At 70.7% G+C, this 57671-nt stretch carries 48 protein-coding genes and 1 tRNA gene (2 of these 49 running past the window's edge); 25 read left to right on the top strand and 24 right to left on the bottom strand.

Features of this window, described 5'->3' with window-relative positions; all coding sequences use genetic code 11:
* The 8 genes from ACFY9S_RS33420 to ACFY9S_RS33385 form a co-directional block, all read left to right on the top strand.
* Nucleotides 1–142: the 3' end of a ubiquitin-like domain-containing protein gene (locus ACFY9S_RS33420; RefSeq protein WP_391136002.1), read on the top strand. The gene continues 1328 nt to the left of window position 1, outside the view; only the last 142 of its 1470 coding nucleotides appear in the window; its start codon lies off the left edge, out of view; its stop codon occupies nt 140–142.
* 30 nt (nt 143–172) lie between these two features.
* A complete protein-coding gene (gene rsmA / locus ACFY9S_RS33415) occupies nt 173–1063 on the top strand; it encodes a 16S rRNA (adenine(1518)-N(6)/adenine(1519)-N(6))-dimethyltransferase RsmA (protein ID WP_391136000.1) in 891 nt (296 codons plus the stop codon).
* Nucleotides 1060–1959, top strand: a complete 900-nt coding sequence (locus ACFY9S_RS33410) for a 4-(cytidine 5'-diphospho)-2-C-methyl-D-erythritol kinase (RefSeq protein ID WP_391135998.1) — start codon at nt 1060–1062, stop codon at nt 1957–1959. Before rsmA ends, ACFY9S_RS33410 begins: the two co-directional genes overlap by 4 nt.
* Nucleotides 1960–2024: 65 nt before the next feature.
* Nucleotides 2025–3245, top strand: a complete 1221-nt coding sequence (locus ACFY9S_RS33405; protein ID WP_391135996.1) for a hypothetical protein — start codon at nt 2025–2027, stop codon at nt 3243–3245.
* A 70-nt stretch (nt 3246–3315) separates the two neighbouring features.
* Entirely contained in the window at nt 3316–5124 is a 1809-nt protein-coding gene (locus tag ACFY9S_RS33400; RefSeq protein WP_391135994.1) for an ATP-binding cassette domain-containing protein, read from the top strand.
* Nucleotides 5125–5315: 191 nt separating this feature from the next.
* Nucleotides 5316–7133, top strand: a complete 1818-nt coding sequence (locus ACFY9S_RS33395) for a PQQ-binding-like beta-propeller repeat protein (RefSeq protein ID WP_391135992.1) — start codon at nt 5316–5318, stop codon at nt 7131–7133.
* Between the two features lie 64 nt (nt 7134–7197).
* Complete coding sequence (locus ACFY9S_RS33390) at nt 7198–9138, top strand: PQQ-binding-like beta-propeller repeat protein (RefSeq protein ID WP_391135990.1); 1941 nt, start codon at nt 7198–7200, stop codon at nt 9136–9138.
* Nucleotides 9139–9363: 225 nt separating this feature from the next.
* Nucleotides 9364–10044 (top strand): LuxR C-terminal-related transcriptional regulator, encoded by a 681-nt coding sequence (locus tag ACFY9S_RS33385; RefSeq protein ID WP_391135988.1) that lies wholly within the window; start codon nt 9364–9366, stop codon nt 10042–10044.
* Between the two features lie 307 nt (nt 10045–10351).
* On the opposite strand, the gene ACFY9S_RS33380 is transcribed toward ACFY9S_RS33385, so the two are convergent.
* A complete protein-coding gene (locus ACFY9S_RS33380) occupies nt 10352–10669 on the bottom strand; it encodes a hypothetical protein (RefSeq protein WP_391135986.1) in 318 nt (105 codons plus the stop codon).
* A gap of 18 nt (nt 10670–10687) precedes the next feature.
* A complete protein-coding gene (locus ACFY9S_RS33375; protein WP_391135983.1) occupies nt 10688–12367 on the bottom strand; it encodes a sodium/solute symporter in 1680 nt (559 codons plus the stop codon).
* A 164-nt stretch (nt 12368–12531) separates the two neighbouring features.
* Between ACFY9S_RS33375 and galT the strand changes: the two genes are divergently transcribed.
* The 3 genes from galT to galK are packed head-to-tail and all read left to right on the top strand — an operon-like array spanning nt 12532 to nt 15743.
* Nucleotides 12532–13593, top strand: a complete 1062-nt coding sequence (gene galT / locus ACFY9S_RS33370; protein ID WP_391135980.1) for a galactose-1-phosphate uridylyltransferase — start codon at nt 12532–12534, stop codon at nt 13591–13593.
* Nucleotides 13590–14552 (top strand): UDP-glucose 4-epimerase GalE, encoded by a 963-nt coding sequence (gene galE / locus ACFY9S_RS33365; protein WP_391135977.1) that lies wholly within the window; start codon nt 13590–13592, stop codon nt 14550–14552. Before galT ends, galE begins: the two co-directional genes overlap by 4 nt.
* Nucleotides 14553–14579: 27 nt before the next feature.
* The gene (gene galK, locus ACFY9S_RS33360; RefSeq protein WP_391135974.1) at nt 14580–15743 is read left to right on the top strand and encodes a galactokinase; all 1164 of its coding nucleotides are present in this window, start codon (nt 14580–14582) and stop codon (nt 15741–15743) included.
* 57 nt (nt 15744–15800) lie between these two features.
* Here galK and ACFY9S_RS33355 read toward each other — a convergent pair whose 3' ends face one another.
* The 3 genes from ACFY9S_RS33355 to ACFY9S_RS33345 all read right to left on the bottom strand — a co-directional run bounded on the left by ACFY9S_RS33355 (nt 15801) and on the right by ACFY9S_RS33345 (nt 18028).
* Nucleotides 15801–16826, bottom strand: coding sequence for a hypothetical protein (locus ACFY9S_RS33355; RefSeq protein WP_391135971.1), 1026 nt, complete (start codon nt 16824–16826; stop codon nt 15801–15803).
* Nucleotides 16814–17452, bottom strand: coding sequence for a hypothetical protein (locus tag ACFY9S_RS33350; protein ID WP_391135968.1), 639 nt, complete (start codon nt 17450–17452; stop codon nt 16814–16816). Before ACFY9S_RS33350 ends, ACFY9S_RS33355 begins: the two co-directional genes overlap by 13 nt.
* A gap of 117 nt (nt 17453–17569) precedes the next feature.
* Complete coding sequence (locus tag ACFY9S_RS33345; protein WP_391135965.1) at nt 17570–18028, bottom strand: GNAT family N-acetyltransferase; 459 nt, start codon at nt 18026–18028, stop codon at nt 17570–17572.
* 309 nt (nt 18029–18337) lie between these two features.
* On the opposite strand from ACFY9S_RS33345, the gene ACFY9S_RS33340 reads away from it, so the two are divergent.
* Nucleotides 18338–19105: a LuxR C-terminal-related transcriptional regulator gene (locus tag ACFY9S_RS33340; RefSeq protein ID WP_391135962.1), complete on the top strand. Its 768-nt coding sequence runs from the start codon at nt 18338–18340 to the stop codon at nt 19103–19105.
* On the opposite strand, the gene tamR is transcribed toward ACFY9S_RS33340, so the two are convergent.
* Nucleotides 19064–19561, bottom strand: coding sequence for a MarR family transcriptional regulator TamR (tamR, locus tag ACFY9S_RS33335; RefSeq protein WP_102909275.1), 498 nt, complete (start codon nt 19559–19561; stop codon nt 19064–19066). The two genes, ACFY9S_RS33340 and tamR, sit on opposite strands and share 42 nt — an antisense overlap.
* 127 nt (nt 19562–19688) lie before the next feature.
* On the opposite strand from tamR, the gene ACFY9S_RS33330 reads away from it, so the two are divergent.
* Nucleotides 19689–20579 carry a trans-aconitate 2-methyltransferase gene (locus tag ACFY9S_RS33330; protein ID WP_391135959.1) on the top strand — a complete coding sequence of 297 codons (891 nt, stop codon included), beginning with the start codon at nt 19689–19691 and terminating at the stop codon, nt 20577–20579.
* Between the two features lie 64 nt (nt 20580–20643).
* Here ACFY9S_RS33330 and ACFY9S_RS33325 read toward each other — a convergent pair whose 3' ends face one another.
* Both ACFY9S_RS33325 and ACFY9S_RS33320 read right to left on the bottom strand, forming a co-directional pair.
* Nucleotides 20644–21321, bottom strand: a complete 678-nt coding sequence (locus ACFY9S_RS33325) for a TetR family transcriptional regulator (RefSeq protein ID WP_391135956.1) — start codon at nt 21319–21321, stop codon at nt 20644–20646.
* Entirely contained in the window at nt 21318–22331 is a 1014-nt protein-coding gene (locus tag ACFY9S_RS33320; protein WP_391135953.1) for a fatty acid desaturase, read from the bottom strand. The genes ACFY9S_RS33325 and ACFY9S_RS33320 overlap by 4 nt, the downstream gene beginning before the upstream one ends.
* A 295-nt stretch (nt 22332–22626) precedes the next feature.
* Between ACFY9S_RS33320 and ppc the strand changes: the two genes are divergently transcribed.
* Entirely contained in the window at nt 22627–25359 is a 2733-nt protein-coding gene (gene ppc, locus ACFY9S_RS33315; protein ID WP_391135950.1) for a phosphoenolpyruvate carboxylase, read from the top strand.
* Between the two features lie 68 nt (nt 25360–25427).
* Here the strand turns inward: ppc and ACFY9S_RS33310 are convergent, their stop codons facing one another.
* From ACFY9S_RS33310 to ACFY9S_RS33280, 7 genes are all read right to left on the bottom strand, one after another.
* The gene (locus ACFY9S_RS33310) at nt 25428–25937 is read right to left on the bottom strand and encodes a hypothetical protein (RefSeq protein WP_391135948.1); all 510 of its coding nucleotides are present in this window, start codon (nt 25935–25937) and stop codon (nt 25428–25430) included.
* A gap of 42 nt (nt 25938–25979) precedes the next feature.
* Nucleotides 25980–26582: an aminoacyl-tRNA hydrolase gene (gene pth, locus ACFY9S_RS33305; RefSeq protein WP_391135945.1), complete on the bottom strand. Its 603-nt coding sequence runs from the start codon at nt 26580–26582 to the stop codon at nt 25980–25982.
* Nucleotides 26583–26651: 69 nt separating this feature from the next.
* Nucleotides 26652–27248 (bottom strand): 50S ribosomal protein L25/general stress protein Ctc, encoded by a 597-nt coding sequence (locus tag ACFY9S_RS33300; protein WP_391135942.1) that lies wholly within the window; start codon nt 27246–27248, stop codon nt 26652–26654.
* 184 nt (nt 27249–27432) lie between these two features.
* Nucleotides 27433–28413, bottom strand: a complete 981-nt coding sequence (locus ACFY9S_RS33295) for a ribose-phosphate diphosphokinase (RefSeq protein WP_356658491.1) — start codon at nt 28411–28413, stop codon at nt 27433–27435.
* Between the two features lie 134 nt (nt 28414–28547).
* On the bottom strand, nt 28548–29996 hold the full coding sequence (glmU, locus tag ACFY9S_RS33290) for a bifunctional UDP-N-acetylglucosamine diphosphorylase/glucosamine-1-phosphate N-acetyltransferase GlmU (protein ID WP_391135939.1): 1449 nt from the start codon (nt 29994–29996) through the stop codon (nt 28548–28550).
* 123 nt (nt 29997–30119) lie between these two features.
* A tRNA-Gln gene (locus ACFY9S_RS33285) sits at nt 30120–30190 on the bottom strand.
* A 6-nt stretch (nt 30191–30196) separates the two neighbouring features.
* Nucleotides 30197–31069: a hypothetical protein gene (locus ACFY9S_RS33280; protein ID WP_391135936.1), complete on the bottom strand. Its 873-nt coding sequence runs from the start codon at nt 31067–31069 to the stop codon at nt 30197–30199.
* Nucleotides 31070–31237: 168 nt separating this feature from the next.
* On the opposite strand from ACFY9S_RS33280, the gene ACFY9S_RS33275 reads away from it, so the two are divergent.
* The gene (locus tag ACFY9S_RS33275; protein ID WP_391135933.1) at nt 31238–32533 is read left to right on the top strand and encodes a histidine kinase; all 1296 of its coding nucleotides are present in this window, start codon (nt 31238–31240) and stop codon (nt 32531–32533) included.
* 28 nt (nt 32534–32561) lie between these two features.
* Here the strand turns inward: ACFY9S_RS33275 and ACFY9S_RS33270 are convergent, their stop codons facing one another.
* Nucleotides 32562–33056, bottom strand: a complete 495-nt coding sequence (locus tag ACFY9S_RS33270) for an SUKH-3 domain-containing protein (protein ID WP_391135930.1) — start codon at nt 33054–33056, stop codon at nt 32562–32564.
* Between the two features lie 75 nt (nt 33057–33131).
* A complete protein-coding gene (locus ACFY9S_RS33265; protein ID WP_391135927.1) occupies nt 33132–33731 on the bottom strand; it encodes a YwqJ-related putative deaminase in 600 nt (199 codons plus the stop codon).
* 398 nt (nt 33732–34129) lie between these two features.
* On the opposite strand from ACFY9S_RS33265, the gene ACFY9S_RS33260 reads away from it, so the two are divergent.
* The 4 genes from ACFY9S_RS33260 (at nt 34130) to ACFY9S_RS33245 (ending at nt 39790) form a co-directional block, all read left to right on the top strand.
* Nucleotides 34130–35134, top strand: coding sequence for an HNH endonuclease (locus ACFY9S_RS33260; protein WP_391135924.1), 1005 nt, complete (start codon nt 34130–34132; stop codon nt 35132–35134).
* 8 nt (nt 35135–35142) lie between these two features.
* Nucleotides 35143–38130: an SUKH-4 family immunity protein gene (locus ACFY9S_RS33255; RefSeq protein WP_391135921.1), complete on the top strand. Its 2988-nt coding sequence runs from the start codon at nt 35143–35145 to the stop codon at nt 38128–38130.
* Nucleotides 38131–38298: 168 nt separating this feature from the next.
* Nucleotides 38299–38760 (top strand): carboxymuconolactone decarboxylase family protein, encoded by a 462-nt coding sequence (locus ACFY9S_RS33250; RefSeq protein ID WP_391135918.1) that lies wholly within the window; start codon nt 38299–38301, stop codon nt 38758–38760.
* A 142-nt stretch (nt 38761–38902) separates the two neighbouring features.
* Nucleotides 38903–39790, top strand: a complete 888-nt coding sequence (locus tag ACFY9S_RS33245) for a cellulose-binding protein (protein ID WP_391135916.1) — start codon at nt 38903–38905, stop codon at nt 39788–39790.
* A 219-nt stretch (nt 39791–40009) separates the two neighbouring features.
* Here the strand turns inward: ACFY9S_RS33245 and ACFY9S_RS33240 are convergent, their stop codons facing one another.
* From ACFY9S_RS33240 to ACFY9S_RS33225, 4 genes are all read right to left on the bottom strand, one after another.
* Nucleotides 40010–41623 (bottom strand): cation acetate symporter, encoded by a 1614-nt coding sequence (locus ACFY9S_RS33240; protein WP_391135913.1) that lies wholly within the window; start codon nt 41621–41623, stop codon nt 40010–40012.
* Nucleotides 41620–42069, bottom strand: a complete 450-nt coding sequence (locus ACFY9S_RS33235; RefSeq protein WP_391135910.1) for a DUF485 domain-containing protein — start codon at nt 42067–42069, stop codon at nt 41620–41622. The genes ACFY9S_RS33240 and ACFY9S_RS33235 overlap by 4 nt, the downstream gene beginning before the upstream one ends.
* A 337-nt stretch (nt 42070–42406) precedes the next feature.
* Nucleotides 42407–42907, bottom strand: coding sequence for a GNAT family N-acetyltransferase (locus ACFY9S_RS33230; protein WP_391135907.1), 501 nt, complete (start codon nt 42905–42907; stop codon nt 42407–42409).
* Between the two features lie 20 nt (nt 42908–42927).
* The gene (locus ACFY9S_RS33225; RefSeq protein WP_391135904.1) at nt 42928–44421 is read right to left on the bottom strand and encodes an MFS transporter; all 1494 of its coding nucleotides are present in this window, start codon (nt 44419–44421) and stop codon (nt 42928–42930) included.
* Nucleotides 44422–44890: 469 nt separating this feature from the next.
* Between ACFY9S_RS33225 and ACFY9S_RS33220 the strand changes: the two genes are divergently transcribed.
* Together ACFY9S_RS33220 and ACFY9S_RS33215 are read left to right on the top strand one after the other, a co-directional pair.
* Nucleotides 44891–45679, top strand: coding sequence for an ABC transporter ATP-binding protein (locus tag ACFY9S_RS33220; protein WP_033312060.1), 789 nt, complete (start codon nt 44891–44893; stop codon nt 45677–45679).
* The gene (locus ACFY9S_RS33215; protein WP_391135900.1) at nt 45676–48255 is read left to right on the top strand and encodes an FtsX-like permease family protein; all 2580 of its coding nucleotides are present in this window, start codon (nt 45676–45678) and stop codon (nt 48253–48255) included. Before ACFY9S_RS33220 ends, ACFY9S_RS33215 begins: the two co-directional genes overlap by 4 nt.
* Nucleotides 48256–48393: 138 nt before the next feature.
* Here the strand turns inward: ACFY9S_RS33215 and ACFY9S_RS33210 are convergent, their stop codons facing one another.
* Nucleotides 48394–49881, bottom strand: a complete 1488-nt coding sequence (locus tag ACFY9S_RS33210; RefSeq protein WP_391135897.1) for a DUF2079 domain-containing protein — start codon at nt 49879–49881, stop codon at nt 48394–48396.
* A gap of 320 nt (nt 49882–50201) precedes the next feature.
* Here ACFY9S_RS33210 and mfd point away from each other — a divergent pair, with 320 nt between their 5' ends.
* Nucleotides 50202–53735, top strand: coding sequence for a transcription-repair coupling factor (gene mfd / locus ACFY9S_RS33205; RefSeq protein WP_391135894.1), 3534 nt, complete (start codon nt 50202–50204; stop codon nt 53733–53735).
* 370 nt (nt 53736–54105) lie between these two features.
* Here the strand turns inward: mfd and ACFY9S_RS33200 are convergent, their stop codons facing one another.
* Nucleotides 54106–54708: a WHG domain-containing protein gene (locus tag ACFY9S_RS33200; RefSeq protein WP_391135891.1), complete on the bottom strand. Its 603-nt coding sequence runs from the start codon at nt 54706–54708 to the stop codon at nt 54106–54108.
* Nucleotides 54709–54849: 141 nt separating this feature from the next.
* On the opposite strand from ACFY9S_RS33200, the gene ACFY9S_RS33195 reads away from it, so the two are divergent.
* A complete protein-coding gene (locus ACFY9S_RS33195) occupies nt 54850–55764 on the top strand; it encodes a hypothetical protein (RefSeq protein WP_391135888.1) in 915 nt (304 codons plus the stop codon).
* An 89-nt stretch (nt 55765–55853) separates the two neighbouring features.
* Here the strand turns inward: ACFY9S_RS33195 and ACFY9S_RS33190 are convergent, their stop codons facing one another.
* Nucleotides 55854–56048, bottom strand: coding sequence for an Rv0909 family putative TA system antitoxin (locus tag ACFY9S_RS33190; RefSeq protein ID WP_391135885.1), 195 nt, complete (start codon nt 56046–56048; stop codon nt 55854–55856).
* Nucleotides 56049–56249: 201 nt separating this feature from the next.
* Between ACFY9S_RS33190 and ACFY9S_RS33185 the strand changes: the two genes are divergently transcribed.
* Nucleotides 56250–56984, top strand: a complete 735-nt coding sequence (locus tag ACFY9S_RS33185) for a DUF1524 domain-containing protein (RefSeq protein WP_391136156.1) — start codon at nt 56250–56252, stop codon at nt 56982–56984.
* Between the two features lie 159 nt (nt 56985–57143).
* Nucleotides 57144–57671, top strand: partial view of an N-acetyltransferase gene (locus ACFY9S_RS33180; RefSeq protein ID WP_391135882.1) — the 5' portion only. The gene runs 219 nt beyond the window's last position; 528 of the gene's 747 nt are visible here — the first part of the coding sequence; the start codon lies at nt 57144–57146; its stop codon lies off the right edge, out of view.

The raw sequence follows: 57671 nt of genomic DNA, 5'->3' as shown, positions 1-57671 counted from the left end.
CACCCGGACCTGGCAGGCCCTCGGCGGCAGCGGCCGCCCCCAGGACGCCCCGGCGGCGGAACAGACGTACCGGGCGAAGAAGCTGTATGTGCGGCGGGGGGCCAGCCCCTGGCCGCACTGCGGGGCACGGCTGGGCGGATAGGGGGGAACCGAACCCCCGTACCCTTGTCCCGTGACCAGCAGCCCCACCCCCGACGCCCTCCTGGGCCCCGCCGACATCCGCGAGCTCGCGGCAGCCCTCGGCGTACGCCCCACCAAGCAACGCGGACAGAACTTCGTGATCGACGCGAACACCGTCCGCCGTATCGTCCGCACCGCCCAGGTCCGCCCCGACGACGTGGTCGTCGAGGTCGGCCCGGGGCTCGGGTCGCTCACCCTCGCGCTGCTGGAGGTCGCCGACCGGGTCATGGCCGTGGAGATCGACGACGTGCTCGCCGGTGCGCTGCCCGCGACCATCACGGCCCGCATGCCCGAGCGCGCCGACCGGTTCAACCTCGTCCACTCGGACGCCATGCACGTCACCGAGCTGCCGGGCCCGGCCCCGACCGCCCTGGTCGCCAACCTCCCCTACAACGTGGCCGTCCCGGTCCTGCTGCACATGCTCGACACCTTCCCGACCATCGAACGCACCCTCGTCATGGTCCAGGCGGAGGTCGCCGACCGGCTGGCCGCGCCGCCCGGCTCGAAGGTCTACGGCGTCCCCTCGGTCAAGGCCAACTGGCACGCCGAGGTCAAGCGCGCCGGCGCCATCGGGCGGAACGTGTTCTGGCCCGCGCCCAACGTCGACAGCGGCCTGGTGTCCCTGGTCCGCCGGAGCGAGCCGCTGAGGACGACGGCCTCGAAGCGCGAGGTGTTCGCCGTCGTCGACGCGGCGTTCGCCCAGCGCCGCAAGACGCTGCGGGCCGCGCTCTCCGGCTGGGCCGGATCCGCCGCCGCCGCCGAGGAGGCCCTGGTCGCCGCAGGGGTCTCGCCGCAGGCCCGGGGCGAGTCGCTGACCGTGGAAGAGTTCGCGCGTATCGCCGAGCACAAGGCGGACCCGCAGGAGGAGAAGGAGCCCGCATGAGCGTCACGGTCCGCGTCCCGGCCAAGGTCAACGTCCAGCTGGCGGTCGGCGCCGCCCGCCCCGACGGCTTCCACGATCTGGCCAACGTCTTCCTCGCGGTCGGCCTCTACGACGAGATCACCGTCACCCCGGCCGACGAGCTCCGCGTCACCTGCGAAGGCCCGGACGCCGGCCAGGTTCCCCTGGACCGTACGAACCTGGCGGCGCGCGCGGCGATCGCGCTGGCCGAGCGGTACGGGCGCAGCCCCGGCGTCCACATCCACATCGCCAAGGACATCCCCGTCGCCGGCGGCATGGCGGGCGGCAGCGCGGACGGCGCCGGCGCCCTGGTGGCCTGCGACGCACTGTGGGAGACGGGCGCCCGTCGTGACGAACTCCTCGGCATCTGCGCCGAGCTGGGCAGCGACGTGCCGTTCAGCCTGGTCGGCGGGGCGGCCCTCGGCATCGGGCGGGGCGAGCAGCTGACGCCCCTGGAGGTCGGCGGCACCTTCCACTGGGTCTTCGCGATGGCCGGGCGGGGCCTGTCCACCCCGGCCGTCTTCCGCGAGTTCGACCGGCTCGGCGCGGGCACGGACATCCCCGAGCCCGTCGCCTCCCAGGAACTCCTCGCCGCCCTCGCCAAGGGCGACCCGGACGCGCTCGCCGCCGCCGTCTCCAACGACCTCCAGCCCGCGGCCCTGTCCCTCTTCCCCGAACTCGCCGGCACCCTGGCCGCGGGGCGTGCCGCCGGTGCCCTCACCGCGCTCGTCTCGGGCTCCGGCCCGACCACCGCGTTCCTCGCCCGCGACCCGGAGTCGGCCGCCGCGGTGGCACAGGCGCTGGTGTCGTCCGGGACGTGCCGGACGGTGCGCACGGCGTCGGGCCCGGCGCCCGGGGCGACGGTCGCCGGGCGTTAATCACGTGCCCCGGCGGCTGCCGGGCGCCTAGGCTCCCCCAGTTGTTTTCAAAAGGGGGCACAGACGTGAAGGAACTGGTCGCGGCCGTACGGCGCGGCGACTCGGACGAGGTCACGGCCCTGCTCGACGCAGGTGCGGACCCCGACACCCCCGACGCAACAGACGGCCTCCCGGTCCTCTGCCTCGCCGTGGCGGCGTACGACCGGCCCGTCGCCGAGGCGCTGCTCCAGGCCGGTGCCGACCCCCTGCGCCGACTGCCCGACGGGAGCACCCCGCTGCTGCGGGCGGTGGACGGCGGGTCCCACCTGCTGACCCACGCGCTCGCCACCAGTCGGATCCCGCTCCCGGCACCGGCGCGCGCCGAAATGCTGGCCCGGGCCCGGCGATGGGCCGAGGCGGGCACAGAGGCCGAACTGCGCCGCCTCACCGGCCACACCGGGCCGGTCGAGCGGATCCGGGTCGAGGACGACGAGGTCGGTTGGTGGTCCGAGCAGCTCACGCTCGGCGGGACGACCGTGCGCGACGAGCACCGGGCGGTCCTCACCTCCATGGAGGCTCGCTACGGCATCCGCACTCCCTTCGACGAACTGGTCGCGCGCGCCCTCGCCCACCCCGACCGGGACCACGTCGTGTGGTGCGACGTCGTGTTCACGCTCGGCCGGAGGCTCGACGAGGAGACCTGGCAGTGGTCCAGGGACCTGCTCGACCACCCCGACCGGGTGCACCGACTGCTCGCCGCCGACCTCCTGCTGTCCCTGATCCTCGGAGACGTCGTCACGGGCCACGACCCGTTCTGGGACCGGGGGCGGCAGCTCGTGCCCTGGGCGGAGCAGGAGCGGGACCCGGAGGTGCTGGCGGTACTGCTCCACGCGATGACCCATGACAGCGCCCCGGAGATCGAGGCCGTCGGGCTGTCGTACCTCTCCCACCCGGACCCGAGGGTGCGTGCCCTGGTTCCGGAGACCGTGCACCACCCCGAGAGCCTCACCACCGTGCTCACCCTGGCCCATGACGAGGACCCCGGCGTACGCGGGGCGGTGTGCCACTGGCTCGTCCACGACCGGGGGAGCGAGCCCGAGGTGGGGGACGCGCTCGTCGCGCTCACCCATGACGAGCAGCAGTCGATCCGCATCTGCGCCGTGTCCGGCCTGGCCGTGCGCGACGATCCGCGCTGCGTGGAGGCCGAGCACCGGATCGGCCCCCTCGACCCGGAGCTGCCGTTCGACGAGCGGCTGATGGACGTGTGGCGCTACCAGCGCCGCCGGGAAGCCGCGGCCGGCGGCTGACCGCCCCGGCCGGAGCACCCCCGCGCGCGACTACCCTGGGGGGTGATCCATCCCCCTTGGCAGGAGAGTAATGGCCGTCAACCTGGTCAATGTCGAGAACGTCAGCAAGGTGTACGGCACCCGCGCCCTGCTCGACGGTGTCTCCCTCGGCGTCGCCGAAGGGGAACGCATCGGCGTCGTCGGCCGCAACGGTGACGGCAAGACCACGCTGATCCGGATGCTCGCCCGGCTGGAGGAGGCCGACACGGGGCGCGTCACGCACTCCGGCGGTCTGCGCATCGGCGTGCTCACGCAACACGACTCCCTCGACCCCGAGGCCACCGTCCGCCACGAGGTCATCGGCGACATGGCCGACCACGAGTGGGCCGGCGTCGCCAAGGTCAGGGACGTGCTGACCGGCCTGTTCGGCGGGCTCGACCTGCCGGGGTTCCCCAAGGGGCTCGACACCGTCATCGGCCCGCTCTCCGGCGGTGAGCGGCGCCGGATCGCACTGGCCAAGCTGCTCATCGAGGACCAGGACCTGCTCGTCCTGGACGAGCCCACCAACCACCTCGACGTCGAGGGCATCGCCTGGCTGGCCAAGCATCTGCAGAACCGCAGGTCGGCGTTGGTGTGCGTGACCCACGACCGGTGGTTCCTCGACCAGGTGTGCACACGCATGTGGGACGTCCAGCGCGGTGCGGTCTACGAGTACGAGGGCGGCTACTCCGACTACGTCTTCGCCCGTGCCGAGCGCGAGCGCATCGCCGCCACCGAGGAGGTCAAGCGGCAGAACCTCGTCCGCAAGGAGCTGGCCTGGCTGCGCCGCGGGGCGCCCGCCCGTACGTCCAAGCCGCGCTTCCGCGTCGAGGCCGCCAACGAGCTCATCGCGGACGTGCCGCCGCCCCGGGACAGCAGCGAGCTGATGAAGTTCGCCTCCACCCGGCTGGGCAAGACCGTGTTCGACCTGGAGGACATCACCGTCCAGGCGGGCCCCAAGGTCCTCCTCAAGCACGTCACCTGGCAGCTCGGGCCCGGCGACCGGATCGGCCTGGTCGGTGTCAACGGCGCCGGGAAGACGTCCCTGCTGCGGGCCATGGGCGAGGCCGCTTGGTCCGACGGCGAGACCCAGCCCGTGGGCGGACGCGTCCGCGTCGGCAAGACGGTGAAGCTGGCCTACCTCTCCCAGGAGGTCGCCGAACTCGACCCGGCCACCCGCGTGCTGGAGGCGGTGCAGCAGGTGCGTGAGCGCGTCGACCTCGGCAAGGGCCGCGAGATGACCGCGGGGCAGCTGTGCGAGACGTTCGGCTTCACCAAGGAGAAGCAGTGGACGCCCGTCGGCGACCTGTCCGGTGGTGAGCGCCGCAGGCTCCAGCTGCTGCGTCTGCTCATGGACGAGCCCAACGTCCTCTTCCTCGACGAGCCCACCAACGACCTCGACATCGAGACGCTGACGCAGCTGGAGGACGTCCTCGACGGCTGGCCCGGCTCGATGATCGTCATCTCCCACGACCGGTTCTTCATCGAGCGCACCACCGACCGGGTGTTCGCGCTGCTCGGCGACGGCGCCCTGCGGATGCTGCCGCGCGGCATCGACGAGTACCTGGAGCGCAGGCAGCGCATGGAGGAGGCCGCTGCAGCCTCGGCCCCGGCCGCCGCGCAGCAGTCCACCGCCCCGGAGAAGAGCGCGGCCGGACAGCGCGCCGCCAAGAAGGAGCTCCAGAAGATCGAGCGGCAGCTCGACAAGGTCTCCGAGAAGGAGACCAAACTCCACGCCCAAATCGCCGAAAACGCCACAGACTTCGCGAAGGTCGCCGGACTGGATGCCGAGCTGCGGGAGTTGGCCGGTCAGCGCGAGGAGCTGGAGATGCGATGGCTGGAACTGGCCGAGGACGCGTGAAGGGTGCGTGAAGGCGCATAACGAGGGCATCACGGGCCGGTCCTCCCTTGGGAACAGGGGATGATCGGCCCGGTGTGTTGTCGGAACCTGGTGATAGAAAGAGTCGTCTTAGAACTTTATGAAGCGACTCTGAGCCCATCGCGTACCTCAGGGCGTGGCTAAAAATCAGTGATCGAACGGGGGAGCCGCTGATGACTCAGCCGCCCAGTCAGCCACCGCACGATGGCTTCGGTGCACCGCAGAACCAGCCGCCGCAGGGCGGTGGTTACGGGGCACCGCAGACCCCGCCACCACCGCAGACCCCGCCACCACCGCAGGGACCGCCCCAGACGCCGCCGCCCCCGCAGGGCCCGCCGCAGCCGGGGTACGGCTACCCGCAGCAGTCCCCGCAGCAGCCCGGTCCGTACGGGCAGCCGGGACAGCCGGGGCCGTACAACGCCGGCCCCTACGGCCAGCCGCAGCAGCCGGGCCCGTACGGCCAGCCGCAGCAGCCGGGCCCGTACGGCCAGCCCGGGTACGGCTACCCGACGCAGCCGCAGTACCCCGGTGCGCCCGGCACGCCGCCCGGGGGCGGCTCGAACAACCCCTTCAAGGGCAAGCCCGCCATGATCATCGGTGCCGCCGTCGCCGCGCTGCTCGTGGTCGGCGGCACCGTGTGGGCCGTCACCGGCGGTGACGACGGCAAGGGCAAGAAGAAGCCGGTCGCCCAGAAGACCGACGACGCCAAGCCCGGCTCCTCCGCCCCGGTCAACCCCGGTGACGGCAGCGGCGACGGCGGCGAGGACCCGGAGGACCTCAACGAGGGCCGCCAGGCCGGCGAGGCCAAGGTCCTCTGGTACAAGGAAGCGCCCGACGCGCCCGGCTCCGGCGCCGACGCCAACGGCATGTGGATCACCGGCAAGACCGCGGTGAAGGCCGCCTACAAGCAGCTCTTCGCCTACAACGTCGGTGACGGCAAACCCGCCTGGGACGCGATCACCTTCCCGCAGAAGATCTGCGCGACGACTCCGCAGAAGACGTCCGACGACAAGATCGTCGTCGCGTACATGAGCGGCAGCAGCGACCGCGCCAAGTGCAACCAGCTGCAGGAGATCGACCTCGGCACCGGCGAGAAGGGCTGGAAGGAAGCTGTCGCCGACGGCGCCCTGTTCGACTCCACGCTCTCCGTCGAACTGTCCATCACCGGCAAGACGCTGATGGTGGGCCGCTCCCAGTCCGGCACGGCGTACGACGTCACCAACGGCGACAAGCTCTTCGACAAGAAGAAGTACGGCAACGCCTGCTTCCCCGCCGCGTTCGCCGGCGGCGAGAAGCTGATCGCCGTCTCCTCCTGCGGCGCCGGGACCGACAAGGAGCACGACGAGCTCCAGGAGCTCGACCCCAGGACCGGCAAGGCCAGGTGGACCCAGCCGTTCGACAAGGGCTGGCGGGTCGCGCGCACCTACTCGGTCAGCCCGCTGGTCGTCTACAGCACCAACTCGGACAAGAAGGCCTGGAACATCTCCACCTTCACCTCCGGCGGCAAGTTCCGCTCGCAGGTCGGCTTCGACGAGGACTTCGCCCCCGAGTGCGGCTGGGCGATCCTCGAACGCGACCTCACGGGCTGCCAGGGCGTCGCCGTCGACGACTCCACGCTGTACCTGCCGACCAAGGCCACGTCCGGCGCCAACGAGATCGTCGCGGTCAACCTGGCGGACGGCAAGGAGAAGTGGCGGGTGAAGTCCCCCTCCGACGAGTCGATGATGCCGGTGAAGACCGAGGGCGACAAGCTCATCGCCTATGTGGAGCCGTCGTACGACGCGGGCGGGCAGATCGTGTCCATCCCGACCGGCGGCAGCAGCCACAAGCCGTCCAAACTGCTGCAGAACCCGCAGGGCGCCGCGGACATCGAGGACAGCTTCTTCTCCAAGGACATCGACTGGGCCGACGGGCGCTTCTACATCTCGACGACCCGGCTGAGCGGCAACGACGACACGAAGGAGAAGTTGATGCTCGCCTACGGCAAGTGACTCTTCCTCCGTCGGGTTTCCCTTCGTCCGCGTCGTCCGTCCCCTTCCCCGAGGTACCCACGCCATGACCCAGCCGCCGCCCCCGCCGCCCCAGCAGCCCCCGCAGGGGGGCGGCTTCGGGCCGCCCCAGGACCAGCCGCCGCAGGACCAGCCGCCGCAGACCCCGCCGCCCGCGGCCGGGCCGGACCTCGGCAAGGCCCCGGAGCCGGGGTACGGCTACCCCCAGGCACCGCAGGCACCGCAGGCACCCCAGGCACCCCAGGCGCCTCCGCCGGCCGCGCCGCAGACCCCGCCCCAGCCTCCGCAGGGTTACGGGTATCCGCAGGGGGCTCCGGCGCCCCAGCCTCCGCAGGCCCCGCAGGGCCCGCCCGGCTACGGCTACCCCGGCCAGCCGCCGGGGGCGTACGGGCAGCCGCAGCAGGCGCCCTACGGTCAGCCGGGGTACGGCCAGCCGGGGTACGGGCAGCCGGGCTTCGGCCAGCCGGGGTACGGGCAGCAGCCCGGTTACGGCTATCCGCAGCAGACCATGCCGCACCCGCCGCAGCCGGGACAGCCGGGCGGCGGCAAGAAGGTCAACGCGCAGGTGCTGATCATCGTCGCCGCGGTCGTGGCGATCGCCCTGATCATCGGCGGCGGTGTCTGGTACGCCTCGTCCGGGAAGGACGACGGGAAGAAGGACGACACCGCCTCCTCCAGCGGCGGCACCGGCGGCACGGACGACGACAAGGGCGGCACCACCTCCGGCAAGGAGAAGCCGCCGTCCGACCCCAGTGCCAAGGTCCTCTTCCAGGTCCCGGCGCCCGAGGTGAAGAACGACAGCACGGTCGTCGTCTCCGGCTCGTGGCTCACCGACAAGGCGTACGTCAAGAGCGGCATCGCCCAGATCATCGGCTACGACCGTGACAAGGGCAGCGAGCTGTGGAAGATCCCGCTGGACGGCCCGGTGTGCCAGGCCAGCCGCCACGTCACGGACGACAACCTGACGGCGATCCTCTACCAGCCGGCGATGCCCACCAAGGCCGACCCCTCGCACGGGTGCAGCGAGATCGCGCTCATCGACCTCGACGCCGGCAAGAGGCTGTGGACCAAGACGGTCAAGACCGGTGACCAGCTGATCACCTTCGACAACATCACCCTCAGCGGGAAGACGGTCGCCGTCGGCAGCACCAGTGGCGGCGCCGCCTTCGACGTCTCCGGCAAGCTCCTGTGGAGCCCGAAGCCGGCCGACTCCTGCTACGACGCCGGGTACGGCGGCGGCGAGAAGCTGGTCGCGGTGCGCAAGTGCGGCTCCTACGACCAGCGGCAGCTGCACATCCAGACGATCGACCCGAAGTCCGGGAAGGTGATCTCGGAGTACAAGATGACCCAGGGCATCGAGTACGCGAGCATCGTGTCGACCAACCCGCTGGTCGTGGCCGCCGACGTCGGTGACTCCGCGGGCGACGGCAGCGGCATCTCCGACTTCTTCTCCATCGACAGCAAGACCGGCAAGCTGCGCACGCGCATCTCCGCGCCGGGCGAGCAGTTCGCGGCCCGCTGCGAGGGCATCACCCGCGTCGAGGCCTGCAACCTGCTGGCCGTCGGCAACGACCGGCTGTACCTGCCGACCGAGGAGCACGACGGCACCGGCAAGTACAGCCAGACCAACGAGATCGTCGCCTTCGACCTCGCCACCGGCAAGCAGACCGGGCAGCGGGCCGACGCGGGCGACGGCTACACGATCTCGCCGCTGCGCATGGACGGCGGCAACCTGATCGCGTACAAGCGTCCCCCGTACGACAAGGGCGGACAGGTCGTGAGCATCTCCGGCACCGGCTTCAAGGAGACGACGCTGCTGCAGAACCCCGCGACGGACTCCGTGCGCGACGTGGAGACCAGCATGTCGCCGGAGTACTCCGAGTTCCTGTATGCCGACGGGCACCTCTACATGTCCAAGGTGTACGCGAGCAAGCGGTCGACGGTGAGGGAGAAGGAGTACCTGGCGGTCGGCTTCGGTACGAGCTGATCGTCTGGTGATCGACTGAGGTTCCCTTCGGTCCCGTCCCTGTTCAGGGACGGGACCGTTCGCGTTTGGCTGAGTCAACCTCGTATGAGGGGAATTTCGGCGATCCGGGGCGATTCTCGTGGGTAGGGGAGCGCAACGTCGAACAAGCGTGTAGCTTCCGGGGGCATGAAGGCGGGGGAGCCGGGGGGCTTCCATGGGGGGACTGGGTGACTGGGGGGTTGCTCGATGGGAGCGCGGCTCATGGTGGTCGACGACCACCGATTGCTGGCCGAGGCGCTGGCTTCGGCGCTGAAGCTGCGGGGGCACCGGGTGCTGGCCGCGGCGGCGCCGGCCGCGGGGGCGGCGGACCTGGTGATCACGCGGGCGCCGGAGGTGTGCCTGCTGGGGACGGCGGTGCCGGCGGAGCCGGGAATCTTCGACCCGGTGGTGCGGATCAAGCGGGAGCGGCCGCAGGTCGCGGTGCTGGTGCTGGGGCCGGTGCCAAGCCCGCGGGGCATCGCGGCGGCGTTCGCGGCGGGGGCCTCCGGCTATGTCCGGCACGATGAGCGCATAGAGGGTGTCGAGCGGGCGATCATGAAGGCGCGGGCAGGGGAGGCGGCGGTGGCCCCGCAGCTGCTGCAGGGAGCGTTCAGCGAGTTGCTCAACCCGGCAGCCCAACCGGACGACGAGGGCCAGCGGTTGCTGTCCATGCTCACGCCGAGGGAGGTCGAGGTCCTGGTCCGCGTGGCGGACGGCGAGGACACCCGCCTGATCGCGGCAGGCATGGGCATCGCACCGTCGACGGCGCGTACGCACGTCCAGCGGGTCCTGATGAAGCTGGGCGTCGGCTCCCGCCTGGAGGCGGCTGCGTTGGCGGCACGGACGGGGTTGCTGGACCGGGCGGGGTCGGTGTCGCGGGAGCCGTGAAGCGGGGGCGCGGGTGGCTTGCGCCTGGCGCCGGGTGGTGGGTCGGGGCCGGCCGGGGGGTGTCCGTCCTCGGAACGGCGCGATGGGGTCGTGTACCGGCTGACTGTTCGTTGACGCGCCAACCGCCGCGGGCGGACACCCCCGGGCACGGTCTGTTGCGTACGACGGCGGGTGCGGGCGCGCCTCGGCTCGCCCAGCTGCGGGTATGCGTATGTGCCGGTGGGGGCGGTGGGGGAGGGTGGGCGCAGCAGCACCCCGCTACGCCGGGTCGGGCACCCATCCGGGCCTCAGCACCGGGGCGGCCGGGCTACTCCGCCCGTTCGTCGTCCTCCGGCTCAAGCCCCGGCGGCGGCGGAGCCACCGGCCTCAGTTTCAGCCATGCCAGGAAGAACAAGCCCAGCAGGAGCATTCCCAACCCGGTCCACAGGTTGATGTTCACCCCCTCGGCCTTGTCGATGTCCGCGTCGGACGCCGTGAACCCCGCGATCATGACGATGACGCCGTAGAGCACGAACAGCCCGCCGATGATCCGCCGGATGTCGAACAGCCGCGCGGCGGTCGCCGACTTGCCCTGCAGCTCGGTGACTTCCCGCTGCACGTCCTTGTCGGAGTAGAACTCGGACATCTGTCAATCCTCCCTCGGTCAGAACGAGAACGGGATGTAGCAGGCCGCGGCCAGGACGACCGCGCCCCAGCCCAGCAGCGCCGGCCTGCGGTACCAGGCCTCGTCTCCGGGGGCCGGCGGCTCGGTCATGCCGGGCGAGGTCGTGCCGTAGACCAGTCCCTGCAACTCCTCGCTCGGCTTGGGTGCCGTGAACAGCGACACCGCCACCATCACCACCGCGCCCGCGACGAAGCCCGCGATCGCGGAGACGAAGTTGGCCCCCTGGTCGGAAGGGATGCCGACGATGTCCTGCTTGTAGAGGACGAAGTAGTTGACCATCGCCGCGGTGGTGCCCGCGAGCAGCCCCCAGAAGCCGGACTTCATGGAGGCCCGCTTCCAGAACATGCCGATGACGAAGACGACGAACATCGGCACGTTGAAGAAGGAGAACAGCGTCTGGAGGTAGGCCATGATGTTGGAGAAGGACCGCGCCAGGAACGCCGTGCCGATGGAGGCCAGGACACCGATCGCCGTGATGAGCCGCCCGAAGCGCACGTAGTACTCGTCCTCGCGGCCCCTGACGACGTACTTCGCCCAGATGTCCGTCGTGAACACGGTGTTGAAGGACGACACGTTCGCCGCCATGCCCGCCATGAACGCCGCGAGCAGGCCGGTGACGGCGATGCCCAGCACGCCGTTGGGCAGCAGCTGCTCCATCAGGTACGGGATGGCGTCGTTGTACTGGAGGTCGGAGCCGGAGGTGCCGATTTTAGGGACCAGGACCGCGGCGACCAGGCCCGGGATCATCACCAGGAACACGATGAAGATCTTCGGGAAAGCGGCGATGAGGGGAGTGCGCTGTGCCGCCGAGAGGTTCTTCGCGGACAGCGCGCGCTGCACCTCGGCGAAGTTCGTCGTCCAGTAGCCGAAGGAGAGGACGAATCCGAGACCCAGGACGATCGTCAGCCAGTTCGCGCCCAGCGGGTTGTCGCTGCCGATGCCGGTGCCGCCCCAGGACGTCATGAAGTCGGCGCCGCGGCTCTCGGTGAGGGAGTCGGACAGGCCGTCCCAGCCGCCGACCTTCTTCAGGCCGAGGACGGAGAGGGGGATGAGCGCCGCCAGGATCACGAAGAACTGCAGGACCTCGTTGTAGATCGCCGAGGACAGGCCGCCGAGCGTGATGTACGCCAGGACGAAGAAGCCGGCGACCACGATCGCCACCCACTCCGGCCAGCCCAGCAGCGCCTCGACGACGATGGCCAGGGCGTAGAGGTTGACGCCGGCGATGAGGATCGCGGCGAAGGCGAAGAGGATCGCGCTGAGCAGGTGCGCCCCCTTGTCGAAGCGCAGCAGCAGGAACTCGGGGACCGAGCGCACCTTGGAGCCGTAGTAGAAGGGCATCATCACCAGGCCCAGGAAGACCATGGCCGGGATGGCGCCGATCCAGTACCAGTGCGTGGTGTAGACGCCGTACTGGGCGCTGTTGGCGGCCATGCCGAGGATCTCGGTGGCCCCCAGGTTGGCCGCGATGAACGCGAGACCGGTGACCCATGCGGGCAGGGAACGGCCGGAGAGGAAGAAGTCGAGACTGGTCTTCACCGAGCTGCGGGCGGCGAAGCCGATGCCGAGGACGACGGCGAAGTAGATGCCGAGAATCGTGTAGTCGAGCCAGTTGGTGGGGAGTCGCAGCTCGGCTGCCAGCTGGGTGGGGGAACGCATGAGCCCTCGCTTCGGTGCGGGAACCGATACCTCGCGGAATCCACTTCTCCGCATGCAGTGATTGAACCCGCCCGCTGATGCTCTTTGTTTGATTGTGATGTTGACGGTTGTGGTGTGTTGTGTTTTGATATGTTGGGTTCTGTTTGAAGGACAAGGAGTCCGGCGTGAAGAAGACCTCGACCCGGCTGGCCGACGGTCGTGAACTCATCTACTACGACCTGCGTGACGACAGCGTGCGGGACGCGACCGACCGACGTCCGCTGGACCGCACCGTCACCACGTCCGAGACCCGCCGTGACCCCCTCCTCGGCGACTCCGTCGCCATCGCCTCGCACCGCCAGGGCCGCACCTACCACCCCCCGGCCGACGAGTGCCCCCTGTGCCCCTCGGCGGGTGACCGCCTGAGCGAGATCCCGGACTCGTCGTACGACGCCGTCGTCTTCGAGAACCGCTTCCCCTCGCTCGCCGGCGACTCGGGCCGCTGCGAGGTCGTCTGCTTCACCTCCGACCACAACGCCTCCTTCGCCGACCTCACCGAGGAGCAGGCCGGGCTGGTACTGGAGGCGTGGACGGACCGCACGTCGGAGCTGTCCCACCTCCCCGCCGTCGAGCAGGTGTTCTGCTTCGAGAACCGGGGCGCCGAGATCGGCGTGACCCTCGGGCACCCGCACGGCCAGATCTACGCCTACCCCTTCACCACCCCCCGCACCGCCCTGATGCTGCGCTCCGTCGCGGCCCACAAGGAGATGACCGGCGGGGAGAACCTCTTCGACGCCGTCCTGGAGCGTGAACTCGCCGGTGAACGCCTCGTCCTGGAGGGTGAACACTGGGTGGCCTTCGTGCCGTACGCGGCGCACTGGCCGTACGAGGTACACCTGTACCCCAAGCGCCGCGTGCCCGACCTGCTCGGCCTGGACGAGGGCGCGCGCACAGAGTTCCCCAAGGTCTATCTGGAACTCTTGAGGCGCTTCGACCGGATCTTCGGTGAGAGTGAATCCCCGACGCCGTACATCGCGGCCTGGCACCAGGCCCCGTTCGGCGCGCTGGAGGAGTTCGACGGGGTCGTGCGTGAGGACTTCGCGCTGCACCTCGAGCTTTTCACCATCCGCCGCACTTCCGGCAAGCTGAAGTTCCTCGCGGGTTCCGAGTCCGGCATGAACGTGTTCATCAACGACGTGCCGCCGGAGCACGCGGCCGAGCGACTGCGAGAGGTAGCGAGTTCATGAGCGGGAAGTACCTGGTGACGGGCGGCGCGGGATACGTCGGCAGCGTGGTCGCACAGCACCTGCTGGAGGCCGGTCACGAGGTCGTCGTCCTCGACAACCTCTCCACGGGCTTCCGCGAGGGCGTCCCGGCGGGCGCGTCGTTCATCGAGGGCGACATCCGCGACGCCGCCAAGTGGCTGGACTCCTCCTTCGACGGCGTGCTCCACTTCGCGGCGTTCTCCCAGGTCGGCGAGTCGGTCGCGAAGCCCGAGAAGTACTGGGACAACAACGTCGGCGGCACCATGGCGCTGCTGGCCGCGATGCGCGAGGCGGGCGTCCGCAAGCTGGTCTTCTCCTCCACGGCGGCGACGTACGGCGAGCCGGAGCAGGTCCCCATCGTCGAGTCGGCGCCCACGTCCCCGACGAACCCGTACGGCGCCTCCAAGCTCGCCGTCGACCACATGATCACGGGCGAGGCCGCGGCGCACGGCCTGGGCGCGGTGTCGCTGCGCTACTTCAACGTCGCGGGCGCCTACGGCGCGTACGGCGAGCGCCACGACCCCGAGTCCCACCTGATCCCGCTGGTCCTCCAGGTCGCGCAGGGCAGGCGCGAGGCGATCTCCGTCTTCGGCGACGACTACCCGACGCCGGACGGCACCTGCGTACGCGACTACATCCACGTCGCGGACCTGGCCGAGGCCCACCTGCTGGCCCTGACGGCCGCCGCTCCCGGTGAGCACCTGATCTGCAACCTCGGCAACGGCAACGGCTTCTCCGTCCGCGAGGTCATCGAAACGGTCCGCACGGTGACCGGCCACCCGATCCCGGAGGTGGTCGCCCCCCGCCGGGGAGGCGACCCGGCGGTCCTGGTGGCCTCGGCCGCCACGGCCCGCGAGAAGCTGGGCTGGAACCCGTCCCGCGCGGACCTCGCGGGAATCGTCGCGGACGCGTGGGACTTCGCGCAGCGGCGCGGCAACTAGAAGGTACGGAAGGGTCAGGGGTCAGGCATGAGCGAGGCTGTGGCGGAGACGGTCGCCTCACGGTTCGGCGAGCTGTACGGAGCCGAGCCGCACGGCGTGTGGGCGGCACCGGGCCGCGTCAACCTCATCGGCGAGCACACGGACTACAACGACGGCTTCGTCATGCCGTTCGCCCTGCCGCACACCGCGGTGGCGGCGGTGGCACGCCGCGAGGACGGTGTGCTGCGCCTGCACTCGGCGGACGTGGAGCAAGGAGTGACCGAGCTCCAACTCGACGCCCTGTCCCCCGGGTCGGACAAGAACTGGACGGCGTACCCGGCGGGCGTGGTCTGGGCCCTGCGTGAAGCCGGCCACGCCGTCACGGGCGCGGACATCCACCTCGCCTCCACGGTCCCCTCGGGCGCGGGCCTCTCCTCGTCGGCGGCCCTGGAGGTCGTCGTCGCCCTGGCCCTGAACGACCTCTTCTCCCTCGGCCTGCGCGGCTGGCAGCTGGCCCGCCTGTGCCAGCGCGCGGAAAACGTCTACGTCGGCGCCCCCGTCGGCATCATGGACCAAACGGCGTCGGCCTGCTGCGAGGCCGGCCACGCCCTGTTCCTCGACACGCGTGACCTCTCCCAGAAGCAGATCCCCTTCGACCTCGCGGCGGAGGGCATGCGCCTGCTGGTCGTGGACACGCAGGTCAAGCACTCCCACAGCGAGGGCGAGTACGGCAAGCGCCGCGCCGGCTGCGAGAAGGGCGCGGACCTGCTGGGCGTCGACGCGCTCCGGGACGTCCCCTACGCCGGCCTGGACGCGGCGCTGGCCCGCCTCGGCGACGAGGAGGAGGTCCGTCGCCTGGTCCGCCACATCGTCACGGAGAACGAGCGGGTCGAACGGGTCGTCTCCCTCCTGGAGTCGGGCGAGACCCGCTCGATCGGACCGGTCCTCATCGAGGGCCACGCCTCCCTCCGCGACGACTTCCGCATCTCCTGCCCGGAACTGGACCTGGTCGTCGACACGGCCCTGGCTTCCGGCGCCCTGGGCTCGCGCATGACGGGCGGCGGCTTCGGCGGCGCGGCGATCGTCCTCGCGGAGGAGTCGGACGTGGACGCCATCACCAAGTCGGTGACGGAGGCCTTCGCGGCGGCGGGCTTCAAGACGCCGCGCGTCTTCGAAGCGGTCCCGTCGGCGGGAGCCCGCCGCATCCGCTGACCGGCCCGGCCCGAGAGCGGCCCCTCTCCTCGCACCGAGGAGCCGCTCTCGTCACGGTCAGCGGTTGACGGACTGGATCTCCTGCACCGGCACCTCGGTGGTGGTGGCGAACGTGCCGTTGGGCAGGTCACCGCCCGTGCCGCCCGCGCCTTCCCAGGTGATCTCCCAGGTGAGAGTCGCCTCCAGGCCGTAGGTGTCGTCTCCCGACGAGCGCAGGTACCGCACGCCGCACGGGGGCGTCAGCTCCCCCTTGCCCCTGGCGTACGGCTCGCCGATGGAGCCGTCGTCGTTGATCAGGCACTCACCGGACGCCGGGAGGGTCTCCGCGTCCGCTGTTCCCGGATCGAGGTGCAGGCTCACCGGCTTGGCCGTGGTGGTCGCCCACAGTCCCGTGCCGGGCAGACTCGCCGTGACGGAGACGGGCTTGAAGGCGCCCTTGTCCAGCCAGACCCACGTGGGCGCGTTCACTGTGGACTTGCCGTTCGGCGCCATGGAGATCTCGGTAGGCGGCACGACGGTGCGCTGGTGTGCGAGACCGGCGAGCGTCTCGGTGTCGATGGCCTGGGGGACGCCGGGGTCCTGGCCGTTGTCGACCCAGAACGGGTCGCGCTTACAGTTTCCGGCGGCGGGGTCATCCTCCATCTTCGGATTCTTGACGGCGACCCACCACATGCCTTCGTCGTTCTTGTCGACGTTGAAGTTCTTGTAGGGGCGGCCCCCCTTGTAGCGCGCCTTGTCGTCGGCGACGCCTGCAGGCGCACCACCGACCGAGTCGTAGATCGACCAGTTGGCCTCGGTGTAGGTCTTGAAATCCTTGGCCTTCCAGTAGGGCTCGTACCAGCAGGCCGGTGGTTCCCAGTCAACGGCGGTGGACGTGACCGGGCCACTGTCTTTCGAGGGGGCGCTGCCCTCCACGTTGAAGCTGACGCGGGACTCCAGCATGGGACCTGAGGAGTCACCAGACGTCTTTTCGGCCTGGTTTCCGTTGCTGCCGATACCTCCAGCGACAGCTATGTCCACACCGACGAAGAGCATCGCGGCGGTCAGGGCCCCGAGCGCCACGCGCCGGGTCACGGCTGGCACTTCTGCGACCCCCGGTCCTCGTGCAGGCTCCAGATCTGCCAGACGCCTTGCTTGTCCTTCTTCACGCTGGCGTTGTAGTACACGTAGCTGTCAGGCGAGGTCTCGACCACCTTCACCTTTTTCGTCTTCAGGTCCTTGACGTTCGCTTCGCTCTCGTCCACGCAGTACGTCAGCGCCGCCGACGTCTTGTCGAACACCGTCACCTGGCGATCGAAGTAGCGCAGGGTGCCGGCCCAGCTCGTCTTCCTGGCGTTGTTGTCCTTCGCGTAGTTGTAAACACCCCTCAGCGCGGCGTCCGTGTAGTAGAAGCCCATGCCCGACTTCTTCAGATCGCCGGAGGCCACGGCCTGCCACACGGTGCTGACGGCCCGTTCGTTGTCCGCCAGGATCGCGTCCTTGACGGCGTCGCCGGTCTGCCGGCCCTCGAACACCAGCTTCATATCCGATGGCAGCTTGATCTCCGGCCGATCGATCCCGTCCGCAGACGCCGAAACCGAAGGCGAAGCAGAGGCCTTGTCGCCCGAGTCCGCTCCGGCGATCTTGTCGGACGACGACGAACCGTCACCTCCTCCCGAGCCACAGGCGGTCAGCAGCAGGGCCGCGGATGCGGTGAGCGCGGCCGTCACGAGCCGAGCGGGGCGGTTCACTGTGTCTCCCGTTGATCATGTGGGGGGATAACTCAAGCGAACCAACGCTATCGGTGGTTGAAGTCGGCGCAGCATCGAGGGCTTCGCACTCGCAGATCAGCCCAGCCTCTTCACCAATGAGTACTCCGTGATCCCCGGTGGATAGTCCGGGATCACGCTCACCACCTCGTACCCCTGCTTCCGGTAGAACCTCGGGGCCTGGAAGTCCCAGGTTTCCAGGCGGGCCGCGCGGCAGCCGCGGGACCTTGTCGCGATGTGTTCCGCCTGCGCGAGCAACCGCGCTCCCAGGCCCCTGCCGCGGTGGCGTTCGTCGACCCAGAGGTATGTGACGTGGAGCCAGGTCGCCCAGGTGTGGCCGACCAGGCCGCCGGCGAGGTCGTCGTCGCTGTCGTTCACAGCCCACACATGCAAGGGGGCGTCCCTTTCGTCCGGTGTCCCGAGCAGGGCGCGCAGGATCGGAGAGGCGGCTGTGTTCGTGTCCCGCAGCCGTGTGCGGAGCAGATCACGTCGGGCCTTGTCGACTTCTGTCTCAAGACGGAACATGCGGCACACCATAAACGCGTCGGACGGTCAGTTCTGCAAATAACCTTCCGCTCCGGGCCCCCGTCCGTACCCTGATGAACAGCACCGGTGGGGGCCGGTGCCGATCAGGGGGCGAGACAGCCGGGTACGACGCCCGGGGTGGGGGTAGCGGTTACTGCACGGCGGCGGCCGTGCGGCTGCGGCGACCCGAACAGGCTGCCGCGGCACCGACGGACGGGTCGGACGCGGCGGATCCGGACACTCCGGCGTCGTACCCGCGCGGTGTCATCCTCCGGTGACGGGGTAGCCCCTGCTCTTCGGGAGCTCGGGGAAGGGGGTTTCGTGGTTCGCATCCGAGTCCTGGTCGTCGACGACCACCGCATCTTCGCGGAGTCACTCGCGGCGGCTCTGGCAGCCGAGCCCGATGTCGACGTCTCCGCGGCCGGCAGCGGTCCGGCCGCGCTGCGCAGCCTGGAGCGGGCGGTCGCCGAGGGGCGGCGGTTCGACGTGCTGCTCGTGGACGCCGATCTGGGCGGCAAGGTGCCGGGCGCCCGCCCGGCCGTACCCGTGCAGGAGGGCAACGAGGACGGGCTCGTCGACGGGATCTCCCTCGTCGCGGGAGTGCGCTCGGCGCAGCCGAACACACGGATCGTCGTGCTCGCCGAGAAGGACGATCCACGGCGGGCCGCGCTCGCCCTGCAGGCCGGCGCCTCGGGGTGGGTCGCCAAGGACTGCTCACTGTCCCGGCTGCTCACCGTCATCCGGGGCGTGCTGCGGGAGGAGACCCATCTGCCTCCCGCCCTGCTGACGGGCGTACTGCGGGAGCTCACCGCCGCCCGCAAACACCGCACCGAGAGCGAGCGGCTCGTCGAGTCCCTCACCCCGCGTGAGCGGGAAGTGCTGCGGTGCATGGTGGCAGGGCTGGGGCGCAAGGCCGTCGCCGAGCGCCTGTACCTGTCGCCGCACACCGTGCGGACCCATATGCAGAACGTCCTCGGCAAGCTCGGCGTCCACTCCACCCTCGCCGCCGTCGCCCTGGCGCGGCGGGCCGGGGTCGGGCCCGCGGACCTAACCGGGGATGTTGTCGAACGGGGCGGTCAGCTGGCGTAGCAGCGACGCCAGTTCGCCGCGCTGGGCCCGGGAGAGCTCCGCGAGGATCGCGCGCTCCTGGTCCAGCAGGCCTGCCAGGGCCTGGTCCGCGCGATCCCGGCCCTCGTCCGTCAGCCGGACCAGGACGCCTCGGCGGTCACTGGGGTCGGGGAGCCGCTCCACCAGGCCCTTCTTGGCCAGGCGGTCGATGCGGTTCGTCATCGTGCCCGAGGTGACGAGGGTCTGGGTGAGGAGCTGCCCCGGCGAGAGCTGGTACGGCGTGCCCGCGCGGCGCAGGGCCGTCAGGACGTCGAACTCCCACGGCTCCAGGTTGTGCTCCGCGAACGCCAGCCGTCGTGCCCGGTCCAGGTGCCGGGCCAGTCTGCTCACACGGCTGAGCACCTCGAGCGGTTCGACGTCGAGGTCCGGGCGCTCCCGGCGCCACGCTGCGACCAGCCGATCGACCTCGTCCTCCATGACGATCAGTGTAGTGGTTGTGTCGACGTAGAGTCTCTTGACGTCTAGTTTCTTGACATCGAGATAATTGCTTGGTCACGCTGGGTGTGCGTCCCGTACGGTCACCGCCAGGACACCAGGAGGATCCATGCCCGCAGCCGCCCCCACCTGGGACCCCGCCCAGTACCTCCGGCACGCCGGCCACCGCGCGCGCCCCTTCACCGACCTCCTCGCGCGCGTCCCCGAGCTGCCCACGCGGCAACCCGCGGGCCGTCCCCGCATCGCCGACCTCGGCTGCGGTCCCGGCAACGTCACCGCGCTGCTCGCCGCCCGCTGGCCCACCGCCCTGATCACCGGCTACGACACCTCGCCCGAGATGCTCGACAAGGCCCGCGCCGATCACCAGGGGCCCACCCCGGCAGGCGGACGTCTCGACTTCGCCCACGCCGACGTACGGACGTGGACGCCGGACGAGCCGTTCGACCTGATCGTCAGCAACGCCACGCTGCAGTGGGTACCCGGGCACGCCGAACGGTTCGCCGACTGGGCGGCCGGGCTGAAACCCGGCGGCACCCTCGCCTTCCAGGTGCCCGGGAACTTCGACGCCCCCAGTCACCGGCTCATGCGGGAACTCGCCGGTTCACCGCGTCGGCGCGGCCGGCTCGACGGCACCTTGCGCCACACGGACGCCGTCCTCGACCCCGAGGCCTACCTGGAGCGGCTGACGTCCCTCGGCTGCGCCGCAGACGTGTGGGAGACGACGTACATCCATCTGCTCCAGGGCGAGGACCCGGTGCTCGACTGGGTGAAGGGGACCGGGCTGAGGCCCGTGCTGACCGCCCTCGCCGACGATCCCGAGGCGCGGGACGAGTTCGTCGCCGAGTACCGGGCGGCCTTGCGTGAGGCGTATCCGACGGGGGCGCACGGCACCCCGTTTCCGTTCCGCCGGGTGTTCGCCGTCGCCCGCAAGCAGGAGTCCGGCGGGCAGGAGCCCCGGAAGCTGGAGTCCGGCGAGCAGGAGTCCAGCCAGCAGGAGTGACGCGAGCAGGAGTGACGATGCACCGCCCCGGTCATGCGTGCCAGGGCGGTGAACCGCGTCAGGATCAGGCCTTGCGGCGCCCTATCAGGTGCGGCTTGGCCTCTATCCCGTCCAGACCGTGCCACGCCAGGTTCACCAGATGCGCGGCCACCTCGGCCTTCTTCGGCTTGCGCACGTCCAGCCACCACTGGCCGGTCAGCGCGACCATGCCCACCAGGGCCTGGGCATACAGCGGCGCCAGCTTGGGGTCGAAGCCGCGGCTCTTGAACTCGCGGCCCAGGATGTCCTCCACTTGCGTGGCGATGTCCGAGATCAGCGAGGCGAAGGAACCCGTCGACTGGGGGATGGGGGAGTCACGGACCAGGATGCGGAAACCGTCCGTGTACTCCTCGATGTAGTCCAGCAGGGCGAACGCCGCCTGTTCGCAGAGTTCGCGAGGGTGACCGGCCGTGAGCGAGCTGGTCACCATGTCCAGCAGACGCCGCATCTCACGGTCCACGACGACCGCGTACAGCCCTTCCTTACCGCCGAAGTGCTCGTACACCACCGGCTTGGAGACCCCGGCCTTCGCCGCGATCTCCTCCACCGACGTGCCCTCGAACCCCTTCGCCGCGAAGAGCGTGCGACCGATCTCCAGCAGCTGCTGACGGCGCTCCGCACCGGTCATCCGGGTGCGACGCGCTCGCCGCGGCTTGTCGTTGCCTGAGGTGCTGTTCGAGTCGGTCGCCACAGCGACCATCATGCCGCCTCGACGGGCTCCTTCCTGTCCGGGGAGCCGCCTTCCCCGGTGTCACGGCGTGAATCGATACGGGAGCGTGACGGCCAGCGCACGTCGTACGCCCAGCCCGCCATCTCGAACCAGCGGATCAGCCGGGCGGACGAATCCAGCTGGCCGCGCATCACCCCGTGCCGAGCCGAGGTCGGGTCGGCGTGGTGCAGGTTGTGCCAGGACTCACCGCAGGACAGCACCGCCAGCCACCACACGTTGCCCGAACGGTCACGCGACTTGAAGGGCCGCTTGCCCACCGCGTGGCAGATCGAGTTGATCGACCAGGTCACGTGGTGCAGCAGGGCCACACGGACGAGCGAACCCCAGAAGAACGCGGTGAAGGCGCCCCACCAGGACATCGTCACCAGACCGCCGATCAGCGGCGGCAGCGCCAGCGACATCACCGTCCACAGCACGAACTGGCGGGAGATGTTCCGGAGCGTCTTGTCCTTGATCAGGTCCGGGGCGTACTTCTCCTGCGACGTCTGCTCCTCATCGAACATCCATCCGATGTGCGCCCACCACAGGCCCTTCATCAGGGCCGGAAGCGTCTCGCCGAACCGCCACGGCGAATGCGGGTCGCCCTCCGCGTCGGAGAACTTGTGGTGCTTGCGGTGATCGGCCACCCAGCGCACCAACGGGCCCTCGACCGCCATCGAACCCGCGATCGCCAGCGCGATCTTCAGCGGCCGCTTGGCCTTGAAGGACCCATGGGTGAAGTGACGGTGGAAGCCGATCGTGATGCCGTGGCACCCCAGGTAATAGAAGAAGACGAGCAGGCCGAGATCCAGCCAGCTCACCCCCCAGCCCCACGCAAGCGGAACCGCCGCCAGCAGCGCGACGAACGGGACGGTGATGAAGAGGAGCAGGGCGATCTGCTCGATGGACCGCTTCTTCTCGCCGCCCAGCGTGGCAGGTGCGGCTTCGGTGGCCTGACCGGGCGCCTTCTGGGCGGTGTCGATCACGTCGGAACTACTGGTCATACGCGTCCCCTGGGGGGTATGTGGACGGAGAAGGGGTGGCCGCGGCACGGGAACCGCGACCTACTTCCTACGGATCCGTAACCTACGGCATCGTAAGTATGTCAGTGCGTCGCCCGGCGGCAAGAGCCCGCGAGCCTGCGCGTCCCGGCCGACACCTATCCTGGAGTCGGTCGGACAGCGCGGTCCGCTCTGATTTCCTCCCGGATGTCCGATCCGTTTGCGGCCCCCGGCCGCCGCGAGACGCCGTCCGGGTTCCCCTCCCAGACGAGCTTCAACACTGCAAGGAGCCGCACCTGTGAGCAGTGCCGACGACCAGACCACGACGACGAGCAGCGAGCTGCGGGCCGACATCCGCCGCTTGGGCGACCTCCTCGGCGAGACCCTCGTCCGCCAAGAGGGCCCCGAGCTGCTGGAACTCGTCGAAAAGGTCCGCCGCCTCACCCGAGAGGACGGCGAGGCCGCCGCCGAGCTGCTGCGCGGCACCGAACTCGACACCGCGGCCAAGCTGGTCCGGGCGTTCTCCACCTACTTCCACCTGGCCAACGTCACCGAGCAGGTCCACCGCGGCCGCGAGCTGCGCGCCCGCCGCGCCGCCGAGGGCGGACTCCTCGCCCGTACCGCCGACCGGCTGAAGGACGCCGACCCCGAGCACCTGCGCGAGACGGTCCGCAACCTCAACGTCCGCCCCGTCTTCACCGCCCACCCCACCGAGGCCGCACGCCGGTCCGTCCTCAACAAGCTCCGGCGCATCGCCGCGCTCCTGGAGACCCCGGTCATCGCATCCGACCGGCGCCGCCTCGACACCCGCCTCGCCGAGAACATCGACCTCGTCTGGCAGACCGACGAACTGCGCGTCGTGCGCCCCGAGCCCGCCGACGAGGCCCGCAACGCCATCTACTACCTCGACGAACTCCACGCCGGCGCCGTCGGAGACGTCCTGGAAGACCTCACCGCCGAGCTGGAGCGCGCCGGCGTCAAGCTCCCCGACGACACCCGCCCCCTCTCCTTCGGCACCTGGATCGGCGGCGACCGCGACGGCAACCCCAACGTCACCCCCCAGGTGACCTGGGACGTCCTCATCCTCCAGCACGAACACGGCATCAACGACGCCCTGGAGACCATCGACGAACTCCGCGGCTTCCTCTCCAACTCCATCCGCTACGCCGGCGCCACCGAGGAACTGCTGACCTCCCTCCAGGCCGACCTGGAGAACCTCCCCGAGATCAGCCCCCGCTACAAGCGCCTCAACGCCGAAGAGCCCTACCGGCTCAAGGCCACCTGCATCCGGCAGAAGCTGGAGAACACCAAGAAGCGCCTCGCCAAGGGCACCGCACACGTGGCAGGCCGCGACTACCTCGGCACCAGCGAACTCATCGCCGACCTGCGGATCATCCAGGGCTCCCTGCGCGAGCACCGCGGCAGCCTCTTCGCCGACGGCCGCCTCGCCCGCACCATCCGCACCCTCGCCGCCTTCGGCCTCCAGCTCGCCACCATGGACGTCCGCGAACACGCCGACGCCCACCACCACGCCCTCGGCCAGCTCTTCGACCGCCTCGGCGAGGAATCCTGGCGCTACGCCGACATGCCCCGCGACTACCGCGCCAAGCTCCTCGCCAAGGAACTCAGGTCGAGAAGGCCGCTCGCCCCCACCCCGGCCCCCGTCGACGCGCCCGGCGAGAAGACCTTCGGCGTCTTCGGCACCGTCAAGCGCGCCCTGGAGGTCTTCGGACCCGAGGTCATCGAGTCCTACATCATCTCCATGTGCCAGGGCGCCGACGACGTCTTCGCCGCCGCAGTCCTCGCCCGCGAAGCCGGACTCATCGACCTGCACGCCGGCTGGGCCAAGATCGGCATCGTCCCGCTGCTGGAGACCACGGACGAACTCAAGGCCGCCGACACCATCCTCGAAGACATGCTCTCCGACCCGTCCTACCGGCGCCTCGTCGCGCTCCGGGGCGACGTCCAGGAGGTCATGCTCGGCTACTCCGACTCCTCCAAGTTCGGCGGTATCACCACCAGCCAGTGGGAGATCCACCGCGCCCAGCGCCGCCTGCGCGACGTCGCCCACCGCTACGGCGTACGCCTGCGCCTCTTCCACGGCCGAGGCGGCACCGTCGGCCGCGGCGGCGGCCCCACCCACGACGCCATCCTCGCCCAGCCCTGGGGCACCCTCGAAGGCGAGATCAAGGTCACCGAACAGGGCGAGGTCATCTCCGACAAGTACCTCATCCCGTCCCTGGCCCGCGAGAACCTCGAACTCACCGTCGCGGCCACCCTCCAGGCATCCGCCCTGCACACCGCCCCGCGCCAGTCCGACGAGGCCCTCGCCCGCTGGGACGCCGCCATGGACGTCGTCTCCGACGCCGCCCACGCCGCCTACCGCCGCCTCGTCGAGGACCCCGACCTGCCGACGTACTTCCTCGCGTCGACACCGGTGGACCAGCTCGCCGACCTGCACCTCGGCTCCCGCCCCTCCCGCCGCCCCGGCTCCGGCGTCTCACTCGACGGACTGCGCGCCATCCCCTGGGTGTTCGGCTGGACCCAGTCCCGGCAGATCGTCCCCGGCTGGTTCGGCGTCGGCTCCGGCCTCAAGGCCCTGCGCGAAGCCGGCCTCGACACCGTCCTCGACGAGATGCACCAGCAGTGGCACTTCTTCCGCAACTTCATCTCCAACGTCGAGATGACCCTCGCCAAGACCGACCTGCGGATCGCCCAGCACTACGTCGACACCCTCGTCCCCGACGACCTCAAGCACGTCTTCGACACCATCAAGACCGAACACGAACTCACCATCCGCGAAGTCCTCCGCGTCACCGGCGAAGCCGAACTCCTCGACGCCACACCCGTCCTGAAGCAGACCTTCACCATCCGCGACGCCTACCTCGACCCCATCTCCTACCTCCAGGTCGCCCTGCTCAAGCGACAGCGCGACGCGGCCGCCGCCGGCGAACAGCCCGACCCGCTCCTCGCCCGCGCCCTGCTCCTCACCGTCAACGGCGTGGCAGCCGGCCTGCGCAACACCGGCTGAACCACGACACACCGGTGCCCCCGAGCCTGTTCGAGACCCGGGGGCACCGGCGCTTTCCCCAGCCGTACTCAGACCACCAAGAAGGCCGCCGTCAACAACCCCACGCCCGACAACGCCATCACCCACGCCACCCGCGTCCGCAGCAACCCACCCGCCACCACCACCGACGCCAACAACAACGCACCGCCCAGCGGAACCCACGCGTACAACACACCCGCCGGACCCGAACGCACCGCATCGTCACTGCCGGGCTTCATGACCACCGTGTAGGTCCGGCCCTTCTCCACCGCGACCGACTTCTCCAGCACCACCCGCGACCGCGGCTGCGAACCCTCCGACAACGGCGTGAACCGGCCCGAGCAGGTGTCAGCCCCGCACCGCGTCACCTCGACCGTGCCCCGCTCCCGGCCCTTCGTCAGCATCACATGCTGCGCCGTACCCCACGACGCCCACACACCCGCGATCAGGATCAGCACCGCGACCGTCCCCATCACCGCGAACCGGCCGAACCGCAACACGACGGCCGAGGCCTGGGACGAGGAGGCGGAGGCGGCGTGGGCAGGCATGGCCGGGATCATTGGCCATGCCTGAACGGCCCGTCAACCTCGACGGGGGACAAGTCAGGAGTTGTACGTGCTTTGGGCCCGCTCCAGCCCCTCGATCACCAACGCCTCCACCGCATCCGCAGCCCGGTCCACGAAGTAGTCCAGCTCCTTGCGCTCCGCCGACGAGAAATCCCGCAGCACGAAGTCCGCCACCGGCATCCGCCCCGGCGGCCGGCCGATCCCGAACCGCACCCGGTGATAATCCGACCCGAACGCCTTCGTCATCGACTTCAACCCGTTGTGCCCGTTGTCCCCGCCGCCCAGCTTCAGCCGCAGCACCCCGTAGTCGATGTCCAACTCGTCATGAATCGCCACCACATGGGCCACCGGAACCTTGTAGAAGTCCCGCAGCGCGTTCACCGGCCCACCCGACAGATTCATGAACGACATCGGCTTCGCCAGAACCACCCGCCGGTTCAACGGCCCCGGCGGCCCGATCCGGCCCTCCACGACCTGCGCCTGCGCCCGCCCGGCCCGCTTGAACCTCCCCCCGACCCGGTCCGCCAGCAGATCGGCCACCATGAAACCCACGTTGTGCCGGTTCCCCGCGTACTCCGGCCCCGGATTGCCCAGCCCCACGATCAGCCAAGGAGCGGCGGCATCGGTCGTCACGTCCATGTCTCCTTCATACGCGTCGGCCGCTGCCCCGCACGGGAACAGCGGCCGACGAAACGACGACGCGGAGGATCAGGCCTCGGCGGCCTCGTCGCCCCCGGACTCCTCACCCTCAGCGGCCTCCTCGGCCTGCGCGGCCAGGACCTGAAGGACGACGGTGTCCTCCTCGACGGCCAGCGTCGTGCCCTTGGGCAGCGTGATGTCCTTGGCCAGGATCGAGTCACCGGCCGTCAGACCCTCGACGGACACGGTCACGGACTCCGGGATGTGCGTGGCCTCGGCCACGACCGGCAGCGCGTTGAGCACGTGCTCCAGCAGGTTGCCACCCGGGGCCAGCTCACCCTCGGTGTGCACGTAGATGTCGACGTTGACCTGCTCGCCACGCTTCACCAGCTGCAGGTCCACGTGCTCCAGGAAACCCTTCAGCGGGTCACGCTGCACCGACTTCGGAATCGCCAGCTCGTTCGACTTGCCGTCGATGTCCAGCGCGATCAGAACGTTCGGCGTACGCAGCGCCATCAGCAGGTCGTGACCCGGAAGGGTCAGGTGCAGCGGGTCCGAACCGTGCCCGTACAGAACACCCGGAACCTTGCTTTCACGGCGAATACGGCGCGCGGCACCCTTGCCGAACTCGGTGCGCGTCGCGGCGGAGATCTTCACCTCGGACATAATCACTCCTCGAAATCAGAACGGACGTGGTCACCCGGCCACGAACGGCCTGCTACGAAGAGCGCGTCGATAACGGACAACCGCAACCCCAAACGGGAACGGCCTCCCTCGCCGAGCAACTTCAGCAGTCTACTCGGAAGGGGAGGCCGCACCCAAAAGGATCTACGCAAGCACCACTCGACGCCTACTGCTCGTCGAACAGGCTCGTCACCGAACCGTCCTCGAACACCTCACGCACCGCCCGCGCGATCGTCGGCGCGATCGACAGCACCGAGATCTTGTCCATGTCACCGCTCAGCTCACCCGGCGTCGGCAGCGTGTTCGTGAACACGAACTCACTCACCCGCGAGTTCTTCAGACGGTCGCTCGCCGGACCCGACAGCACACCGTGCGTCGCCGTCACGATCACATCCTCCGCACCATGCGCGAACAACGCGTCCGCCGCGGCACAGATCGTCCCACCCGTGTCGATCATGTCGTCCACCAGGACACACACGCGACCCTTCACCTCACCCACGACCTCGTGGACGGTGACCTGATTCGCGACGTCCTTGTCCCGCCGCTTGTGCACGATCGCCAGCGGCGCACCCAGCCGGTCGCACCAGCGGTCCGCGACCCGCACCCGGCCCGCGTCCGGCGACACCACCGTCAGCTTCTCCCGGTCCACCTTCCGGCCCACATAGTCCGCCAGCAGCGGCAGCGCGAACAGATGATCCACCGGACCGTCGAAGAACCCCTGAATCTGATCCGTGTGCAGATCCACGGTCAGGATCCGGTCCGCACCCGCGGTCTTCATCATGTCCGCGATCAGACGCGCCGAAATCGGTTCACGCCCACGATGCTTCTTGTCCTGCCGCGCGTAACCGTAGAACGGCACGATGACCGTGATGGAGCGGGCCGACGCACGCTTCAGCGCGTCGATCATGATCAACTGCTCCATGATCCACTTGTTGATCGGAGCCGTATGGCTCTGGATCAGGAAACAATCGGCACCACGCGCCGACTCCTGATAACGCACATAGATCTCACCGTTGGCGAAGTCGAAGGCCTTCGTCGGGACAACCCCGACACCCAGCTGTTGGGCGACCTCCTCCGCAAGCTCGGGGTGGGCGCGGCCGGAGAAGAACATCAACTTCTTCTCGCCGGTCGTCTTGATCCCGGTCACAGCACTGTCTCCTCAGAGGTGTCGCAGCTGGGGGGCGAGAGACCTCGCAGCCGGCTTGCCGGAGGCCGTCTCAGCTGGTGGGGTGCGGGTGTGCACTTATCACCGTACGCCGTGTTCAAGGCATCGGTTTCCGGTCAGCCCTCGCCGGCCGACTCCCGGGAAGCCGCCTCCGCCGCCTTCGCGGCCGCGCTCCCCGGACGCTTACGAGCCACCCAACCCTCGATATTCCGCTGCTGACCACGGGCCACGGCCAGCGAACCGGCCGGCACATCCTTCGTGATCACAGACCCCGCAGCGGTGTACGCACCGTCCCCCACCGTGACAGGCGCCACAAACATGTTGTCCGAGCCCGTCCGACAGTGCGAACCGATCGTCGTGTGGTGCTTGTCCTGCCCGTCGTAATTCACGAACACGCTCGCGGCACCGATGTTGGTCTGCTCCCCGATCGTCGCGTCACCCACATACGACAGGTGAGGCACCTTCGTCCCCTCACCGATCGACGCGTTCTTCGTCTCCACGTACGTACCGATCTTGCCCTTCGCGCCGAGCCGCGTCCCCGGACGCAGATACGCGAACGGCCCCACACTCGCCTCCGCACCGACCTCGGCACCCATGGCCACCGTGTTGTCCACCCGCGCACCCGCACCCACACGCGTGTCGCTCAGCCGGCAGTTGGGCCCGACCTCCGCGCCCTCCGCCAGGTGCGTCGCCCCGTGTAGCTGCGTACCCGGGTGAACCACGGCGTCCTGCTCGAAGGTGACGGTGACGTCGATCCACGTCGTCGCCGGGTCGATGACACTCACCCCGGCGAGCATGGCCTCCTCGAGAAGCCGGTCGTTGAGAATGCGGCGGGCCTCCGAGAGCTGCACGCGGTTGTTGATGCCGGCGATCTCACGGTGGTCGGCGGCCACGGAGGCACCCACGCGGTGACCGGCCTCACGCAGGATCCCGAGCACATCCGTCAGGTACTCCTCACCCTGACTGTTGTCCGTCCGCACCTTCTTCAGCGCGTCCGCCAGCAACGCCCCGTCGAACGCGAACACACCCGAATTGATCTCACGGATCGACCGCTGGGCATCGGTGGCGTCCTTGTGCTCCACGATCGCCGTCACGGCACCGCTCGCGTCGTCCCGGACGATCCGCCCGTACCCCGTCGCGTCCGGCACCTCGGCGGTCAGCACGGTGACCGCGTTGCCGTCCGCCGAATGCGTCTCGGCGAGGGCCCGCAATGTGGCGCCGGTCAACAGGGGAGTATCCCCGCACACGACCACGACGGTCCCCTCGACGGACCCGCCCAGCTCCTCCAGGCCCATCCGCACGGCGTGTCCCGTGCCGTTCTGCTCCGCCTGTACGGCGGTACGGACGTCGGGCGCGATCTCACCGAGATGCGCGGTGACCTTCTCACGGGCGTGGCCGACCACGACGACCAGGTGCTCGGGCTGCAGCTCACCGGCGGCGGCGAGCACATGCCCGACCAGACTGCGGCCGCAGAGCTCGTGCAGGACCTTGGGTGTTGCCGACTTCATACGGGTGCCCTCACCCGCTGCGAGAACGACGACGGCTGCCGGGCGGTTGGCGCTCACGGGATGCCCTTCGGCTGTGGATGGGGTGGGGTGACATCCGCAGGATACCGGGGGGTTTTGTGGGGGGTGTGGGTGTGGGTCCTGGCCGCAGCATCAGCAGCCAGGATCCGAACCGGGCATGTGCTCCCGGGGGAGGACTCGAACCCCCATGATCAGAACCAAAATCTGACGTCTTGCCCTTAGACGACCCGGGATTGCCGCTATGTCCGATTTCGCAGATCGGGTGCGGTGGCAGCCCCTACTATGCCGTACCACCAGCCTTCGATGCGACGGTACAGCTCCGCGCTCTGTCGCACGGTGAGTACGAGGCATCCTCGATAGTCGTCGCCGGTGTTCTTACGCACTGTTTTCGGGTTGTGTCGCTTCAATGTCGTCTTGCCGAAGGAGGCGCGGTCGGTCTGGGCGATCTCCGCCCAATACCTCTCGGCTGCTTCGACGTCGGCCGACTCGTGAATCAACACGTGGTAGGCGATGCGGGTCCGCTCAACTCCGAGCAGGTCAAGCCAGGCGAGGAACACGCGGATCATTCTGGGGTCGCTATTCACGAAGGTGACCCGTTCGCGTCGGGCGTGCGGCTTGTCCTTGGTGCCCTCGGCCCAATACAAGCCGACTCCGAGAAGGAATGGCTCTCGGGATGAGAGCTCGCCGACCTCCTGCCTGGCGGCCTCCTTGGTCTGTTGTCGCTTCTCGTCGCGCACCGCCAGTTCGTGCTCCCACCTCCGTTGGGCTGCCAGCTTCGCCTGTTCCGACGGATCGCGCCGCTCCGGCTTCGGCAGATCCCGTACCCACAGCGAGATCGAACTCTTCGAGCACCCCAGCTCCACCTGGATCTGGTCGTAAGTCCAGCCCTGGAGTCGTAGTTTCCTCGCCCTCTCCCTCAGGTCGTCCTTCGCGTTCGGGCGCTTCGTCCAGGCCGGCGGGGGTTCGCCTTCCAGCAGGCGGTTGAGGATGTCGTTGTTGTCGACGTGAAGGCGGTCGCGGATCTGGCGGCGGCTGAGGCCTGCGCGGCGCAGCGCCACCGCCCGCTCCCGCAGTCCCTCGAAGTCCGCGTACTTGCCTGGCGCATGTGTCATACGCATACCGTCCGGGCGGAATGGAGGGTTCCAAGGTCGAACGATGTGCGATTCAGCAGTTCGAGGGATATCGGGTGGTTTCGCAGCCGAACGGTCACGGAGTGTGGTGTAGGCCAGTCCGGGAAACTCACCGGAAAACCGGCGGTGGCCGCCCGTAGGCTGGGAGGCATGACCGCGACGGGGGAAGAGCATGTGACGGCCCGGGGAGGGCCTTGGTGGTGGGCCAGGCGGCGTAGTGCCGTGTTCGATGTGAGCCTGGCCGTGGCGTCCGCGCTGGAGTGCGCGCTGGAGGGAATCGCGTTCGCCCGGGACGCCGGGATTCCGGTGGCGGCGGGGGTCGTGTTCGGGGTGCTGGCCGGTTCCGTGCTGGTCGTGCGGCGGCGGTGGCCGATCGCGGTCGTGCTGGTGTCGATCGCCATCACGCCCGCCGAGATGGGCTTGCTGATGGGTGTCGTCGGCCTGTACACGCTGGCCGCGGCCGAGCTGCCCCGGCGGATCATCGCCTCGCTGGCGGGGATGTCGCTGGTGGGGACGCTGATCGTGACGTTCGTGAAGACGCAGCAGGACGTGTCGCGGGGGGACCTGGACCTGGGGGACTGGTTCGTGCCGTTCGCGGCGATCACCATGTCGCTGGGTTTCACGGCGCCTCCGGTGCTGCTCGGGATGTACGTGGGGGCGCGGCGGCGGCTGATGGAGAGTTTGCGGGAGCGTGCGGACAGTCTGGAGCGGGAGCTTCAGTTGCTCGCGGAGCGGGCGGAGGAGCGGGCCGAGTGGGCCCGGAACGAGGAGCGGACGCGGATCGCGCGGGAGATGCACGATGTGGTCGCGCATCGGGTGAGTCTGATGGTCGTGCATGCCGCCGCGCTTCAGGCGGTGGCGCGGAAGGATCCCGAGAAGGCCGTCAGGAACGCCGCGCTCGTGGGGGACATGGGGCGGCAGGCGCTGACCGAGTTGCGGGAGATGCTCGGGGTGCTGCGCAGTGGGGGCGAGCGGCGTGAGCGTGCCGCGTCGATGCCGTTGGCGGCGGTGGGGGTGGCTGCCGCGGCGGCGGCTTCGCGGGCGGCGGATGACGAGGGGCCGTGTCTGGAGGAGATCGAGGAGTTGGTCGGGCAGTCGGCGGCCGCGGGGATGGTGGTTGATCTGTCGGTGGAGGGGGATGTCCGGTCGTATGCGCCTGAGGTGGAGCAGACGGCGTACCGGGTGGTGCAGGAGGCGTTGACGAACGTCCACAAGCACGCGGCCGGGGCGAAGACGTATGTGCGGCTGGCGCATCGGGTGTCGGAGATCGCGATGCAGGTGGAGAACGAGCCGCCGGAGGAGGCGGCGTCGTCGGCGCGGTTGCCGTCCGGGGGGAACGGGCTGGTGGGGATGAAGGAGCGGGTTGCCGCGCTGGGCGGGGTGTTCGTGTCCGGGCCGACGGATGCGGGGGGTTTTCGGGTGTCGGCGGTGATTCCGGCGTCGTAGCCGCCCGCGTGGCTTGGTGTGGCTGTTGTCAGCCTGTTGTCAGGCGTGTCGGTTCCGTGCCGGCGATGAGGGTAGCCAGGGCTTGGTCGATGTCGGGGCCGAGGTACCAGTCGCCGGTGTGGTCGAGGGTGTAGACGCGGCCGTCGGTGTCGATGGCGAGGAGTGCCTGGCTGTCGGTTTCGGTGCCGAGGGGGCAGACGTCGGTGGCGAGGGCGCGGCCGAGGTCGGCGAGGGTGCGGGCCATGTGGAGGCCGTGCAGTGGGTCGAGGTGGAGGTGGGCGGGGGCGACTTGGCGGCCGGGGCCGGTGGGGGTGATGTGGAGTGCGCCGAATTCGGCCCAGGCTTCGACGGCGGCGGGGAAGACGGTGTGGCGGTGGCCTGCGGGTGAGGTGTGGTCGCGCAGGGTGTCGGCCCAGATTTCGGCTTGTTTGATGTTCCAGCGTCCGGGTTGCCAGCCGGCGGCGCGCAGCGCGGCGTCGACCGGTACGGCGAAGCGGGTGGTCGAGGTGCGGTCGGTGTGCATCTGCCCTTCGTCTCGTCGAGGTCGTGGGCGCGCGTGAGGGTGCGCCGTGCTGTGGGTGCTTGGGGTGGGGGGGCGTCAGCTGTTGGACGCGGGGTCGACTATGCGGACCCCGAAGTGGGCGCTGAGCGCGGTGCAGGCGCGGCAGGGGGTGGCGAAGCTGCCGTGGAGGGGGTCGCCGTCCTCGCGGATGCGCCGGGTGGTGAGTTTGGCCTGCTTGAGGGCTTTGCGTGCCTCGCCGTTGGTCATGGGTTTGCGTGCGGCGCGTTTGCTGCGTGCGGTGTCGGCGGCGGCGATGTGGCGGGAGATGAGGATGGTTTCGGCGCAGCGGCCGGTGAATCGGTCGCGTTGGGCGCTGGTGAGGGTGTCGAGGAAGTCCTGGACGAGGGGGTGCAGGGCGGGGGGTGTGTCGCCGCGGGCGGCGGTGCCGGTGAGGGTGGTGCCGCGGACGGAGAGGGCGGCGGCGACGGTGGGGAGGATGCCGTCGCGGCGGTGCCGGAGGGTGGGCGTGTGGGCCGCTTCGGTGGTGCTCCAGCCGATGCGGGGGTCGCCGCTGCGGGGGTCGGTGGCCCGCGGGGCGCCGGCCAGGGGGCCGGTGTCGCGGGTTGCGCCCCTGGGGGCGTTGTTTCGTGGGTCGGCGGGCCGGCCGGTGTGTGGTCCCGTCTGCGTGGCGTTCATGATCGTATTCCCCTCCGTGCATCCCCCCGGGGGTCACAGACTGCCAAATGCCGTGGCTGCTGCGGAAGCTGGGGCGCGGCGACACGCCCGGAGCGGGGTGTGCCGTCACGGTGGGGTGACGGCTGGTCACGGAAGCGGAGGGGGGTGCCGGCCGGTGCCGGTGACCGGTGTCGTCGTACCGCATAGGCTGTCGGCACCGCGGGCGATGCGGTGATCCGTTCGGGGATCGATGCAGTGAACCGGAGGGTGATCCGTGGGGTCGGCGTGTGCAGTGAGGTGCGGTGATTTGCGCCGAGGTGCAGTGCAGTCGGGAAACAAGACGTGACAGTCGATACGGGTCGTAGTGTGCCGAGGGTGGTCAATACGGGTCGTACAGAGTGCCGCAGGGGGCAACCGCCATGACGACAGGTCGGCTCGGGCAGCAAGCCGCGCCGCCGAACGCGGCCTACGCCGGGCAGGTCGTGCATTTCCCGGATCCGGTCCGGGCGGCCCGTCACCCGAGAGGGGTACGGGTCGACGAGCATGGTTACCCCGACTTCTCGGCTTACGCGCGTGCGGCCGCGGAGATCGCGGAGCCGCCGGAGGGTTTCGGCGTCGACGAGTTGCGGCTGACGGATTACGTGTCGGCGAACACGGCGTTGTCGGCGTCCGGGCACGAGCTGTGGGACACGGTGCCGGCGGTGGCGACGCCGCACGGCTGGACGTGGCACCACGTGGTGGGGTCGCGGCGGCTGGAGCTGGTGCCGGTCGAGGTGAAGGCGCTGCTGCGGCATCACGGGGGTGTGGCGACGTCGGGTGTCGACCACTCCAAGCGGGGGACGCGGCCGTTGCAGGAGACGCGTCCGGCGCACTTCGGGTTGCCGAAGTCGGGTGTGGCGGTGACGGAGTCGCAGGTGCAGGGCGTCGAGGAGGACCTCGGCTACCGGTTGCCGGGTGCTTACCGGTCGTTCCTGAAGGCGGCGGGTGGCTGCGCGCCGGTGGGTGCCGCGCTGGACGCGGAGCTGGGGCTGCTGGTGGACCAGCCGTTCTTCACGGTGCGTGACGAGGCCGCGGTCAATGACCTGGTGTACGTCAACAAGTGTCTGCGTGACCATCTGACCAAGGACTACCTGGGGGTGGCTTTCGTCCAGGGTGGGCTGCTGGCCGTGAAGGTGCGGGGCGATCGGGTCGGGTCCGTGTGGTTCTGCGCGTTTGACGACGTGCGGGACGTGGATCCCTCGGTGCCGCCGGCGGAGCGGGTGGAGCGGCTGCTGCTGCCGTGCGGGGACGACTTCGATGTCTTCCTGTCGCGGCTGGCGGGCGATCCGCCGGAGTTGGAGACGGTGGCGAACCTGATGGTGGACGGCGGGTTCGCGCGTGTGGTGCCGGTGGGCGCGGTGTCGTCCTCGGCCGTGGGGGAGTGAGGTCGGCGATGGTGACCTTCGCGCAGGCGCAGGAGCGCGCGGAAGAGTGGATCAACGGGGATCTCCCGGCGTACCAGCATCGTGAGGTGCGGGTGCGGGAGTTCGACCTCGGGTTCGTGGTGTGGGCGGAGGACCGGGCGGACGGGCCGCGGTCGGACGGTGGTGCGCAGCGGCTGGTGATCGCGCGGGACAGCGGTGAGGCGACGCTGTGGCCCGGGCTGCCGGTGGGCGAGGTGATCCGCCGGTACGAGGAGGAGTACGGCCGTCCGGACGCGGCGGAGGAGCCGGCACCGGCGGCGCCTGCCGCGCGGGTGGATCTGAATCAGACGTCGTTCCTGCTGACTCCGCCGGAGTGGTTGCAGGATGCGGCGGACAAGCTGGGGATTCCGGATCGGCGGGGTGCGGGGTCCGGTGAGACGGGTTCGGCTCCTGTGGGTGCCGGTGGTGGTTCGGGGTCTTCGGCCCCTGGGGCTGCCGCCGGTGGTTCGGGATCTGCGACTTCTGCGGCTGGCGCCGGTGGTCCGGCTTCTGCCGGTGGGTCGGCTTCCGGTTCTGCTTCCGGTGCTTCGGCCGGGGGTGTGGTCACTCCCGCCCAGGGGGCGCCCGTCGCGCCGGGGAGTGGTACGGCGTGGCCGGCCGCCGGGGGGAGCGACCAGGGGGCGGGTGACGGTTCGGTCACCGGTCCTGGCGGTTCGGCCGCTTCGGGTGTGCCTGATGGGGCGACGCCCTGGGCCGGTACGGACACCAACGGCGACGCCGGTGACGACCGTTCCGTACCGCTGCCCGCGACGGTCTTCGCGCCGCCGCTGAGCGAGGCGGACGGTGCCGCACCGCCGTCGTCGACGACGCCCGATGCCCAGACCGCCCTGATGTCGGGCGGCAGTCAGCTGCCGCCGACCGCGGTGACGCCGGCGGTGGACGGTCCGAACGCCCCGGGCTCCGGCCCCGCGGGCGGCCCGGGGTACGGCTACCCCTCGGGTCCGGCCACCGCGCCCGGTGTGCCGGGGACGCCGCCCGGTGGGGTGCCGCAGGGCAGTACGCCTCCGCCTGTGCCGGGTGGGCAGCCGTACGGCTATCCGCAGGGGGTGGGTGGCGGGCCTGCCGGTCCGGTGGGTGGTGTGCCGCAGCGGCCGCTCGCGCCCAACGCGGGGGACATCGCCGACGCCGCGACGAGCAAGGCGGCTCCGCCGCCGGGCCGTGGCCGGAGCGCGGGTCCTTCCACGCCCCCTCCGCCGGGTGCTCCGGGTGCTCCGGGTGCGCGGCCGGGCAGCACGCCCCCGCCGTCGGGGCCCGGAGCTCCGGGGACTCCGGCGGGCGGTTACGTGCCTACCCAGCTTGTGTCGGCGCTCGGTCCTGACGGGCCGGGAGGGCCCGGTTCCCAGGGCCCCGGTGCGCCCGGCGATCCTGCCGGAGACGGGGGTTCGGTTGGGGCCGGGTCCGCGCAGGGCCCGGGTGCGCCGCTGCCTCCGCAGCAGCCGACGGGTGCTCCGCATGCGCCCGGCGCGCCGCAGCCGCCCGGACCGCCCGGCGCCCCTGGTGGTACGCCTCCGGGGGGTGTCCACCATGCCGCCACGATGTTTGCCGACCCCGGCCGGCCGGGCCCGGGCGCGCCTCAGCCTCCGCAGCCGCCCGGGCCTCCGGGTGCGCCCGGTGCGCCCCATCCGCCCGGTGCTCCGAACCCGCCTGGTGCGCCGCAGCCGCCCGGCTCCCCGGGTACTCCCGGCGGCCCGGGTCCCGTGCACCATGCGGAGACCATGCTGGCCACGCCTCCGGCGGGCGGCCCCGGCGTGCCTCCGCCGCCGCAGGCCCCCGGAGCGCCTCCCGCTGCCCCCGGAGCCCCTGGTGGGCACGGTGGGCCCGCTGGGCCTGGTGGGCCGCCGCCCATGCCGCACGGCGGGATGCCGGGTGCGGTGCCTCCGGGCACGCCGCCCGGCGCGATGCCCCCGGGTGCGATGCCGCCGCCCGGCCAGCCCGTCCCCGGGCAGCCGCCGGCGTACGGCTATCCGCAGCAGCCGGCCGGGCTGCCGACGGTCGGTCCCGGTTACCAGGCCGTGCTGCGCTACCGCGCGCAGGACGGTTCCGAGCAGCAGCTGATCCGGCGTTCGGCGCCGGGCACGCCGCACCCGGAGTGGCAGATCTTCCACGAGCTGCGGGCCATGAACGTGCCCCCGGACCAGGTGCTGGAGCTGCACACGGAGCTGGAGTCGTGCGAGCTGCCGGGCGCGTACTGCGCGCGGATGATCCGGGAGCAGTGGCCCCAGGCGCGCATCACCAGCATCGCCCCGTACGGCACCGACCACGCGAGCCGGCAGCAGGGCATGCAGCAGCTGCTGGCCCACCAGGGCGAGTTGCACCAGGTCGCGGACGGTCCGGCGCGTCCGGCTCCGGTGCGCGCGCCGCTGCCGCCGGTGCAGCCGGTGCCGCCGGTCCCGCCGGAGGCCATCGGGCAGGAGCTGGGGGCCGCGTTCGGGCCGGGGGTGTTCCGCTTCGAGCAGGCCGCCGTGTCGCGGCAGGGTGTGCCGCCGGTGGTGGCGCACACGCTGGTGGCGGCCGGACTGCCGATGGACATGGGCCCGTTCTTCTGGGCGCAGGCCCAGCCGGGGCGGCCCGTTCCGACGCTGGCGGAGCTGGCGGCCGAGCGCGGTGTGCAGCCGGCCCCGGACGCGGGTTCCTATCTGGTGATGGGCAGCGACTTCGGCAAGGCGATCTGCGTGCAGTACGGCACGGCGAACATCGTCGCCGTGCCGGTGGAGGCCGGGCCGGGCGGGGCGCCCGTACCGCCGCAGTTCGTGAACACCGGGCTGCCGGAGTTCGCCCGCTGCCTGGCGCTGCTCGGGCGGATGTGGCGGTTGCGGTTCGGGCTGAACCAGGAGCAGGCGGGCCGCTGGACCGTCGACTTCCAGGCCCAGCTGGCCGCGCTCGATCCGGCGGCGCTGGGGTCGCCGGAGAGCTGGTGGTCGGTGCTGCTGGAGCAGATGTGGGACGGACTGCTGTGAGCCGTCGCCGCTGAGGTGCCGCATGGAGCCGGGTCCGGTCGCTCGTACGACCGGACCCGGCTCTTCTCATGCAAGCGCCGGAAATCTTCGCGCCGGGCTGTCACAACTTCCTGTGCCGCTCCGTCAGTGCGGTGACAGCGATGCACCGCGACACAGGAGGCAGAGATCATGCAGGCACGGATGACGAACCCGGCGTACGTCCTTTCCGGCGCGATGAAGGGAATCGGCACCCTCTTCCAGGCGATCGGTGAGAGTGGTCTGGCGCAGGACGTGGCGGAGTTGGCCGGGCTGCGCGCCAGCCAGATCAACGGCTGCGGTGCCTGCGTGCACGGGCACGTCGCCAACCTCCGCAAGGCAGGGGTGAGCGAGGAGCGCATCGCGGCCGTCGCCGCGTGGCGGCACGCGCCCTTCTTCTCGGACGCCGAGCGCGCGGCTCTGAAGCTGACGGAGGCGATGACGCGGCTTTCCGACCTCTCGGGGGAGTCGGTGCCGGACGCGCTGTGGGACGAGGTGGCCGACCACTTCGACGAGAAGGAACTCTCCGCGCTGATCCTGACCGTCTCGGTCACCAACATGTTCAACCGCATCAACACGACCATCCAGGAGCCCGCGGGCACCACCTGGGGCTGACGGCCGCAGGCTCGGCCGCGGGACCTCTGAGATGTGAGCGGAGTGTCGCGTTATGAACACTTCCGTCTGATCCACCAAGATGTGCGCTGAATCATCCCATTTCTAGCGCGACTTCACGTCGGTGTGGTGGAGAGGGGTCCGGATGAGCAGCGCGACGGTGTCACCGCACGGCTTCACGGCCGTGCGGGGGCGCGGTTACCGTCCCGAGCAGGCCGACGAGTACGCCGAGGCCCTCTCCGCGGACCGGGACGCGGCCTGGGAGAGAGCCGCCCGTCTGACGGTGCTCGCCCGGCGGATGGACGAGGAACTGGCACGACTGCGCGAGGCCGTGGCCCGGCTGCCTCCGCAGGACTACGAGACGCTCGGGGAGCGGGCGCGGCGGCTCTTCGAACTCGGTGAGCAGGAGGCCGCGGCCGTACGGGAGGGGGCGCGGGAGGAGGCGGGCCAACGCGTGGACGGGGCACGGGCGTCCGCAGCCGGCGTGCGTGACTCCGCTCGGGCGCACGCCGAGGCCGTACGCGCCGATGCCGACGAACGCGCCCGTCAGCGGCTGCTGGCCGCGCACGCCGAGGCCGACGAGACCCTGGGCGCGGCCCGGCGCGAGGCGCAGGAGCATCGGGGCGAGGCGCTGGCCGCCTTGCAGGAGATGCGGCAGCGCACCTCCGGGATGCTGGCCGAGCACGACAAGGAGCGCGCCGAGCGGTGGGCGGAGACGGAGCGGGAGGAGGCCGCCCGCGAAGCGGCGCTCGAAGCGCGCCACGGCGAGACGGCGACGCGCGCCGAGGCAGTACTGTCCGAGGCGGAGCAGGCCTTCGCCGACGCGGAGGACGCCGCGCGTGACCTGGAGGAAGAGGCCCACGCCCACGCGGCGGAACTGGTCGCCCGGGCCCGGGAGCACGCGGAGACCGTCGAGGCGGAGACGGACCGGCTCCTGCGCCTGCACGCCGGCCGACGAGACGACGCCCTCGCCCACATCGACCGCGTCCACACCAGCCTGACGGCGTGGGCGGGGCGAGCGGCGGCGGAGTGACACGTCGACGGGTGCACGCTTGCCGGTCGGCGCGGTCGGCGCGGTCGGCGCGGTCGGCGCGGTCGGCCCGCGTACCGCCTGTCGCCGGGCACGGGTGACGCACGAGACCTGTCCCCCGCCGGTACGAGTGCCGCCCCTCCCATCGCCTGCATGACGGAGGCGGCACTCGTACGCGCGCACGCGCTGCGGTGTGCGGGCCGACCGGCGGGGGTGTGGGCGTCAGGTGTCCTTGCGTACCGCGCCCGCCAGGATCCAGCCCTCGACCGCCTCGTACTGGTGGCGCTGCTCCTCCGACTTCCGGCGGCCGGAGGCGATCGTGCCCAGCCAGCCGCAGGCGAAGCCCAGGGGTATCGAGACCAGGCCCGTGGTGGTGAACGGGAACCAGTTGAAGTCGGCTTCGGGGAAGGCGGAGAGGGGTGAGCCGGAGACCAGGTTGGTGCCCGGCATCAGCACCAGGACCGCCAGGGACCCGCCGATGAGCGTGCTGAGCAGGCCCGCTCGCGTGAAGCGGCGCCAGAACAGGCTGTAGACCAGCGCGGGCGCGATGGCCGAGGCGCCCAGGCAGAAGGACAGCGTCACCAGCCATTGCAGGCTGCGGTGCTGGACCTGGGTGGCCAGGAGGATCGCGGGGACGCCCACGGCCAGGGCCGACAGCCGTGCCACGGTCATCTCGCGCCGGGGCGACATCTCCCGCACCCGGGCCGCGAACACGTCGTGCGCGAGGGAGTTGGCGCAGGCCAGAATCATGCCGGCGACGGAGGCGAGCAGGGTGAGGAAGACCGCCGTGGTGACGGTCGTGAACAGGAACGTCTCCGCCGACGACACGTCCCCTCCGAACGCGGCCTGCGAGCCCAGCAGATACGCCGTGTTGCCCTGAGGGTCGACCTGCGCGATCAGCTCCCGTCCGACCAGTGCCGTCGCGCCGAAACCGACGACCGTGATGACCAGCACGAACAGGGCCACACCCGACACCGCCCAGGACATCGAGCGCCGCACCTGCCGGGCGCTGGAGGCCGTGTACATGCGCATGGTGACGTGCGGCAGGACGCCACCGCCGAGGACCACCGTCAGCTGCGCGGTGATCATGTCCAGGTCGGGGCTGGGGCCGCCCGCGAACTGCAGGCCCGAGGAGAGGAACGCCGATCCGACGCCGCTCTTCTGGGCGGCCGCGTCGAACAGGGCTCCCGGGTCCCAGTCGAACCGGTGCAGGATCAGTATCGCGACCACCATGCCGGAGCCGAGCAGCATCACGATCTTCAGGATCTGGATGAGGGCGGTGCCCTTCATCCCGCCGATCGCCGCGTAGCTGATCATCAGCGCGCCCACGCCGATGATGCACCCCGTCTGCAGCGACTCGCCGGAGAAGCCGAGGATGAACGCCATCAGCTGCCCGGTCCCCGCAAGCTGGACGAGCATCAGCGGTACCAGTGCCGCCAGGGTCACCGCACAGGCCGCGATGCGGACGGCGCGTCCCGGCATCCGGCGGGTCAGTGCGTCGCCCATGGTGAACCGGCCCGCGTTGCGCAGCGGTTCGGCCAGCAGGAACATCAGCAGCATCAGGGACAGGGCCGTACTCAGCGCCAGCACGATCCCGTCGTAGCCGAACAGGGCGATGACGCCGCCGGTGCCCAGGACGGTCGCGGCGGAGATGTAGTCACCGGCGATCGCCAAACCGTTGCGCATGGGGGACAGGGAGCTGTAGCCGGTGTAGAACTCGTCCAGGTCGTCCCGGTCCGGGCCCGTCATCACGCACAGCAGCAGGGTGATCGTGGCGACGGCGGTGAAGCCGACGAGGGACATCGCCTGGGCGTTGCCGCTGAAAACGGTGGTCACCGTGCTCCCTCCCGCTTCGCGTCCAGCTCAGCATGCTTGCGTATCCGGTCCGCGATCGGGTCGACGCGGCGGCGGGCCGTCTGCTCGTACAGGGCGATCGCCAGCCAGGTCACGGGGACTTGCACGAGTGCCAGCAGCAGGCCGGTGGGCAGGCCGTCGGTGACGGTGCTCGTCATGAACGAGGGCGCGAACGCCGACAGGATCAGGAACAGGACGAAGTAGCCGAGTGCCGTGAGTGTGGCCACGCGCCGCTGCCGGCGGTAGGCGCTGCGCAGCAGCCGCAGGTCGCTGTGGTGTCCGAGCGCGGCGTGGCGGTGGGGACGCCGTCCGGTCGGTTCGGGAGCCTCCTGCGGTGCCCAGGGATAGGTGTCGTACGTGTACGGGTCGGAGGACGGGGGCGGATCGGGTGGGCGGTACGGGTAGGACGGGGACGGGTCGTAGGACATCCCGGTACTCCTTGCGAGGATGGGATCCGGTGCGGCGGGCCGCAGGGAGGTGGGGGGCGGGAGCCACGCAGGCTACTTCGGAGTAGGGGTTCTGCGCGAGGGTTTCGGCAAACTGATCGGTCGGTATGCGCTTACCTCTCCGACCTCGGGTGTTACCCGCGTTTACGCGGATGGCCGGGGGTTTCCCGGTGGGTCACCGGTGGTGGATCAGCGCCACCGGCGCGGGCACTTCGGCGTGATCGTCGACCGTCGCCCGGAAGGCCAGTCGCCGGTCGGTCCGGTGCGTGACCGAACTGCCCGCGAGGATCGTGAAGTTGAAGCCGCCCCTGCCTCCGGCCTAGGGGGCGGCGGCGAGGTGCCGTCGTTCGTAGCGGACCCCCGGGCGTCCACCCACCGTCGTGTTCTCCACCCGGACGAAGCCACTGCGGGCCAGGACCTTCATGGAAGCCGGGTTGTCCAGGGTCGTGACCGCGGTGAGGGACGTCAGGCCGTAGTCGGTGGCGGCCAGTCGGCACACCTTCGCGACCGCTGCCGTCGCCACGCCCCGGCCGGAGGCCTGTTCGGCGATGCGATAGCCGAGTTCGGCGCTGCCGTCCACCAGGTCTATCAGGTTCACCCGGCCGATCAGCTCGCCGTCCTCCCCGAGGACCACGTGGAAGCGGCACACGCGCGCGTGCTGCTCGTCGAGGAGCGCCTGGAGGCGTGCGGCGAACCCAGCAGCCGTGAAGAAGGCGTCCCCGCGGTCCGGCACCGTGCGGGCGAAGTACGCCCGGTTCGCCCGCTCGAACGCCAGCAGCGCGTCCGCGTGATCCGCCCGGAGGGGCTCCAAGGTCACCATGGGCGGGAGGATACGGACGGTCAGTCCTTCAGCACCGGGAATTTCCGGGGCGCGAGGAACAGCAGCACCAGGAACGCCAGGGCCGCCGCGCACGCCGCGCCCAGGTAGACCGCGTGCACCGCTTCGGCGATCGCCCGCCGGGTCGCCTCCGGCGCGCTGCCCGAGTCGAGTGCCCGCGTCACCGAGTCGAGGTCGCCCGCGCCGCCGAGCCGCGCGGCCAGCACCCCGTTGGCGACCGCGCCGAACACCGCCGCGCCGATCGTCTGGCCGGTCTGGCGGCAGAACAGCACGGACGCGGTCGCCGTACCGCGCTCCGCCCACCCCACCGTCGACTGCACACCGACGATGAGCGGCAACTGGAACAGGCCCAGCGCGGCGCCGAGCAGCAGCATCAGCAGCGTCGGCTGCCACGCCTGCCCGGGGTAGGGCAGGAAGGGGAACGCGAACAGGATCAGTGAGGCCGTGCCGATGCCCAGCATCGCCGTGTTGCGGAAACCGATCCTGCGGTACACGTGCTGGCTCAGCGCCGCCGACACCGGCCAGCTCAACGTCCAGACGGACAGGACGAAACCGGCGGCCACGGGCGCGAGGCCCAGCACCGACTGGGCGTACGTGGGCAGGAAGACCGACGGTGCGACCATCAGCAGGCCCAGCGCGCCCAGGGCCAGATTGACCGCGGCGATCGTACGGCGCCGCCACACCCAGCCCGGGATGATCGGCTCCGCCGCCCGGCGCTCCACCAGCACCACGACCGCGACCAGGGCGAGTCCCGCACCGAACAGGGCCAGTGAGGGCGCCGAGAGCCACGGCCACGCCACCCCGCCCTGCACCAGGGCCGTGAGCAGAACGCCGCCGCAGGCGAACACCGTGAGCGCCCCCGCCCAGTCCACGCGCGCGTGCGGGGCGGTTTCCCGCTCCGGCTCGTGGAGGTGACGCACGATCAGCCACAGCGCGAGCGCGCCGATCGGCAGGTTGATCAGGAAGATCCAGCGCCAGTCCGCGTAGGCGGCGAGCACCCCGCCGAGACCGGGGCCGGCGACCGCCGAGACCGCCCACACCGTCGACAGCTTCGACTGGATCTTCGGGCGGTCCTTCAGCGGATACAGGTCGGCGGCGAGTGTCTGCACCGTGCCCTGCAGCGCACCGCCGCCCAGACCCTGCACGATGCGGAAGGCGATGAGCGCCCCCATGTTCCACGCCAGCGCGCACAGCAGCGACCCGAGGAGGAAGAGCACCGACCCCGCTATGAGGACCGGCTTGCGGCCGAAGGTGTCGGAGAGCTTGCCGTACAGGGGCAGGGTGACGGTCACGGCCAGCAGATAGCCGGAGAACAGCCAGGAGAAGACGGAGAAACCGCCCAGGTCCCCGACGATCTGCGGGACGGCGGTCGAGACGATGGTCGCGTCGAGCGCGGCCAGCGCCATCGAGAGCATCAGCGCCGCGACGACGGCTCCGCGCCGGCCGGCCACGGCGGGACGCGCGGCCTCACGTTCCGCGGAACCGGTGCTGCCCACTCCGTTCCTCCCCCTCGCCCCGGCCACGCCTCGCCACGGGCCCCGTCGCTCATGTCTGCCCCTTGCACCTACTTGCCGCGGACAGCTTCCCACTTGACCCTTACGCGGCGGGAGGGTGGAGCCTGAGTGAGCTCACGGGTGGAGGCGACCCTGATGCGGCCTCCACCCTGCGGTGGACTGCCCCTAGGGGTACCTCCGTACTACGACCTGGGGAGGGTTCGTACCGACGGAGGACGAGAGGGGCGGGGGTGCGTCCTTAACCTGGCTTTACGCCGCCGGGGGGCGGTTGGCGCACCGGCGGGGGTGGGGTTTTCCACAGCAAAAGACTGCGCTGAACACCAGGGCGCGGTACCCCTCCCCGCCGCGAGACTGAAACACGTCGGACCGGTTCCTGGTCCGGCATCACGCACAGCGGCTGTCGACCAGGCGACCGCCTTCACCATCTGCTGACCGATATAGGAGACATACCGTGACATCGGCTGTAACCATTCCCAGGCACGGGGGCACTGGAGGGCGTACGGCCGTTGCCGCGCGGGCGCGGCAGGTCGTGAAGGCGTACGGATCCGGTGAGACCCGTGTCGTCGCCCTCGATCACGTCGACGTGGACATCGCACGCGGCCAGTTCACCGCGATCATGGGTCCCTCGGGATCCGGCAAGTCCACCCTCATGCACTGCCTGGCCGGGCTCGACACCGTGACGGGCGGCCAGATCTACCTCGACGAGACCGAGATCACCGGTCTGAAGGACAAGAAGCTCACGCGGCTGCGCCGGGACCGGATCGGGTTCATCTTCCAGGCGTTCAACCTCCTGCCGACGCTGAACGCCATCGAGAACATCACCCTGCCCATGGACATCGCGGGCCGCAAGCCGGACAAGGAGTGGCTGACGCGGGTCGTGGAGACCGTCGGGCTCGCCGACCGTCTCAAGCACCGGCCCACCCAGCTCTCCGGCGGTCAGCAGCAGCGCGTCGCCGTGGCGCGGGCGCTCGCCGCCCGGCCCGAGATCATCTTCGGGGACGAGCCGACCGGAAACCTCGACTCCCGCGCCGGCGCCGAGGTCCTCGGCTTCCTGCGCCGGTCGGTGGACGAGCTGGGCCAGACCATCGTGATGGTCACCCACGACCCGGTGGCCGCCAGTTACGCGGACCGGGTGCTGTACCTCGCCGACGGTCGCATCGTCGACGAGATGTTCAAGCCGACCGCGGAGGCCGTCCTCGACCGCATGAAGGACTTCGACGCCCGGGGGCGCACGTCATGACCGTCATGAAGACCTCGATGCGCAACTTCCTCGCGCACAAGGGGCGGATGGCGCTCTCCGCGATCGCCGTCCTGCTGTCGGTCGCCTTCGTCTGCGGCACGCTCGTCTTCACGGACACCATGTCCACCACCTTCGACAAGCTCTTCGCGGTCACCTCCTCCGACGTGACGGTGAGCGCCAAGGGCGCCTCCGACACCGGCGAGACGACCGCCGACAACGGCAAGCCGCCGGTCCTGCCGGCCTCCGTGCTGGGCGAGGTCCGCAAGGCGCAGGGCGTCAAGTCCGCCGAGGGCGCGGTGTTCTCCACCTCGGTGACCGTCGTCGACGCCGACAAGGACAGCCTGTCGCCCTCCAGCGGCGCCCCGACCATCGTCGGCAGCTGGAACCGCAACGAAGCCCGCACCATGAAGATCACCTCCGGTGCGGCCCCCAAGGGCGCCGACCAGATCATGGTCGACGCCGACACCGCCGACAAGCACGACCTGAAGCTCGGCGACGAGATCGGCGTGCTCACCGCCGTCGGCAACCACAACGCGAAGATCTCCGGCATCGCCGACTTCACCGTCACCAACCCCGGCGCCGCGATCTTCTACCTCGACACGAAGACCGCCCAGCAGGCCCTGGTCGGCGAGACCGGCGTCTACACCAACGTCAACGTCACCGCGGCCACCGGCGTCAGCGACGCACAGCTGAAGAAGAACGTCACGGCCGAACTCGGCGGCGGCTTCCAGGTGAAGACGGCCAAGGAGACCGCCGACGCCAACCAGAAGGACGTCGAGGGTTTCATGAACGTCATGAAGTACGCGATGCTCGGCTTCGCCGGGATCGCCTTCCTCGTCGGCATCTTCCTGATCATCAACACCTTCTCGATGCTGGTCGCCCAGCGCACCCGGGAGATCGGCCTGATGCGGGCCATCGGTTCCTCCCGCAAGCAGGTCAACCGTTCCGTGCTGGCCGAGGCGCTGCTCCTCGGCGTCGTCGGCTCGGTACTGGGCGTCGGCGCGGGCGTCGGCCTCGCCGTCGGCCTGATGAAGCTCATGGGCCAGATGGGCATGGAGCTGTCCACCGACGACCTCACGGTGGCCTGGACGACCCCGGTGGTCGGTCTCGTCCTCGGCGTGATCGTCACCGTGCTGGCCGCCTACCTGCCCGCCCGGCGCGCCGGCAAGATCTCCCCGATGGCCGCCCTGCGCGACGCGGGAGCACCCGCCGACGCCAAGGCCGGCCGGATCCGCGCCGCGATCGGCACGGTCCTCACCGGCACCGGCGGCTTCGCCCTCTACCTGGCGTCCGAGGCCGACAAGGCCAAGGACGGCTCCCTGTGGCTCGGCCTCGGCATCGTCCTGTCGCTGATCGGCTTCGTCGTCATCGGCCCGCTGCTCGCCGGCGCCGTGGTCCGCGTCCTGGGCGCCGTGCTGCTCCGCATGTTCGGCCCCGTCGGCCGCATGGCCGAGCGCAACGCCCTGCGCAACCCGCGCCGCACCGGCGCGACCGGCGCCGCGCTGATGATCGGCCTCGCCCTGGTGGCGTGCCTGTCCGTGGTCGGCTCCTCCATGGTGGCGTCCGCCACCGACCAGCTCGACAAGACCGTCGGCACGGACTTCATCATCCAGTCCGACAGCGGCCAGCTGGTCACCCCGCAGGCGGTCAAGGCCGTGAAGTCGTCGCCGGACCTGGAGCACGTCACCCAGTACAAGTGGACCGAGGCCGACTTCACCACCCCGGACGGCACGACGCTCAAGGACACGGCGATCACGGCGGCCGACCCGTCGTACGCGACCGACCTGCGCACCGAGACCGTCGCCGGCAAGCTCCCCGACGCCTACAAGCCCGACTCGATGTCCGTCCACGAGAAGTTCGCCAAGGAGCACGGCATCAGCCTCGGCTCCAAGATCGAGGTCGCCTTCAAGGACGGCTCGGCGGCCGACCTGACGGTCCGGGCAATCACCAGCAGCGACGTCGTGATCGACGCGGGCGCGATGTACACGTCCATCTCGACGATGGCCAAGTACGTCCCGGCCGACAAGATGCCCCTGGACTCGCTGGTCTTCGCCAGTGCCAAGGACGGGCAGCAGGACGCCGCCTACAAGTCCCTGAAGGCCGCGCTGCACGACTACCCGCAGTACATCGTGCGCGACCAGACCGACTACAAGGACGCCCTGAAGGACCAGATCGGCCAGCTGCTCAACATGATCTACGGCCTGCTGGCCCTGGCGATCATCGTGGCCATCCTGGGCGTTGTGAACACCCTGGCCCTGTCGGTGGTGGAGCGCACCCGGGAGATCGGCCTGATGCGGGCCATCGGCCTCTCCCGCCGCCAGCTGCGCCGCATGATCCGCCTGGAGTCGGTCGTCATCGCCCTCTTCGGTGCCTTGCTGGGCCTCGGACTGGGCATGGGCTGGGGCGCCACGGCGCAGAAGCTGCTCGCCCTGGAGGGCCTGATGGTCCTGGACATCCCCTGGCCGACGATCATCGGCGTCTTCATCGGCTCGGCCTTCGTGGGCCTGTTCGCCGCCCTGATCCCGGCGTTCCGGGCAGGCCGGATGAACGTCCTCAACGCGATCGCCACCGAGTAGCCGGACCGCCCGAGACCACCGCACACGGGGGTTGCGGGGGATGGGCCCGCCCCGGAGGTCTCCGCCTCCGGGGCGGGCCCGACGGCTTGCCGGACCGACGGACCGACGGGCGGGCGGCGGGCCGCGCCGGCCGGGCGCTCAGGCGTCGGCCCGCTGCGGGGCGGGTGCGGCGCCCTCGGCGCTTCGGGCCCCGGCCGTCTCCGTCCGGCGTTCGAGAACCACGTACCCGGCCGCCTCGCCCGCGACGGCGTACTCGGCGAGGGGGTGCAGGCTCCGGGCGTAGCCCACGGGGTCGCGGTACCTGCCGTCGATGTTCTCCAGGGCGATGTACTCCGGGATGACGCCCCGGGTGTCGCCGAGCCAGAAGACCCGGCAACGCGATGTGAGGCGGCTGATCGGGCCGATGTTGGCCTCGACGGTGGCGTCGTCGGGAATCCGCTCCAGCAGCCGTTCCACGTCGGACACCGCGGCGGGCTTGCGATAGATGCCGGCCTCGGTGAGCTGCGCCAGCGGCAGTGACGTGGTCAGCGCCAGTGCCGCCGCGGCGACGGCGGCCGGCAGGTGAGCGGCGTAGGAACGCAGCCACGCGCGCGTGCCGCGGCGAACGGCCGGGAGCGCGTCGGCGAGGGCGAGGAAGACGACCGGCATCAGGACGGCGCTGTAGTGCCAGTCGGTGCCCCAGTAGTGCTCGTCGCCGGAGACGAACCGCCAGCCGAGCGTCGGCAGCGCGACCAGCAGCAGCGGGGAGCGCAGCGCGAGCAGGCCCGTGGTCGGGATCAGCAGCCAGGCGAGCGTGCGCAGCTTGGTGCCGGTGCCGTCGAAGGGGCTGCCCGCACCGCTGACCTTGTTCCAGTAGTCGTAGCCGCCCGAGGTGTTGAACGCCGGGACGACCACCGTCAGGGCGAGCACGGTCGCCGCCACGCCGAACACCGCCACGCCGAGCGCGTACCGGACCGTCCGCGGTGACGAGCCGCCCGCCCGCCAGGCGACGACGAGCGCGATCGCGGCCAGCGTCAGCCCCAGGTCCTCCTTCACCAGCACCAGGGGAAGCGCCCACCCCAGGGCCGCGCGCGGGCGCCGCGCGAGAAGGGCCTCCAGGGAGAAGGCGATCATCGGGACGGCGAAGCAGATCTCGTGGAAGTCGAAGTCGACGGCGCGCTGGAGGCCCCAGGACAGTCCGTACGCCAGGCCGAGCGCGAGCCCGCGGCGACGGCCCAGGAGCCGGGTGGCGGCCCGCGTCACCGGCACGGCGGACAGCGCGAAGAGCGCGGCCTGCGCGACCAGCAGCGTGACCGGCGAGGGGAAGAGCCGGTACAGCGGCGCGAGCAGGGCGGTCACCGGGCTGAAGTGGTCACCGAGGATGACGAACCCCGGCCCCTTGAGGTCGGACACCGGCGCCCGCAGCTGCGCGTAGGCGCGCACGACCTGCTCGAAGATGCCCAGGTCCCAGGAGAGGCCGGTCATGTGCCGGTAGCGGCCGACGGAGACGAGCGTGTAGGCGGCGAAGAGGACCGCCGCGAGGGCCCAGGGCTCACCGCGCGCGCGGTCGGGGTGCCGGTCATCCGGGGGGTGGGTGACCGGCGTCGGTATGCGGGGCTGCGCGATCTGGACGGTGGGGGGAGGCATGCCGTGCCTTAGGGGTGCGGTGAGCGGCCGGGAGCGGCGTCCGATCGATCATGCCGGGGCGAAAACAACGGGTGGGGGTGATGTTGTGAAGGTTGGGCGGCCGTATCCCCACTTGCCGGGCAGTGTTCCTCGGGCCCCGGGATTCGGGGCCGCGCTCTCTCGCTGAGCCACGCGGGACAGGGCGGGTGTTCGCCCCGGGGAGAACGGGCGTTGTCCACAGGCCCGCCGCGCGGGCGCGCGCCGTCGTACGCTGGAGACCCCCGGCCCGCGGCGCGCGTCGGGCCCGTCGTGTTGCCCACCCCTGGACGGAAAAAGCCCCCATGAGCCTGCACGGTCTGCTCGACGCCCTAGTCAAGGACGCCGCCCTCGCGGAAGCGATCAGGGCCGCCGCAGACGGCAACCGCATGCACGTCGACCTGGTCGGCCCCCCTGCGGCCCGCCCCTTCGCGGTCGCCGCCCTGGCCCGTGACACGGGCCGCCCGGTGCTGGCGGTCACGGCGACGGGCCGTGAGGCGGAGGACCTGGCCGCGGCCCTGCGCTCCCTCCTCCCGGCCGAGGGGATCGTGGAGTACCCGTCCTGGGAGACGCTCCCGCACGAGCGGCTCAGCCCCCGCAGCGACACCGTCGGCCGCCGCCTGGCCGTGCTGCGCCGCCTGGCCCACCCCCGCCCCGACGACCCCGAGACCGGCCCGGTCTCGGTCGTCGTCGCACCCGTCCGGTCCGTGCTCCAGCCGCAGGTCAAGGGCCTCGGCGACCTGGAACCGGTCGCCCTGAGGACCGGGCAGAACACCGACCTGGGCGCGATCGTCGAAGCCCTCGCGGCAGCGGCGTACGCGCGCGTGGAGCTCGTCGAGAAGCGCGGCGAGTTCGCCGTACGCGGCGGCATCCTCGACGTGTTCCCGCCCACCGAGGAGCACCCTCTGCGCGTCGAGTTCTGGGGCGACGACGTCGAGGAGATCCGCTACTTCAAGGTCGCCGACCAGCGCTCCCTCGAAGTCGCCGAGCACGGCCTGTGGGCGCCGCCGTGCCGCGAGCTGCTGCTCACCGAGGAGGTCCGCACGCGCGCGCGTGCCCTGGCCGAACAGCACCCCGAGCTCGGTGAACTGCTCGGCAAGATCGCCGAGGGCATCGCGGTGGAGGGCATGGAGTCCCTCGCGCCGGTCCTCGTCGACGACATGGAGCTGCTGCTCGACGTCCTGCCCAAGGGCGCCATGGCCGTGGTGTGCGACCCGGAGCGGGTCCGCACGCGCGCGTCGGACCTCGTGGCCACCTCGCAGGAGTTCCTGCAGGCCTCCTGGGCGGCCACCGCCGGTGGCGGCGAGGCTCCCATCGACGTCGGCGCAGCCTCCCTGTGGTCCATCGCGGACGTCCGGGACCGGGCCCGCGAGCTGGACATGATGTGGTGGACGGTGTCGCCGTTCGCCGCCGACGAGGAGCTCGACCAGGACACCCTCAAGCTGGGGATGCACGCCCCGGAGACCTACCGGGGTGACACCGCCAAGGCCCTCGCCGACACCAAGGGCTGGCTCGCCGACGGCTGGCGCACGGTGTTCGTCACCGAGGCGCACGGCCCGGCGGCCCGTACGGTCGAGGTGCTGGGCGGCGAGGGCATCGCCGCCCGTCACGACGCCGACCTGGCCGAGATCTCCCCGTCGGTCGTGCACGTGGCGTGCGGCTCGATCGAGCACGGATTCGTCGACCCGGCCCTCAGAGTCGCCGTCCTGACCGAGACGGACCTGACGGGCCAGCGGGCGGCGGGCCGCGACGGCACCCGGATGCCGGCCCGCCGCCGCAAGACCATCGACCCGCTCACCCTGGAGCCGGGCGACTACATCGTCCACGAGCAGCACGGCGTGGGCCGCTACATCGAGATGGTGCAGCGCACCGTGCAGGGCGCGACCCGCGAGTACCTGGTCGTCGAGTACGCCCCCGCCAAGCGCGGCCAGCCCGGCGACCGCCTCTACATCCCCACCGACCAGCTGGAGCAGATCACCAAGTACGTCGGCGGCGAGGCCCCCACCCTGCACCGCCTCGGCGGCGCCGACTGGACGAAGACGAAGGCCCGCGCCAAGAAGGCCGTCAAGGAGATCGCCGCCGACCTCATCAAGCTGTACAGCGCGCGCATGGCCGCCCCCGGCCACGCCTTCGGGGCGGACACCCCCTGGCAGCGCGAACTGGAGGACGCCTTCCCCTACGCGGAGACGCCCGACCAGCTCACCACCATCGCCGAGGTCAAGGAGGACATGGAGAAGACGGTCCCGATGGACCGCCTGATCTGCGGTGACGTCGGCTACGGCAAGACCGAGATCGCGGTCCGCGCCGCCTTCAAGGCCGTCCAGGACGGCAAGCAGGTGGCCGTCCTGGTGCCCACGACCCTGCTGGTGCAGCAGCACTTCGGGACGTTCAGCGAGCGGTACGCGCAGTTCCCGGTGAGCGTCAAGGCCCTCTCCCGTTTCCAGACCGACACCGAGGCCAAGGCGACCCTGGAGGGCCTGCGCGAGGGCTCGGTCGACATCGTCATCGGCACCCACCGCCTGTTCTCGTCCGAGACGAAGTTCAAGGACCTGGGCCTGGTCATCGTCGACGAGGAGCAGCGCTTCGGCGTCGAGCACAAGGAGCAGCTGAAGAAGCTCCGCGCGAACGTCGACGTGCTGACGATGTCCGCGACCCCGATCCCCAGGACGCTGGAGATGGCGGTCACGGGCATCCGCGAGATGTCGACGATCACCACCCCGCCGGAGGAGCGCCACCCGGTACTCACCTTCGTCGGCCCCTACGAGGAGAGGCAGATCGGCGCCGCGATCCGCCGTGAGCTGCTGCGCGAGGGCCAGGTCTTCTACATCCACAACCGCGTCGAGTCGATCGACCGTGCGGCGGCCCGGCTGCGCGAGATCGTCCCCGAGGCGCGCATCGCCACCGCCCACGGGCAGATGTCGGAGGGGGCGCTGGAGCAGGTCGTGGTCGACTTCTGGGAGAAGAAGTTCGACGTGCTGGTGTCCACGACGATCGTGGAGTCCGGCATCGACATCTCCAACGCCAACACCCTGATCGTGGAGCGCGGCGACAACTTCGGCCTGTCGCAGCTGCACCAGCTGCGCGGCAGGGTGGGCCGGGGCCGCGAGCGCGGCTACGCCTACTTCCTCTACCCGCCGGAGAAGCCGCTGACCGAGACCGCGCACGAGCGGCTCGCGACCATCGCCCAGCACACGGAGATGGGCGCCGGCATGTACGTGGCCATGAAGGACCTGGAGATCCGCGGCGCGGGCAATCTCCTCGGCGGCGAGCAGTCGGGTCACATCGCGGGCGTCGGCTTCGACCTGTACGTGCGGATGGTCGGCGAGGCCGTCGCCGACTACCGGCGGCAGCTGGAGACCGGAGAGATCGAGGAGGAGCCGCCGCTCGAGGTCAAGATCGAGCTGCCTGTCGACGCGCACGTCCCGCACGACTACGCGCCGGGCGAGCGCCTCCGCCTCCAGGCGTACCGCTCCATCGCCTCCGCCAACTCGGAGGAGGACATCAAGGCGGTCCGCGAGGAACTCGTCGACCGCTACGGCAAGCTGCCCGAACCGGTGGAGAACCTGCTGCTCGTCGCGGGCCTGCGCATGTTCGCGCGCGCGTGCGGTGTCGGCGAGATCGTGCTGCAGGGCAACAACATCCGGTTCGCGCCGGTGGAGTTGCGCGAGTCGCAGGAGCTGCGGGTCAAGCGGCTGTACCCCGGGGTCGTCCTCAAGCCGACGGTGCACCAGGTGCTGGTGCCGCGTCCGAAGACCGCGAAGGTGGGCGGAAAGCCACTGGTCGGGCGGGAGTTGCTGGCATGGGTCGGGGAGTTCCTCACCTCGGTGCTGGGGTCCTGACGCCGGGTCCGCTGAAGCCCCGTCAGGCCCCCGGCCGTACGTGCGCGCCGGTGGCCAGACGCTGTACGGCCCCTGCGGGTGCGGGTGCGGGTGCGGGTGCGCGGGGGGCGTGAGCGCGGGCGCGCGGGTGGCCTCGTGCCAGGCCGCCCCCGGTCGTACACGCGCACCGGCGTCCTTCGTCGGTTCAGGAGGCGTTCACCCGGGGCCCGGGGTCTCGTCCTGGGCCACCGCCGTTCGAGCGGGTGCGCCGGTGGTCTGGCGCGTCGTGCGCGTGTGCTGCCGCCCGGTCTTCGGATACGGGGATGTCATGCGGGGATCGTCCCGCCTTGACGTCAGTGTCAAGGTCAAGCGGGTGCCGCCCGGGGCGCTGCTACTCGGCGGGGCGGAACAGCATCGCCGCCAGCCCGCGGAAGACCTCCTCGGGGTCCTGGTCGCCCACCGGGCCGTCGAGGTTGTGGCTGAGGAGCAGCGTGGCGAATCCGTGGGCCAGGGACCAGGCGGCGACACCGGCGAGCCGGGCGTCGGTGCCGCGGCCCTGCGGCGGTACGGCGGCGACGGCGTCGCGCAGGGCGTCACCGGCCAGGGTGCGGGCTGTGGCCAGTTCCAGGTCGCCCTCGCGCAGCAGCTCGGGCGCGAACATCACCTGGAAGTGCGCCGGATGCTCCCGCGCGAAACGCACGTAGCGCACGCCCGCCTCCTTCAGCTCCGCCGCCCGCCTGAGCGTGGTCGCCAGCAGCCCGAAGCCCTCGGCGGCGATCGCCGTGAGCAGGCCCGCGCGGTCTTTGAAGTGGTGGGCCGGAGCGGCGTGCGACACGCCGGCACGGCGGGCGAGGTCGCGCAGACTCAGCGCGGCCGGGCCGTCCGCCGCGATGACGTCCAGGGCGGCGCTGAGGATGGCGCGGCGCAGGTCACCGTGGTGGTAAGGGCGGTTGGCAGGGCCGTTCTCGTTCGCTGACGACTTGCTGGTGCTCATGGTCAGGAGCGTACGTGCGCACGCCAAATCTTGTCATTGACAAGTCGGGGCCGCTTCGGGCAATCTTGTCAGTGTCAAGTTGTGCGGACCGGATGAGACGAGTCACGCGCCGCGGGGTCGGGTGCGAGCGGGAGGTACGCCATGCCGGAACAGATCAGTGAGATCGACGAGAGTGTCGGGGCGCGGGAGGCCGGCGTGGAGCCGGCTCGCGTGCGCCAGATGTGGCACCTGCTGGAGCCCCTGCATGCAGTGCTGTACTACGCGCCGGAGGCGTTCGAGGAAGCGGCCGCCCTCGGGTACGGCACGGGGGAGCGGTGGCCGAGTTACTTCCCGTATCGCGCGGCCCCGTTGGGGCGGGTCGGACCGGAGCAGGTGGCCTCGGCCTTCTACAGCTTCAGTCCGCGCATGGTCGCCGAGCACGCCGAGCCGGCGTGGAGGGTCGCGAGCCCCGACGCGGTGATCGAGGCGAGGACGCGGGCGGTCGACAGGGCCTACCGCGCCATACTCGGCGACCGGATGACCGGCCCCGAGCTGGCGGAGGCCGCCGCACTCGCCCGGCGCGCGGCAGAGTCCGCGGACACGGCCGCCCGCCCGCTGGCCACGGCCAATGCCGCGCTCGACTGGCCGCAGGCCCCGCACCTGCAGCTCTGGCACGCGGCGACGATCCTGCGTGAACACCGCGGCGACGGCCACCTCGCGGCCCTGCTGGTGGCGGGCCTGGATCCCGTGGAGTCGCTCGTCTCCTTCGCCGCGATAGGTGCCGCGTCGGTGGAACGCTTCGAAAGCCGCGGCTGGAGTCCCGAGGAGTGGACGGCCGCGCGCGACCGCCTGGCCGCCAGGGGGCTGGTCGACGCGGACGGCGCGGCCACAGTGGCGGGCCGCGCCCTGCGCCACCGCGTGGAGCGGCACACCGACCAACTGGCCTCCGGGCCCTGGCAGTCACTCGGCCCGGCCGACGCCGACCGTCTCGCCGAGTTGCTGGGCGACTTCTGGGTCGCGGTCCTGGCGTCGGGCCTGCTGCCCTCGGAAACGACGCTGGGCATAGGCAAGGTCTGACCGGAGAAGCGGCCGGCTCCGGGCACGGGAAGCCGCCCGCGGGAGATGCGTCCGGATCTCCGCGGACGGCCTTTGAGCTGGAGGCCTTACTACTGTTCGGGCCGGTCGCGGTCGCGGTCGCGGTCGCGGTCCATGCCCAGCGAGCCCTCGACGCGCTGCTGGCCGGAGTCGACCTGGTCCTCGTACTTGCGGCCGGTCCTCTCGTTGATCCGCTCCTCCGCGGTGTCAGAGCCTTGCTTGCCCTTGTTCCGCGCCTGGCTCTTGAACTTGTCGAAGATACCCATGCAAAGCTCCCTCCGGAGATGACTCAGAACCGACGATACGCGCGGGATGCAAAGTATGCGCATTGAGGCCCGCTGTGGTCTGAACCTCTTCCTCGCTACCGTGGGCTCCGGCACGGGCCGCCCGTGCCGGAGCGGAACAGGCATACAGAGGAGGGGCGCACGGTGACGCGTCTGAGGGGCGGGGCGGCACTGGCTGTCGCGATGGTGTTCACCGGTTCGGCGCTGGCCGGCTGCGAAGGTCTGACCCCGCCCGCGGACCGCGGCGGCGCCTCAGGTTCCGGCGCTCCGGCCGCCGGCGACGGGCGGGCCGCGAACCCGCTGGACAACCCGGACGGCACCGAGCCGGGACTGGCGGCGGTCACCTCCGGCGCGGACAAGGCCAGGGCCCGCGCCCTGATCGAGAAGGTGGCGACCAAGGGGCGCGGCCCGAGAACGGGCTACGAGCGAGATGAGTTCGGCTATGCGTGGATGGATACGGCGGACGGGGTACCGCTGGCGAGGAATGGTTGTGACACGCGCAACGACTTGCTGAAACTCCATGGGCGGCACGTGCGGTTCCGTTCCGGCTCCGACTGCGTGGTCGTTGCGATGGAGCTGTACGACCCCTACACCGGCAAGGACATCGACTGGAAGAAGGCGAAGGCCACCGAGGTGCAGATAGACCACGTGGTCCCGCTGTCCTACAGCTGGCAGATGGGCGCCGCCCGATGGCCGGAGAGCAAGCGCAAGCAACTGGCGAACGACGTGCTCAACCTGCTCCCTGTCGAAGGGCGCGCCAACTCGGCGAAGCGGGACTCGGGACCCGCGTCCTGGTTGCCGCCGAACAAGAAGATCCGGTGCTCGTACGCGGTGCGGTTCGCGCAGGTCGCCGACAAGTACGAGCTTTCGGTGACGACGGCCGACAAGGCGATGATGCTGAAGCAGTGCGAAGGCTAAGGCTGGTAGAGCCGCAGACCTGGGAAAACGTCATCGCTCGCGGACTGTGGGAGACAAACGCCCCAACTGTGGCCGAGCGCATGCAGAGGACCGTGACGGAGCTGCCGGGACCGAAGAATTCGGTTCCGGGCGTCCGCCGCCTGCGCCTACCGTGATCACATGCAGCCGAAGATATCGAGCCTCGCCGACCGCCCGGACATGCTGGAGCGGGTCGTAGGGATGGCGGACAGCTGGCCGGAGTTCGTGATCCAGGACCTCGTGGGCGCCGCCCACTTCCCGCGGATCGCCACCGAACTGCCGGAGTACGTCCTGTTCGCCGAAGACGAGCAGGGCGAGGTCGTCGCGAACGCCTACAGCGTGCCGTTCGCCCTCGGCACCGAGCACCGCGGCGGCCGACTGCCGGCCAACGGCTGGGACGCGGTGCTGGTGTGGGCCTTCTCCGACCTGCGGCGCGGGGTCCGGCCCGACACCGTCAGCGCGATCTCGGTCTCCATCGCCCCGCAGGCGCAGGGGCGCGGCCTGTCCGGGGTGATGCTCTCGGCCATGCGGGACAACGCCCGGGCCCGCGGTTTCAGCGAAGTCGTCGCCCCGGTCCGCCCCAACGCCAAGCACCTGGAGCCGCACACGCCGATGGAGGAGTACGCCCGTCGCGTCCGCCCCGACGGCCTGCCCCAGGACCCGTGGCTG

Origin of the sequence: Streptomyces sp. NPDC012474 (assembly GCF_042955185.1) — a bacterium.
GTDB lineage: Bacteria > Actinomycetota > Actinomycetes > Streptomycetales > Streptomycetaceae > Streptomyces > Streptomyces cahuitamycinicus.
Note: the sequence above shows the minus strand (reverse complement) of the source record. Positions and strands in the feature narration are given on the sequence as shown.

Bases quoted from the DNA above. Each gene is read 5' to 3' on its own strand.
- ACFY9S_RS33410 (WP_391135998.1), top strand. From the start codon at position 1,060: ATGAGCGTCACGGTCCGCGTCCCGGCCAAGGTCAACGTCCAGCTGGCG.
- ACFY9S_RS33400 (WP_391135994.1), top strand. From the start codon at position 3,316: ATGGCCGTCAACCTGGTCAATGTCGAGAACGTCAGCAAGGTGTACGGC.
- ACFY9S_RS33395 (WP_391135992.1), top strand. From the start codon at position 5,316: ATGACTCAGCCGCCCAGTCAGCCACCGCACGATGGCTTCGGTGCACCG.
- ACFY9S_RS33390 (WP_391135990.1), top strand. From the start codon at position 7,198: ATGACCCAGCCGCCGCCCCCGCCGCCCCAGCAGCCCCCGCAGGGGGGC.
- ACFY9S_RS33385 (WP_391135988.1), top strand. From the start codon at position 9,364: ATGGGAGCGCGGCTCATGGTGGTCGACGACCACCGATTGCTGGCCGAG.
- ACFY9S_RS33380 (WP_391135986.1), bottom strand. From the start codon at position 10,669: ATGTCCGAGTTCTACTCCGACAAGGACGTGCAGCGGGAAGTCACCGAG.
- ACFY9S_RS33375 (WP_391135983.1), bottom strand. From the start codon at position 12,367: ATGCGTTCCCCCACCCAGCTGGCAGCCGAGCTGCGACTCCCCACCAAC.
- galE (WP_391135977.1), top strand. From the start codon at position 13,590: ATGAGCGGGAAGTACCTGGTGACGGGCGGCGCGGGATACGTCGGCAGC.
- galK (WP_391135974.1), top strand. From the start codon at position 14,580: ATGAGCGAGGCTGTGGCGGAGACGGTCGCCTCACGGTTCGGCGAGCTG.
- ACFY9S_RS33345 (WP_391135965.1), bottom strand. From the start codon at position 18,028: ATGGTGTGCCGCATGTTCCGTCTTGAGACAGAAGTCGACAAGGCCCGA.
- tamR (WP_102909275.1), bottom strand. From the start codon at position 19,561: ATGGAGGACGAGGTCGATCGGCTGGTCGCAGCGTGGCGCCGGGAGCGC.
- ACFY9S_RS33330 (WP_391135959.1), top strand. From the start codon at position 19,689: ATGCCCGCAGCCGCCCCCACCTGGGACCCCGCCCAGTACCTCCGGCAC.
- ACFY9S_RS33325 (WP_391135956.1), bottom strand. From the start codon at position 21,321: ATGATGGTCGCTGTGGCGACCGACTCGAACAGCACCTCAGGCAACGAC.
- ACFY9S_RS33320 (WP_391135953.1), bottom strand. From the start codon at position 22,331: ATGACCAGTAGTTCCGACGTGATCGACACCGCCCAGAAGGCGCCCGGT.
- ACFY9S_RS33310 (WP_391135948.1), bottom strand. From the start codon at position 25,937: ATGATCCCGGCCATGCCTGCCCACGCCGCCTCCGCCTCCTCGTCCCAG.
- pth (WP_391135945.1), bottom strand. From the start codon at position 26,582: ATGGACGTGACGACCGATGCCGCCGCTCCTTGGCTGATCGTGGGGCTG.
- ACFY9S_RS33300 (WP_391135942.1), bottom strand. From the start codon at position 27,248: ATGTCCGAGGTGAAGATCTCCGCCGCGACGCGCACCGAGTTCGGCAAG.
- ACFY9S_RS33280 (WP_391135936.1), bottom strand. From the start codon at position 31,069: ATGACACATGCGCCAGGCAAGTACGCGGACTTCGAGGGACTGCGGGAG.
- ACFY9S_RS33275 (WP_391135933.1), top strand. From the start codon at position 31,238: ATGACCGCGACGGGGGAAGAGCATGTGACGGCCCGGGGAGGGCCTTGG.
- ACFY9S_RS33270 (WP_391135930.1), bottom strand. From the start codon at position 33,056: ATGCACACCGACCGCACCTCGACCACCCGCTTCGCCGTACCGGTCGAC.
- ACFY9S_RS33265 (WP_391135927.1), bottom strand. From the start codon at position 33,731: ATGAACGCCACGCAGACGGGACCACACACCGGCCGGCCCGCCGACCCA.
- ACFY9S_RS33260 (WP_391135924.1), top strand. From the start codon at position 34,130: ATGACGACAGGTCGGCTCGGGCAGCAAGCCGCGCCGCCGAACGCGGCC.
- ACFY9S_RS33255 (WP_391135921.1), top strand. From the start codon at position 35,143: ATGGTGACCTTCGCGCAGGCGCAGGAGCGCGCGGAAGAGTGGATCAAC.
- ACFY9S_RS33250 (WP_391135918.1), top strand. From the start codon at position 38,299: ATGCAGGCACGGATGACGAACCCGGCGTACGTCCTTTCCGGCGCGATG.
- ACFY9S_RS33245 (WP_391135916.1), top strand. From the start codon at position 38,903: ATGAGCAGCGCGACGGTGTCACCGCACGGCTTCACGGCCGTGCGGGGG.
- ACFY9S_RS33235 (WP_391135910.1), bottom strand. From the start codon at position 42,069: ATGTCCTACGACCCGTCCCCGTCCTACCCGTACCGCCCACCCGATCCG.
- ACFY9S_RS33230 (WP_391135907.1), bottom strand. From the start codon at position 42,907: ATGGTGACCTTGGAGCCCCTCCGGGCGGATCACGCGGACGCGCTGCTG.
- ACFY9S_RS33215 (WP_391135900.1), top strand. From the start codon at position 45,676: ATGACCGTCATGAAGACCTCGATGCGCAACTTCCTCGCGCACAAGGGG.
- ACFY9S_RS33210 (WP_391135897.1), bottom strand. From the start codon at position 49,881: ATGCCTCCCCCCACCGTCCAGATCGCGCAGCCCCGCATACCGACGCCG.
- mfd (WP_391135894.1), top strand. From the start codon at position 50,202: ATGAGCCTGCACGGTCTGCTCGACGCCCTAGTCAAGGACGCCGCCCTC.
- ACFY9S_RS33200 (WP_391135891.1), bottom strand. From the start codon at position 54,708: ATGAGCACCAGCAAGTCGTCAGCGAACGAGAACGGCCCTGCCAACCGC.
- ACFY9S_RS33195 (WP_391135888.1), top strand. From the start codon at position 54,850: ATGCCGGAACAGATCAGTGAGATCGACGAGAGTGTCGGGGCGCGGGAG.
- ACFY9S_RS33190 (WP_391135885.1), bottom strand. From the start codon at position 56,048: ATGGGTATCTTCGACAAGTTCAAGAGCCAGGCGCGGAACAAGGGCAAG.
- ACFY9S_RS33185 (WP_391136156.1), top strand. From the start codon at position 56,250: ATGGTGTTCACCGGTTCGGCGCTGGCCGGCTGCGAAGGTCTGACCCCG.